Genomic DNA, 57,671 nt, shown 5'->3' on the forward strand with positions numbered 1-57,671 from the left:
TTTCCTTTTTTCCGGCAAAAGACACTCCCCCACCCCCCCGCTCACAACGCTCAGGCGGTGGGCCAGTCCACCTGCGGGGTCTCGTGGAACGCCCAGCCGGTCTCGCGCCACCCCGGCGCCTGCGCGGCGACGCGGGCGCGGAACGCGTCCCAGTCCTTGCGCTCCGGAGCGGTCCAGGCGACCTCGGCGACGGCGCCCAGGCGCGGCAGCAGCATGGAGAACAGCTCGTCGCGGGTGGTGATCGTCTCGGTCCAGACGGCGGCCTCGACGCCCTCGACGGAGTCGGCGGGCAGCCCGTCGATGACGGCGGTGGGCTCCCACTCGTAGGAGTCGCGCAGCTCGACGTAGCCGGCCCAGTGCAGGCCCAGCTCGTGCTCGGGGGTGTACTTCATGTCCAGGTAGGCGTGGTTGCCGGGCGACATGATGAACCGCGCGCCGGCCTCGGCCGCGGCGACGAACCTGGCGAACTCCTCGCCCTTCGGCTCCCAGTACTGCAACAGCGTGCCGGGCTCCACGGGTCCGCGGGCGCCCTCCTGCCAGAAGATCGGCGTCTTGCCGTGCTCGCGCACGATGCGGCCCGCGAGCTCGACGAACTTCGCGAACTCCTCGACCTCCATCGTGTGCACCTCGTCGCCGCCCACGTGCACCCAGTCGCCGTCGGTCATGGCGGCGATGTCGCCGATGACGTCGCGCAGGAACGGCTCCGTCGCGGGGTTGTCGAACCACAGGCGCGAGAAGCCGACCTCGATGCCGTCGTACTTCTCGGTCGCCAGACCGTCCTGGGTGAGGGAGCCGTAGACCTGCAGCGCGGCGTTGATGTGCCCCGGCATGTCGAACTCCGGCACGATCGTGACGAACCGCGCCGCGGCGTACTCCTGCAGCTCGCGGTAGTCGTCGGTGGTGAGGAAGCCGGCGGTGCCGCCGCCCACCTGGTTGTCCGACGCCTTCTCCAGCTCGGGGCGCGACGGCGTCTCGATCCGCCAGCCCTGGTCGTCGGTGAGGTGCAGGTGCAGCACCCGCAGCTTGAACGCCGCGACCAGGTCGACGACGGCGCGGATGTCCTCGGGGGCGAACCAGTGCCGCACGACGTCGAACGACAGGCCCCGCCAGCGGTAGCGCGGCGCGTCGTGCACGACGACGGCGGGCACCTCGCGGGCGCCCTCGGCCGTGGTCGTGACGAGCTGACGGAGCGTGCGCGCGGCGTGCAGCAGCCCGACGGGCTCCGCCGCGGTCGCCTCGACCCCCGCGGTCGTGACGCGCAGCGTGTAGCGCTCGGGGTTGTCGGAGCCCTCGGGCCCGGCCGCGTCGTCGAGCCGCAGCACCACCGGGGTGGCCCCGTCCTCGCCGGCACCGTCGGTGACGACGCGGACGCCGGCGGCCGCGAGCTGCTCGGCCGCCAGGGCGGAGAGGGAGTCGTCCGGGGCGACGACGACGGCCGCGTCCAGGGCGAGCGACGGCGCGTCGTGGCCTTCGACGGCAGCGCCCTCGACGACGGTGGGCCACGGGATGAGAGGCAGCACGGGGATCAGTCTCCAGACGCGGGTCGAATCGTTACGTTAACGATCCTGCCGAATAGGAGGAACCCGTGTCAACGACGCTGTCCGAGGCGCGCTCCAACAACGCCGCACCACCGGCGCCCGGGCGTGGGCGCGCTCAGTAGGTGTCGATCACGACCGGCGCCGGGTCGGCGGGCAGCACCGAGTCGAGCACGCCCACGGCCGGACCGGACCAGCCCAGCCGGACCCCCTTCGGGACGTCGGCGCTCACCTGGTTCCACACCCACTCGCCCGTCGTGACGCCGCCGGTCCGGTCGGCGACGACCGCGACCTCGACCTGCGGCAGCGAGTGCAGCAGCTCGCGGTCGGGCACCGACTCCGGCCGCGTCTGGTGCACGACGAGCAGCGCCGGCGGCAGCCCCTCGCGGGAGACGAGGTCGGCCAGGTAGGCGGTGACCTCGTCGAGCTCGTCGGCGGTCATCTCGTGCGAGGTGGTGGAGGCTCCGTCCCCCACCCGCTTCTCCGGCCGCACGGACACGCCGACGCCGGACGAACCCAGCAGAGGCTCCGCCGCGCGCACTTGGTCCGCGACCGGCGCGGGGCCGGCCCCGATGTCGAGCAGCACGTAGACCCCGGCGTCGCGGGCCGCGGAGACGAGGGGGCGCAGCGCCTCGACGTCCTCCTGCGTGACCCAGTCGCCGTCGTCGCCGGGGCTGGTCGCCGTCGTGCTCACGGGGAGCACGAGCGTCGGCACGACCGGGCCCACGTCGTCGCCCCCGTCGGTCCCGGTGTCGGTCCCGTCGGCGGGCGTGTACGCGGCGGCCGCGGCCTGCGCCCGCGCGACCGCCGTCGCCGGGTCGTCCCAGACCGTCGCGGGGACGGTGACGTACCGCGCGGGCAGCAGGTGCTGGCTGCCGGTGGGCAGCAGCGCGGCCCGCTCGGCGGCCGCGACACGCCAGGCGAACGTGGCCGCGTCCCCGAACGACCGGCCCACCCCCACGACGGTGAGGGCCTGCGCCCGGTCGACGGTCTGCACCACGTCGCGCGAGCCGAGATCCCCGCCGGGCACCCGGGTCGTCACGGCGCCGGCCGCGCGCAGGGACGCGATCGCGGCCTCCTGCCCCTCCGCCGGGTCGATGAGCGCCAGCACCTCCCGCAGGAGCCGCGGCCCGCCAGGCTCGGAACCGCCCTCGCCGTCGGACGCGGACGGCGACGACGTCACGTCGCCCCCCAGCATCCCGTCGAGCTGGTCGGCGAGGTCGTCCAGGTCGTCGTCCTCGAGCGTGGGGCCCGCGCCGTCGACGCCGTCGAGCACGTCGGGAGCGATGTCGAGCACCTGCACGCCGGCCGCCTCCGCGGCCTGGCGCGACGCCGCGTCGTCCTCGTCCCGGGTGGTGCCGTCCTCGCCGCCGCGGACGTCGTCACCGGTGACGACCACGGCCACGCGCGCGCCGAGCCGCCCGAGCTCCTCCGTCACGCCCGCGCCGGTGCCGTCGGTCAGCAGCGCGGGAGCGTGCACGGCCACGGCCGTGGCCGCGAGGGCGGGCAGCGCGTCCTGGTCGTCGGCGTCCGCCAGCACCACGATCTCCGATCGCGCGTAGACCGTCTGGCTCGTGGTCAGCGCCAGCTCGACCGGGTCCGCGGAGTCCAGCAGCACGGTGTGGTCCGGCAGGTCGCGCACCGCGACCGACGACGCCGCCGCCGGGGAGGCCGACGAACCGTCGGGGGGCGACGCCGTGCAGCCTGCGAGGGCGAGTGCACCGGTCAGGACGACGACGGGCAGGACGAATCGGACGTTCCGGAGGGGCACTCCCTCATCTTTGCGCATCCTGCGGCCGGGGTCGACGTCGTCCCGTCCGGCGTCCCGGGCCGTCGGCGTGCGGCCCCCGCGCCCGGGCCTTGCCACGCGGCGTCGTCACCTGCGACGGCGCCGCGGGCGTCGCGCCCCGCGGCGACGGCGTCGGCGCGAGACCCGCCGGTAAGTTCCTCGGGATGGACGGACATCTCCCGGCATGAACAGTTCTCCTCGGGCGCCGTCGCCGCCGCGCGACGGCGTGCCCCCGGACGAGGCCCGGGTCGCCGACTGGTGGCGCCGTCACGCGCCGCGCGTCCAGGCGTACGCGATGCGGCACGTCGACGCCCACGCCGCGCAGGAGGTCGTGTCCGAGACGTTCCTCGTCGCGTGGCGCCGGCACGGCGCCGGGACGGACGAGATTCCCGACGACGAGGTGCTGCCGTGGCTCGTCGGCGTGGCCCGCAACGTCATCCGCAACGCTCACCGGTCCACGCGGCGGTCCGCCGCCCTCGTCGCCCGGCTCGGCACCGTTGCCGGGCGCGACGCCGCGGCCCCCGCCCCCGACTCCGCGGTGGCGGAGCGCGCGCACGTGCTCCTCGCGCTGGCGCGGCTGACGGAGAAGGATCGCGAGGCGCTCCTCCTCGTCGCGTGGGACGGGTTGTCGCGGGAGCAGGCCGCCCGTGTCGCGGGCTGCCGGCTGGGCACGTTCGACGTCCGCCTCTCCCGGGCCCGCCGCAGGCTCACCGAGCTGCTCGACGCCGACGACCTGGGCTCGGCCGTCCCGAGCCCGGCCGCGCCACCACGCCGTCCCCCTGCGCCGGATCTTCTCGCCACCCACCCCCTTCCCGATCGTCCCGCCGGAGGTCACCGATGACTCGCGACCCACTCGACCGTGTGGCGGCTCTCGCGCCGAACCTTCCGGTCGACCCCGAGGGGTTGGCCGCCGCTCGGCGCGGCGCCGAGGCCGGTCGCGCCGATCACGCCCGGCGTCGGCCCGCACCGCACCGCGACGGCCGTCGTCGCGCGTCGGTCCCCTGGTCCCGGCTCGCGCTCACCGCCGGCCTGGCGACCGCGGCGGCCGCGGCGGTCCTGGCCGTCGCCGTCGTGGCGACCCCTGGTGCGGACCCCGGGAAGGCGCCGTCCGGCCCGCTCGGTCTGGTCCCCGCCGCCGCGGCGGCGGACCCGTCCTGCAGCGCGGCGGAGGTGGACGCCGACCTGTCGACGCCGATGCCGCGCGACACCTGGGCCGACAGCCCCGTCGCGGACGTCGCGGCAGTGGTGGGGCAGGGGCGCGCGGGCCGGGTCACGGCCTTCGAGAACTTCCGGCACTGCCCGGTCGCGGTCGCGTCGGCCGTGGTCTACGCCCCCGGCGCCGTGCAGGGGCTCAACGTCTATCGCGACGTCGCGGCCGGGCCCCTCACCCGGATCGAGGACCTCGGCTCGGCCGACCAGGTCACGCTCCGCGGCGCGGACGGCTGGGTGCTCGCGTGGGTCAACGACCCGGACGTCCCCCGTCAGCGCCTCACGTGGATCGACGGGAGCGGCGTCCGCTGGTACGCCGTCGCCGAGGGCATGGCGGAGAAGGAGACCGTGACCCTGCTCGACGCCCTGGAGTTCGACGCCGACGGCATCCTGGACCCGGCCAGCGTCCCGGCCGGCTTCGAGAGCGCGCCCGTGATCGACCCGGAGGTCGGGGAACGGTCGACGTACCGCTGGTCCGTCGAGTACGGGCCGGACGACCGCGTCGTCACCCGCGACGCGGACGGTGGGCACGTCGAGGTCCCCGGGCCGTCGTCCGCGCTCCTCGAGGTGACGACCCCGGCGATCGCGCCCGTCGAGGCGGAGGTGGCCGAGTTCGGGCTCCAGCTCGTCGACCTCAACGGGGTGCGCGCCGTCTGGACGCCCCAGGGGCAGGGAGGTGCCGAGCTGCGGTGGGTGCGGTCGGGCGTGCGGTACCGGCTGGTCGCGCAGGTCGACACCCTCGACGCGATGCGGACGATCGCGCGGTCCGTCGAGCACGTCGACCTGGACGATCCGCGCCTGCGCTGAGACGGGCCGCGGACGGCGCCCCGCCCCGAGGCCGTGCGCGTGCGCCGCGCTCCGGACACGCCGAAGGCCGCCGCACGATGTGCGACGGCCTTCGGCTTTCGGTGGAGCTAGGGGGATTCGAACCCCCGACCTTCTCCAAGAAGCTCGGGCCCGACTCCAGCCGACCGAGGCGCGTGTGGTCTTGTTCTGTTCATGACTCGCGGAGCCGCAGAAACGCTGAAATCTCGCGGATCGCGTACCCCGATTCTGCCACCCTCAGGCGGGGCAAGACCAGGGGCAACCGTGCTCGCGCATGCACCGCCGGAGCGCGGCAATCGCGTGGCACGAGCCCCAATCCGTGGCACGACGCGTGGCACGATGTGAACCGCAAGAGCGATGACCTTGGCCAGCTCACCGAGACCGACGGAACGCCGACCTGCTACCCCTAACGCACTCCTCGCCGCCCTCATCACCGACGCCAGCTGAGCCCGGAATGGAGCACACCACGACCACGACGGTCGGCGCGGTCGACGTCCACTACGACGACCAGGGCGGAGCCAGGTCGGCCCTCGTCGTGTGCCGCGACCTGACACTCTCTACAACAAAGTCCGAGCACGTCACCGACATCGCCGAGGTCGAGCCCTACGAGCCCGGGGCACTGTTCAAGCGGGAACTCCCATGCATCCACGCCGTCCTCGACCTCGGCCCCCACCTCGACCTGCTCGTCATCGACGGATACGCCACCCTCGACCCCCACGGCCGCGCCGGGCTCGGAGCGCACGCCTCCGAGACAATCGGAGTCCCGGTCATCGGCGTCGCCAAGACTCCGTTCCGCACCGCAACGCACGCCGCCGAGGTGCTCCGCGGCATCGCGACGCGCCCCCTCTACGTCACCGCCACCGGGCTCGACGTTGCCGAGGCAGCGCGGATCGTCAAGGCGATGACAGGGCCGAACCGGATCCCCGACGCACTGGCAAGAGTGGACCGCCTCGCGCGCGGCCGAACTCAGCCCAATTCGCGGTCACGGCCGAGCAGGTGAGGTCTACACGACCCGGCGCCACGACCTACTCAACCGCGCAGCCTGAAGCACCCCAGGGTTCAGCCCGCGTAGGAGCGGCAGAGGACCTGGGCGCTTCACCATCGCGCTGTCCCGGATCCGCTACGACGACCGCACCCGCGACTACGTCGCCCGCCGCACCAGCGAAGGTAAGACCGACCGTGAGATCCGACGCTGTCTCAAGCGCTACATAGCCCGAGACCTCTACCGCCTACTCGAGGCAGCCCCGATCACCGCTTGACGAACCAAAGGAGCGTCGCACCACAGCGACCGCGGAGTCCAATATCGGGCAATTCAGTACACCGAGCGGCTCGCCGACGCCCTGGTCTCGGTCGACTCCAAGGGCGACCTCGTACGACAACGCGATGGCCGAGGCGTTGAACTCGCTGTTCAAGGCCGAGTCCATCCGAATCCCGTCATGCGCCCGGCCGAGGGCTCGAAGTCCGTCACGGACGTGGAGTCGCCATTGCAGAGTACACCGACTGGTTCAACCACCGACGCCTGCACGGCGAGACCGGGCTCGTCCCGCCGGCCGAGTTCGAGGACAAGTTCTGGCAGCACCACTACGCTCCAGACAACCCGGTCGAACTCGCAGCCGGAGCCAGGTAACCGAGCCTCCACCGAGCCCGGGGCTATTCAGTACTCTGCGGAGACGCGGACGGAATCAACTGCGTCCTCGACAGTGCCCGCAATCCGTTGCTACGGCCGATTGACACCAACCTGCGGTATGCGAAGAGCGATCACAACTGTTCGCGCGCTTCGGAGAGCAACCACTCGACTACGCCCAACGGAACATCGTCTTCGAAGAGGCTGACCGTCCTCATTCCGGTTTCATCATCTTCGAACACTTCGGCCACCCTCGCGCCAGTGTCGTGTGTGACTTCTAACGCCATCCCATCTCGCTCACCGACCGAACTCACCAAAAGTAATCGGTATCCGGCAATCATGATCTCGGCTCCAGAAGCCCCATAAACGTACCGTTGTTGTTAAGACGCATTCCGCGCCCACTTGAATCCCAAATATTCGTCACGTTGTCCAGCACCTCCGTCCGCACTCCGGGATCCCCAAGCATCTCATCCAGCAGGTCCATGCCCTGCTGGTTGCGTGCGGCGGGGTTTCCGGTCGACATCCCGCGGAAGACGCTACCAGGACGGTCGGAGTGCTTCTGCAAAGCGCGCCCGACCCTGGTCAGGCCCGCCTTGTCTGGTGCGCCCGCGGCGGCACGAATGTCAGCCGGCGTGAATCGTCCGAAGACTCGGGCTAGGTCAGATGCATCGTCGGCAGCCTCAGCGATCTCACCGATTCGCTTGGAGATCCTTCCCGCCGAAGCGGCCATTCCATAAGGACCGGGAACTGCGGCACCACAGGAAATGCTCGCATCGACGGTGCTACCTTCAGCCCAATACCACGCACAGTTTCCAGTATCGGCAAGGACGCCTGCCCCCGGCAATTGGCCAGCAATATCGAGTGTCAGGTGAGGGTCCTCCTCGCCCGCCGCTGCGAAGTCGCAAGCAAGTGCCCCTGAGACCCAGGTCCCTGTGTACATGGGTGCCACGTCCGCGCAAGCGGCTGCGTCGAACCCTCCACCGGTCTCGGCTTCTCCAATGGAGACCACCGTTCCGGTGTTCTCGAACTTCTCGCCATACTGCCATTCGCCACCAGACTTTGAACACGAGTACGTCGCGCAGTCGTCGGGACGATGGCCATCCATCTCAACTAGGTTGATCGGGTCTCCGCTCGTGAACGCGTAGCGGTTGCCGGTGTACGGGTCGCCTCCGAGACCCATGTCCGCGAGCGCCCCGTTGTACATGTCCCGCGTCGTGAACCGGTTGAGGCCGGGGTCGTAGTCGCGGAACCCCATGTCATAGGTGCCGGAGCCGGCGTTGAGGCGCTTGGAGTTGTACCTGTATGCGTTGTACGGCTCCGCCGCGGCGGGGTCGCCGGCCTCGGGCTTGTCGATCCCGGAGAACTCGGTGGTGTCGTCGGACCCGTAGGCGGTGTACCCGTAGGTCGCCGTGGTGTTGCCGGTCTCGTCGGTCAGGGTCTCGACGTCGGTGCGCGCGTTGTACCCGTAGTACGCCGTCTCTCCCACCTCGACGCCGGCCTCGGCGTCGGCCTGGTGGGAGATCTGCGACAGCCGCCCGCCCCACGGGGAGTACTGGTACGACTTCGACAGCTCGCCCGCGACCTCCTCGGTGAGGACCTCGGACGACAGACCCAGGTAGGTGTAGTCGGTCGTCTTGCCACCCGAGGTGGACGAGGTGGTGCGGTCCAGCGGATCGAACCGATAGGTCGTGGCGACCAGGGCTCCGGTGTCGTCCATCTTCTCGGACTTCACCACGTGGTCGAACCCGTCATACGTGCTGCGGGAGATCACCTTCCCCGCCGACGTGACCGACTGCTGGCGCCCGAACGGGTCATAGGTGTAGTTCGCCGTCTGCCCGCCGGTCGTGGCGGTCTGCAGCCGGTTGCGGTCATACGCGTAGGTCGTCGTCGCGCCCTTAAGCGTCTGGGAGATGACGTTCGCGTTCGCGTCGTGCACGTACACCTCGTCCGAGGCCCCGTTGCCGGTCTTGACCTTCTTCGCGAGCCGGTCGACCGGGTCGTACGTGTACGTCGTCGACGAGTCCAGGTACGCGCCATGGTCGTCCGCGTTCATCTTCGACGCCGCGTCCGTGGCCTGGTTGCCGTTCGCGTCATACGTGTACGCGTGCGACGCGACCAGCGTGCTGCCGTCCTTCTTCAACTCCTTGGTGGACTTCAGCGCCCCGTCCAGGAAGTACGCGTACGAGGTCACGTTCCCGTTCGGCTTCGTCTCGGACGCCTTCTGCGACCGGGCCGTGTACCCGTACGTCGTGGTCTTCACCGACCCCGGCGTCTCGCCGGTCGTGTCGGTCACCCCGACCGTCGCCAGCAGCTCGCGCGTGTCATAGGTGTACTCGCTGACCTGGTCCGGGTGCGTGACCTTCGTCGGCTGCCCGTTCACGTCATACACGTACGACGTGACGACCTTCGACGTCGCGGCCGGGTTCTCGGTCACCGACGACACCTGGTTCAGCTGGTCGTAGACCACCTTGTACGCGTCGATCCCCGCACCCGCGCCGCCCGCGTCCTTGGACGTGTCGTCGATGGTCTCCAGGTTGCCGTTCAGGTCGTACCCGTAGGTGAACGTCTTGCGCTCGGTGTCGGCGTCAGCGCTGTTGTCGCGCACCAGCTTCACCGCGTCCGCGACCACCACTCCCGTGGCCGACGGCACCAGCGACAGGGACGTCGTCTCGTTCTTGTCGAGCTCGTACGACCCGACCTTCTTCCACGCCCCCGCCCCGGCGGACTGGTCCACCGTGACCTTCGGCTCCACGACCTGCGCGCCGTCGCTGCCCGCGGCAACCTCCGGGTCGCCGTGCGCGAGGGTGAACGCGGCGTCCTTCGCCGCACCCGTCACGTTCGGGTACGCGACGTACAGGTCGTAGGTCCCGTTCGCGGGCACGTCCAGGCTCCACGTGAACGCGTCCGCGCCCGGCGTCGCCGTCGCCGCGTGCGTGCGGTGGTCGATGCCCTGCTGACCGGTGACGTCACCGGTCGCCCAGGTGCCCTTGACCGTCGTCGACTGGCGGTCGGAGTTGTCCGCGAGGACCTCGTTCGACCCCACCGGGACACCGTCGTCCGCCATCGACTTCAGCTTCCCGTCCGGGAAGTACGACCACGTCATCGTGCGGTTCGCCGAACCACCCGCGGACGTCAGCGTGCGCGCCGTCTGCTGGCCGAGCTCGTCGTAGTCGTACGTCGTGGCGATCCCGAACGGGTCGGTGGACTTCTTCACCCACCCGTTCGCGAAGTACTCGAACGTGGTCGTGTTGCGCTTCGTCTGCCCGTCCGAGGCCGGCATCGACGTCGACGCCACACGCCCGACGGCGTCGTACGTCGTAGCCGTGAACACGTCCGCCTTGTTGTACCGGGTGTCGGCGGGGTCGTACGGCTGGAACTGCTTGACCGGGCGGTTCAGCTTGTCGTACTCGGTCCGCAGCGCAAAGTCGTCCGCCGCCGCGGTGTCCACACCCCGCGGGGTGATCACCCGGGTGGTGTTGCCGACCTCGTCGTACTCGTACTTGGTGGTGCGGTACACGATCGCGTCACCCGTGCCCGAGTGCGGCACCTTGACCTCGACCTGCGCCCCACGCGCGTCGTACTTCGTGGTCGTGACGTTGCCGTCCGCGTCGGTCGCCGAGGTGACCAGCGAGTCCGCGTCATACCCCGTCCGCGTGACGTTGCCGTCGGCGTCCGTGGCCGTGATCGGGCGGTGGTTCAGGTCGTACCCGGTGCGCGAGGTGAAGTCCGTGGTCGACGTGGAGGCGACCTTCTTCGGGTCCCGCACCTCGACGGTGTTGCCGACCTTGTCGTAGTCGTACTCGATCCGGTCCCCGGCCGCGTTCGTCACCGCGGTCAGCTGGTACAAGTCGTCGTAGGTGTACGTCGTGGTGTAGTCGTCCGCGACGGTGGTGGTGGCCACACCCTTCGGCTCGGTCACCGCCGTCAGGTTCCCGACCGTGTCGTACACGTACGTCGTGGCCCGCTCACCGGAGGTGTCGGTGTCCTTCGGCGCCGTGGTCCTGGTGACCTGGTCCGCCTTGTCGTAGGTCGCGGTGCTGGTCGCGCCGTTCGGTGCGATCGACGTGGTGACGTTGTCGTTCGCGTCGTACACCGGAGCGGGCGTCGTGATCGTCACCGCGCTCGTCCCGCTGCCCGACTTGAGCGTGGCGGACTCCAGCGGGCGCCCGAACACGTCGTACGCCTGCGTGGTCCACCCGCCCGTGGCATCCGTGACCTTCAGGACCTGGCCGCGTACGTCGTACGAGCTGGTCGTGACCTTGCTCAGCGCGTCGGCGATCTTCTCGGGGTACCCGGTCGGGGTGAAGCTCGAGTAGGTCGTGGCGTTGCCGTTCGCGTCCGTCGCGGTCTTGAGCTGCCCGTACGCGTCGTAGGTGTAGGTGGTGGTGTAGTCGCCCGCGGTCGACGTCGCCAGACCGAGACCGTCCGTCACCGACGTCAGGTTGCCGAACGCGTCGTACCCGAACTGGTTGACCCGCCCGGCCGGCGAGGTGGTGCGGAACAGGTCCGCCGCGTATCCGTCGGCGCGGGTGGCGTACTCGTACACCGCCGCGCCCTTCGGCGCCTGGGCCGCGGTCATCCCGCGCACGCACTCGCTCGCGGCCGGCGCACCGCCGTTCGCCTTGTTCTGCTCGGCGTCACGCTGCCAGGTCGGGTACCCGGTCTTCGGGTCGTAGCAGTACGCCGTGACCGCGCCGTTCGCCTCGGTCAGGGTGCGCACGTTGTTGTCCGCGTCCCAGGTCAGCGCGACCTTCTCGGCCTTCGCGTTCGTCACCGACAGCGCGCGGCCGCGCACGTCCGAGGTGTAGGACGTGACCTTGCCCTTGTCGTCCGTGATCGTCGCGTCCCGCAGCGTCGCGTCGGTCGCGTTCGGCGCGTACGCGAACGTGGTGTCACCGCCGAGACGGTCGGTGATCGTCTGGGCCTTCCAGTGGTCGGCCTGGTCGTCGCCCTCCGACGGCGCGAAGTAGTCCATCGCGGTCGCGTTGCCGCGCGGGTCGGTGATCTTCACCAGCTTGACGTTCTTGTTGCCCTGCGTGGCGTCGTAGGCGAAGCCGAACGTCTTCGCCTTGCCGGACCCGGCGCCGTCGACCAGCTGCCCCAGCAGACCCTTGTCCGTGTAGTACAGCTCGACGCGGCGGCCGGAGACGTCCGTGATCGCCTTGACGTGGTCGTAGATCTTGGAGTTCGACAGCTTGCCCGTGGCCGAGACCACCGCGCCGGAGGCGTCGACGTACTTGTACCCCGTCTGCCCCTTCTCCCAGTACTCGACGCTCAGGGCCTGCCGGCCGGCGGGATCGGTGACGTAGGTGAGGAACTTCGTCGGCTTGTTGTTCGACTGGCGCTGCGCGTACGTGAACGTCTGCGTGTTGCCGTTCTTGTCCACCGTGGACGTCAGGTACCCGTCGCAGTCGAACAGGAACCGGGTCCCGTCCGGGCGCAGCATCGTCCACGCGTCGGTGACCTCGTCCGTGCCCTTGCCCGGCGTGCAGTCCAGGCCCGGCTTCGCCGACAGCTTGTAGTTGACCCCGGCCGGTGCGACCCACTCGCCGGTCGTGTCGTCGAGGCGGAACACGTGCGTGGTGCCGTCACCGTCGGGCAGGAACACCTCGGTCGGGTGCGGGTTGGGGTGGAAGTCCAGCGGCGCGCCCAGGCGGACCGGGCCGGCCAGCTGTGCCGACCAGCCGTACCCGGTCACTGTGTCGGACGTGTCCATCGAGTTGTACGCGAACCTGGCGAACGACGTCAGCCCGCGGCCCGGGTTCGTGAACGCGTCGTACGACCACACCGCGTTCCCGGACGCGACGTTCGTCATCACCGACGACCCCGCACCGGTGTTCTTCCCCGCGTACGTGTAGAACGACTCCAGGCCCAGCTCGTCGGACGTCGGGTCCTCGACCGCGACGTTCTGCTTCAGACCACCCGAGGGCAGCCCCGGCGCGGGCGTCGAGGTCCCGGCCGCGACGACCTGCCAGCTCAGGGTCACGTCGTTGCGCTTGTTCCCCTCGCTCACCGGCGGCGGGCTCACCTGCGCGGTGATCGTGCGCGACTCCCCCGGCGACATGTCCTGCGGCAGCGCCGCCGTCGTCGGCTGCGCCCCCGCGACCGCGGACCCGTCGGGCAGCGTCCACGTTGCGCGCAGCTGCTGGGCGGCGGTCGTCCACGTGCCCGTCGTCGTGTTGGTCACCGTGACGTCCGCGCTGTAGGACGCGCCTGACTCCATGCGCGACGGCGTCTCGGGTGCGTAGAACGTGCCCTCCGGCGTCGTGTCCAGGTACGTGATCGCCAGACGGGGCCCCGAATGCTCGAGCCCGCCCTTGGACTCCAGCTCCCGCGACGCGAACAGGGTGTGCTCCTGCGCGAGCGTCTCGTTCGCCATCTTCAGCATCACGCCGCGGTAGGCGGTGGGGGCGTCCGCCCACTTCTGGACCAGGGACTTCACGTCCCAGCCCACCCGCTCGGACCCGTCGGGGAAGTCGGCGTTGGTGCCCAGCGCGGTCGTACCGAAGTCACCGCCGGCCTTCGTCCACGTCGCCCCGGTCTTCGGGGCGTTCCACGTCGCGGTGGTCTCGTCGAAGTCGGTCGTCAGCTGACGCGCCTCGTACACGCCACCGGCGGTGGTGATCTCCGAGACCGTCTTCCACATCCGCAACGACGCGTCCGTGATCCGCGCGCCGGCCGGGATGCCCCAGTCGTCGAACTCCGCGACCATCCGCACGTCGCCGTAGTACGACGAGTCGTTGCCGACCATGTCCCAGCTCTGCGGGCCCGCATCCTGGATCACGTTGAGGTTCGTCGTCGGCTTGCCCGAGGACAGCGACGTGTCACCCGTGGCCAGGATCTCCTTGGTGGTGTGCCCCGCCTTCGGCAGCCGCACCAGCTGCGTGCTGGACGGCACCACCGTGCCGTCCTTCGTCTTCACCGCGACCTGGTAGTAGTACGCCCGGCCCAACGGGTCCGTGCTGTCCGCGGGAGTGGGTACCGCGGTCGTGTCCGTAAACGTCGTCGTCCCCGGCGCGACCGGCGACACCAGCGTCGCCGCCGACGGCGTGAACGTCTGATAGATGCTGCGGTGCACCTGGTACTCCACCAGGTCGTCCGCCGTCGACGTCGACGGGTCCGCGTACGTCGACCAGGCCAGCTCCGCGCCCGTCGCGTGGATCGTGTCCGGGATGTCCAGCACCACACCCGGGCGCCCGTACGTCAGCACCAGCTTCGGCCGGTTGCGCGTCTCGCCGCCGTAGGTGTACTCGCTCGCGTCGTACCGCGGACCGCCCAGCGGTCCGTTCGCGGACTCGTCCGCCGCCTTCAGCACGAACCCGTAGTTCGGGAACGTGCCGTCCAGCCACCCCTGCACCGTGTCGGTCACGTCGTAGGAGTGCCACTTCTGCAGCTCGCCGGACGGCTTGATCACCGTCGAGCCCTTGGTGAACCGCACCGCGTCCGCGATCACCGCGGTCGCCGTCGTCGACGTCGTGTCCTTCAGGACCACCGTGCCGGTCGTGCCCGCCTTGAACGGGTGCGAGCCGAGCGTCGTCCACACGCCACCCGTGCCGCGCAGCTGGTCCACCGAGTACGTCTTCGACCCGCCGGAGTACGCCACCGTGTACGGGGCGTTCGTCATCCGGTCATTGGCCGGGACGTGGTGCACGTCCACGCGCCAGTTGCCCGCGGCCGGCAGCGTCGGACGCCACGTGTAGGAGTCGCCCGCCGGGGCGCCCGTCGCGAACTGGTAGTCCCCGCCGATCGCGTACTGCGTGAGGTCCGGGTTGCCCGACGCCGTCCACGACCCCGTCGCGGCCGAACCCGCATCCCCGTTGTCGACCACGATCTGCGTGCCCGACAGCTCGCCCACCAGGTCCTTGGTCGAGTTCCACGTCGCGGACAGCGAGTCCCACGACGCCTTCGCGCGGTGCGCCTCCAGCGCCACGTCCGTCGTGTAGCTCGTGTGCGTCTGGGAGTAGTACATCTGCAGCGACGCCGCCGTCAGCTTCGTCCCGGCCGGGACGGTCGGCAGCGGGAACGTCACCAGGCCGCGCACGATGCCGCCGCCGTCGGTACGCCCGACCGAGAGCCGCTCCGACGTCCCGTAGTTCGTCGTCGGGTTCAGCGAGTGGACGAACGTGTCCTTGCTGGTCGTCGGCGTCGGCGCGACGATGATCGTCGGGTCCACCGTCACCGGGAAGACGCGCTCCTTCGCCGCCAGCCACTCGTGGTCCGGCGTCACCGTCAAGGCCCAGCCGCCGTCCGCGCCCTGGGCGAGGTCGAAGTCGACCCCCGTCGAGACCGCACGCCCCTGGTCGTCGGCCGGCGCCACCTTGCCGCCCTCGGACGACGCACCCTTCGCGGAGTCGAACATCACCCCCGCCGGCATCGTCAGCACCGGGTCGGTGCCCTGGCCGTAGAACCCGATCGACCCGTCCTTCGCCGCACGCGGCTCCAGCCCGTCGAGGCCCGACAGCGTGAACTCGAAGCTCACCGGGTCCGTCGGCGCCTCGTCCAGGACGATCGACTCCTTCACCCGGCCCGGCTCCGCGTCATAGACCAGGTCACCGCCGGCCAGCGCGTCCACGTCCGGATAGGTCACCCGGGAGCCCTCGACGACCGGCTCCAGCGCGTCCTCCTTGTCGGAGGCCAGGCCCAGGGTCACCCCGTTGCCGCCGTCGGCCTCCACACGCAGCACGGAGTCCGACGACGTCCCGAAGAACGACTTCGCCACGTTGCTCCGGTTCGACGCCGCCCAGCCGTGACCGCGCACCTTCGAGCCCTTCGCCGTCGGCTCGACCGTCGTGTCGATGTCCTGCAGGGAACCGTCCGCCGCCTCGAACGACGTCGGCTCCCCCGACACCTCGACCTGCACCTGACCGTTGCTCATCAGGAACGAGCGCGAGTTCGTCGTACGACGACCCTTCAGCTCCCGCACCCGCTCCGCCTTCGGGGCAACCTCACCCTTCGGCAGATGCTCACGCGCGGGCACACCCTCCGCAGACGTCGGCGCCTTCTCCGGCGCCTTCTCGCCGCCGAACAGCTTGCCCCAGAAGCCACCACTGTCCGTACCGGCCGGCAGCTGCTCGCCCGGTGACGACGCGTCCGGCTCCTCGGCCGCGATCGCGGATGCTGGACCACCCACCACGATCGTCGCGACGAGGGATGCGCTCAGCGCAGAGGCGACAAGCGCCCGCATGCTGCGGCGGCGAACCGATGAACTCACGTCAACACTCCTGGCCTCGGGCACACGCGACCATGCGGTGCACCGGTTGTGGAAAGACGCCGGCCGGCCCCCTAGCACAGGCCGATCCAAGCGGGCTGAACGTAGCGGGTGAAATTCCTGGCCAGGTACTCGGCTTCGGAAAACCTGAAACCGGACAAGCCGCTCACAGCGGCACAGTTGACGACCGCAACGGTCGCAGGTACCTTCTCGCCGCCAGGCAGTGCGGCCCCGAGGAGGCTTCAGTGGTATCACTCGCTCAGCTCAGGACCTTCCAGGCCGTCGTCGAGCACCGCTCGATGAAGGGCGCTGCCGCCGAGCTCGGCGTCGCCGTCAGCTCCGTCAGCACGCGCATGAGCGCGCTCAGCGAGGAGCTGGGCGTCACGCTCGTCCGCCGCGTCGACGACGGCAGCTATACCCTTACCGACAGCGGCCGCACCGTCCTCGCCTCCTGCGACATCGTGCTGAACGAGGTCGACCGCATGCGCACCGCCGGAGCCCGACGTGCGGCCCGCGGTCCACGTCAGCGCGCCGCCCGCCATCACCCGGCCACCACTCAGTGCACCTGCACCAACACGGCTGCGTGAGCGCACTGCCCACAGCACTTTCACCGGCCTCAAGCGTCGCGATCTACGCATCGAGGGCCAGTTCGCCCGATTGACAACGCCCGAGACGATGGGGAGCACCGCGTGGCGACCGAGGAGTTCGCGGCCTGGCAACCACTGGTGGCATACGCACGGCCGTATCTGCGTGAGGCAAGCGGGTTCAGCGGGTCGGTCGGCGTGAACGGCGGGCACGGCGTCTCCGGAGTCCAGTTCCCCCAGCCGCCCTTCGTCCCCGGGCGCGCGATGCAGGTCGAGGACTACGCCGAGCAGCACGCCCCGTTCGAGACGGTCCGCGAGGCACTGCGGGCCGACGGCCTGATGGGGGTCGACTTCAAGGTGAACTACCGCGCGGACGGTGCCGTCACGGTTCGCGCGGTGCTTGCCGGGCAGGAACGCACCGAGCGACTCGGGCACCTCACGCTCGTCGAGGGCGCCATGCCAGAGCCGTACCGACGCCGACCCGCACCGCCGGCTCCCGGGCAACCCCGCGGCCCCGTCGACCTGCCGGCGCTCGAGCAGATCCTGCGTGCCCTGTGGCCGAACGAGACCGGGATGTCGGACGCCGAGCTCGACGCGTACGAGACGGCTTCGGGACTGGCATTGCCGCCCGAGGCCCGCGTCCTGTACAGCGCAACGCGAGGGCGTCAGCAGTACGCAGACTGGGCGGAATTCGACTGGAACGCTCCCGTCCCGTTCGACGTATGGGCCCTCGACGAGCCGTGGCGCGCGGAGCCGCGTACCCGTTACCACGGCTGGTCGACCCTGGCCCGTACCGCGGGCAACACGGCGTCGGACGACGCGATCCAGGCCCTGTCGCAGCCGCCCGAATGGTTCGTACTGGGGAACGCGGACACCGTGACGATCGCCATCGACACGGTCCCCGGACCGGCGGGCAAGGTCGGCCAGGTGATCGGCTGGAGCGACGAGTCACGCGGTGACCAGCCCTTCGGCGCCAGGGTCCTGGCGGACTCGCTCCTCGCCTTCGTCCGGGGCGAGCGACACGAGGGCGACGGAATGGTGACCGGGTGGACCGAGGACCTGCCGGAGTACGGCGAGGTGACCGTGGCCAACGGCCGTGCCGTGTCGGACGTCGCCTCCCCCGAGCTCGAGGTCCTGTACATCGTCAAGCGCCCCGAGGACCCGGCGACCGTGGCGGAAGCCGCCGGACTGCCGCGGCTGCGTACGCTCGTCTCGGTCCCCGGCTCGATCAAGGACCCCCTCGAGCTCGGAGGGCTCGGCTCGCTCGAGTACCTGGAAACCGGGCCCGCCGAGTGGCGGGCCTTGCTCGACGCCGGTGCCGTGCCTCGTGGGCTTCTGGCCTGCGCCGTCACCACGGGATTCGGGAGCACGACGGACCCGCAAGAGGTCGCCGTGATCACGGATGAGCTGCGCACGCTTTTCGGGCTCGAGCCGTCCGAGCGGGCCGTGACCATCGACGGACGCCTCTAGGCCGTGTCTCTTGACATCCGGCTCAGCCATCACCGGTAGCTCTAGAGTCCGGGTGTGACCACGAACCTGCCCCACGGGGCGTCTGGCGCGCTGCGGCGTTTCGCGGGCTGGGTTGCTCGCGGCTCGGTCGGTCGCCCGCTCCTGGATGGGATCGAATACTGGGACGACTTGCGGGACTCGCCGAGCCAGATGGAGACCCTTTTCGCGGTGTTCGCCAACGTTCTGGAACTCGACGACGATGGCGAACCCGTGAACGAGAAGTACGCCGAGCGGCGGGCCGCAACGTGGATCTACCAGTACTGCACTGGGAGCCTTCCGCCCGGCGAACCAGCACTTGAGCACTGGGAAGTTGAGCTCTACTGACGGTTCGTGGCTCAGCAACACAACCAGACGATGATTGCGGCCAGGACGACCGCGCAGGGGTCGTCGTCGCGGCAATCATCACCTGGCTGCGGTGGGCCTAAGCAAGGAAGTCGGTGACCCCCGACATCACCGCCGAGTACGCACCGTCTGCGTCCCGGAACTCGTGACAGAAGGTGTAGACCTCGAGGCCGACCAGGTACTCGACATCAGCCCAGCCGCCTGTGTAGACGACGATCTCGAGCACGTCGCCGACGGCGCGCTTCCGAAGGGTCAGCCCCAGCGACTCGGGGACCCGAACGCTGGCCCGATCGGGCGTGATCGGCTTCGGCCAACCCGCCTCGTAGTCGCGCCAGGTCAACGGGCCGACATCGACCTCACGTCTCCACCCCTCAACGACCGGCCGCAGCCGGTCCGCAAGGACATCCAGGTCAACGAGGTGCTCCACGGGCACATCCTGCCCCGCCGGCCATCAGGAGACATGGCCTAAGTGGCACGATCGGCGTGTGACTGTGCTGAGGCTCTCGGGCGAGTGGTGGAGCCGTGAAGGCTCCGGTCCGCCTGCTGAGAGCAACTTCGCTGCTGTGCTCGACGAGATCGAGCTGGAACTGAGTCCCGATCACGAGTTGGCGGGCAAGATCGTGCGTGTGGAGGCCCGATACTGGCCCTCCGACGACGTCATCGTCAGCTTGGTTGACGGCACGTTTGCAATGGTGCATCCCACGTGGACGAGCCGCGCCGAGCGAACCCCGCGCCCGAAGTCGATCCGTCTCGGAGACGCGGCGGCAGCCTCTGAGGCAATCGAGAAGTGGGAAGAGTGGCGTTGAGGACGATCCGACGAGACAGCTCCGCAGCCCAACGACGTTGCGGACAGCGATCTTCGGCGGGTTGCGATCCCGTAGGAGGTGACGAACAGACCGTACGACGATGACTCGTGGACCTTCTCGACGACGACGCACCACGGAGCCGGTGAGGACGTGCACCGCTTGGCAGATTCGTTTCACACGCTCCTCGACACGTCAGCCTGAGATGTTGAATCGTGTCGCCGGGATTTCATCCCCTGGAGCCTGGGGTTGCGCCGGCCAAGCTGTCGGGCCTCAGGGTGAGGCCCGCGTTGGAGTCGGCTGACGACGAGTCTCAGCTGGGCGGCCAGACGCCCAGCATCATCGCGCTGGCTCAGACTGCTCGACGGGCTTCCCAGAGGCTGATCGCCGGTGACGCCGTATCGATCCCGGTAGGCACCAATGGCAACGACCAGGCGGCGCCGATCTGCGTCGTTCGCGAGCGGGGGCCGGGGCAGTCGACGCGTCCATGGTTCCTCGCCGCGCAATGCCCGGTTGCGATGGCTCTCGCACGACGTTCGATGAGTTCTGCTCGGACAGCCAGTGCTTCGGCGACGTCGTCGGGGAGTGGTCCGCGGGCTTCGGGGATGAAGCCCGCGATTCGAGCGGGCCGGCGGGTCCTGAGGCCGGCCGTGGCGGTCGCGAGGCGGTGATGCAGGACGGCCACGACGTCGTCGGCGTCGCGCAGCGGCCGGTTCGCGGTGAGGCGGGGACGAATTCGGTCGACGTCGTGTCCGTCGGCCTCGGCGCGACGTAGCTCGGCGCACAGCGGTCCGAACGTTTCGGACTCGAACGCCCGAGCGATCGCGTTCTCGTCGAGTCCTTGGTCGCGGAGGCTGTGCGTGACCAGGTGCGTCCAGCGGGGGCGCTGGGCGTGGTTGGCGATGGTGTCGTACTCGGCGGCCAGCCTGGCGATCGACAGGTGTCGGTCGTGCTCGGTCCGCACCGACTCGTGGGCGGAGAGCTCGGCACCAGTCCTGGACAGGATCCCGGCGAGGATCGCTCGGGCATGCGCCCGCTCCGAGAGTCCGTCGTCCGTCGTCTTCCCTGTGGGGCTGCAGTGGTTGTCCTCCCGGTCGGGGTGGTCGAGCGGGACGTAGGCGGTGTTGGTGGCTCGACCTCGCGTCATCCCGACGTAGGTCAGCTCGCGGGTCATGCTCGGGGTGGCGATCAGGTGAGCGGTGTCGGTGGTGATGCCCTCGGCGCGGTGGACGGTGGTGGCGTAGCCGAGGTCGACGTGCTCGGCGACATAGGCGGCGGGCAGACGCACGGTCGGAAGCCTCGGCGACGCGCTTCGCGGAGAAGCCGCGTCGGTCCCCTGTCCAGCTCCAACGGGTTGCGCGGTGACGGAGCCGTCGCGGTGCACGTGGAGTACCTGGCACCGGGTGCCGTTGCGCACCCATCCGTCGCGGCCGTAGCGCAGGTGACGGTCGTTGCGGCGGGTGAGGATCGTGTCGCCGGCTGAGGCTTCGACGTCCCCGGCCAGCATGACGGCGCGTCGGTCGTCGATGGTCCCGGCGAGGAGGCGTTCGGCGCGGGCGCGGCGGTTGAGATCGGTGACCGTGGAGGTGTCGGCGGCGATCAGGATGGAGTTCTTCCCCGAGGCATGGTCGGCCAGCCAGGCGGTGTACGCGGCATCGACTACCTCGTCCGTCGTGCCAGCTATGACGCGGCCGTGGCGCTCGTAGACAGGCAGGACGTCCACGTCGCCGTCGCGCAGGCGCAGGCTCCCGGACTTCTCCCAGTCGTGGGCGAACCTTTGGACCTCGACGAGCTCGGGCACGGCGCCAGTGACACGCCGTCGTTCTCCGACAAGAAGTTTGAAGGCGCCGCCGGTCTCGACCGCGGAGAGCTGGGCGGGGTCCCCGACGAGCAGCACCTTCGCCCCGACGTCGGCGGCATGCCGGGCAAGTCGATCGAGGGTCTGAGTGCCCGCGAGGGATGCCTCGTCGACGATGACGAGCTGCCCCGGCCGGAGGGCCCTCGTACCGGCCGCGTGGTCGTACAACCACTTGGCGGTGTTCTCGCACCCGATCCGCAGGTCTCCGGCAAGGACTTGTGCCGCGGCCGCGGACGGTGCCAGCCCGACGACGGACCCGGTGCCGTGGGTGGTCTCCCACAGGGTGCGCAGAAGACGCATGGTCGTGGTCTTTCCGGTGCCCGCCGGACCGACCAGCACATCGAGCACCCGCCCCGACGTCGCGACGGACACGACGGCATCGGCTTGGGACCTGGACACCACGCCCTGGGCGACGGCGTCGTCCGCCACCACTCCCGAGAAGGCTCCCGCGAGGCCGGGACCGGTGGTGTCGGCACTCGACGCCAACAGCCTCTCCTCGGCGGCGATCACGGCTTCGGAGGTGTAGACGGTGGCGTGCCGCGGCCGCAGGCTGGAGGTGCCGTCGGCGCGGCGCAGGAACTCCGGCGTCGGCGCCAGCTCGGGCGGCGTCAGCCGCACCGACCCGGCCTCCGCTGCGGCGACGATGCGGCCCACGACCTTGAGCCGGTCCTGCGCGGTCTGGAAGCGCCACGTGTTCGTCTGCCGCTCGGCCTCGGCCCACAGGTTCCAGTGCCGCCACGTCGCGCGTTTGCTCCCCACCACCGACAGCACCACGCCCGCCGCGGAAGAGACGGCGTCGTCCGGCACCTCGCCGGCAGTGAAGGACCGCCCCGCTCCGAGGCCGTCGACCACCCTGGCGATCAGCCCCTGCGACCACTCCCTCGAGTCCCGCCCCAGGACGCGCGACGCCCGGTCGTGCCACGTCTCGGTCAGCTCGCCCAGCGACTCGAGCGTCTTCGGCGGCCGTGTCGCCAGCGTCGCCTGCGCCCGCAGCCGCACGATCGTCCGCCGCGACGGGTGCCGGCCGTGTTCCCGCCGGTACTCGCGGATCAGGTCGTCGGCGCAGTGCTCGATCTCCACCGACCGCGAGGAGAACTCCCGGATCAGGTCGTCCGGGACCCCGTCGATCTCCAGCGCCGGGCTGCGGTCACGGCCGCGCGCCCGGCGCGACCACGTCACCCCGAGGGTGCCGGTGAGCCTGTCGGCCAGGACCGCGTTGTAGAACTCCGAGAACGCCACGTTCGCGTTGAACAGCGCCCGCGAATCCAGGGTGCGCCACTTCCCGTCCACGACGGCGCGGACCTTGTTCGCGACCACCACATGGGTATGCAGCTGCGGGTCGTGGGCCCGCGAGTCCCAGTGATCGAAGGCCATCGCCACCAACCCCGTGACGTCCACCTGCACGACCGACCCGTCCCCCGCATCCGCGCCCACCCGCGTCGCCGCCACCTGCCGCTCGATGAACCCGATCGTCTCGGCCACCGCCCGATGGTGCGCCGCCAAGATCAGGCCCTGGGTCCGGCGGTCGGCCAACCCCCACACCACCGACACCGACTTCGGCACGGAGAAGGTCAGATCGAACCCCGCCGTCGCGGTCCGGTCCCCCGTCCTCACCTCCTCAGCCGTGATCGCCCCCACCGCTGCCTGTCGCGCCTCGTCCGACAGATCCGCTTCCAGCTGCGCGACGCGCGCTGCGATCCGCTCCCGCACCGGGACGAATCTCGGATACCGACGCCCCAACGGCTCACCAGTCACGGGATCGACGCCCTCACCCAACAGCCGCTGCAGGTGCGTCGTGGTCACCGGATCGTCCGGGCGCAACGCGCGGCCACCGCCCAGGTCCGGCAGGCCTGCCCCGAGCCAGAAGCCCGGCGGAGTGCCCGCCTCCGCGTAGTAGGCAGCCACCGGATCCACCCACGATCCCGCCGCGGCGCCCCGTGCCGGCGCGGCGTCCAGGTCAGCGTTGCGGATCGAGCGCGTCAGGTACTCATACCCATTGCCCGCGCTCATCTTGCGCACCGACACCGTCATCGAACACCGCCGCGGACACGCCCGAGCGTCGAGCGCGAATCAGAAGCCGTCCCACGGCCCAAGGCCACAACTGCCTGAGGTGTGAGATCTCTGCGATCGGTGGACACGACGATCACCTCCGATGGACAGGTGTGATCGCCTGTACCCGAGGGACTCGCGGACCGGGCGTGCGGTCGCCGCGGCGCGGCATCCGGCCCTTGACGTTGCGGACGAGCCGAGCGCACGATCGTGGGAAAGCACAACGCTGTGACTCACCCGCCGCTGGTGCGGGATCCGCTGTTCGGCCCGGCCGGGGCGCGTACAGCCTCAGGTTCGTCAGTCCCGATCCACCACGGGGGCGTCGCCATGAACCGGCCGTCCGACAACTATCTCCACTCCAAGTGCGCGATTCACGGGATCGTCGTCGGGCACCGGCAACGCAAGGACCTCGGCGACCTGGACGCCCTCGCAGCATCGATCTCCGAGGTGGGGATGCTGCAGCCGATCACGATCACCGACGGCAACGTGCTCCTGTGCGGGTACCGCCGACTCATGGCCGCGAGGCAGCTGAAGTGGCGGTCGGTGCCGGTCTGGATCCGCACGGGACTGTCCGACCGGCTGACGATCCTGATGGCCGAGCGCGACGAGAACGCGCTGCGCGAGCCGCTGAACCAGGTCGAGGCGGCAGCCCTCTACGCAGAGCTGAAGGACGTCCTCGCGGAGGAGGCCCGGGCGCGGCAGGAGTCGTCGCGGTTCGGTGGGTCGGATGGTGCCGCCCACGCGGCGGCACCGCGCGGCGCCGGAGACGTGCGGCGTATCGCGGCTCACACGGTCACCGGCGCGGCGTCCTACACCCGCCTGGAGCGGATCAACTGGATGCTTGGCGTCTCCAAGGACTTCGACCTTCCCAAGCCGGTGCGCGAGCTCGCTTCCACTGAGGTCGAGGAGCTACGACAGGGCGCCGGGGTCGCGCCGGCCGTCAACCGGATCAGGGCAGCGATCCGCCAGGCGGAGGAGGACGCGGAGCGCAAGCACCGGTCGTGGGCCTCCACGCTCGTCGACGCCACTCCCGCGGACGTCGACGAGGCGGAGCACCTAACCCTCGTCGAGAGCGACCAGCGCGGACAACTGGAGTACGCGCAGAAACCGACCCGCGCCTCCCACCACCCAGCAGTCACAGCAGCCCAGGGACGCAGGTCCGCGCTCGAGTTCTCGTCGGTGCTGGATGCCGCCTCGGCGATCCTCCGGTTCGATCCCGCCGTCGTCGGCCCGCACCTCGACGAGGACACGTGGGCGACGCTCCATCGCACGGTCGAGTCCCTCCGAGTCTTCCTCGAGGTCGCCACCGAGACACGTCGCGGAACGGCGCCGAAGAGCGCCTGATCACGACGGGCGTTGAGCCTGGTCGCGCATCCGCACGTCGCGGACTACCACCCTCCACCCCGCGTCGTCAGGCAGCGTCGGCTGGACCCATCCGGCCGGTGCGGCGACGGGCGCCCCCGGCACAGCGACGGCCGAGCGCCGCACCTCGTCGACAGGTCCCCCACCGAGGCCGCTCGCGTCCCCGACTTCCTGGCGCATCAGCTCCGCCTCGCCGATCTCGACCATCTCCTGCAGCGCGGCGGAGGTGTCCGGCGCCAGACGGAGCCGCTCGATGTAGTGACGCCCGGTCACCCCGGCGTCGATCTTGTGACCGAGCAGCGCCGCGGCCTCGGCGACGCCCATCCTGCGAGCCACGACCGTCGCCACCGTCTTGCGCAGCAGGTGCGGGTACACCCCGCTGAGCTGCGCCGCCGCCAGCGCCGCGCGCAGCGACCGGCGCAGGTTCGACGGGGTCTGCGGCCTGCCGACGTTGCGGCCGTCGCGGAACGTCCGTGAGGGGAACACCGGCATGTCCGCGCTGGTGACCGCCGGGCGGATCGACTCCAGGGCCTCGGCGGTGAACCGCGGCACGATCATCGAACGCTGGCCGGCGTCGGTCTTCGGCCGCTCCTGCCGCACGGTGCCCTGCCCCTTGATGTCGACCATGGTGGCCGTCACCGCGATCGTCGGCAGCCCGTCCGGCGACAGATTCACCTCGCCCCATCGCAGCGCCATCACCTCACCGATCCGTAGGCCGGTGCCCAACATGACGTCGACCACGGCCGGAAGGTGCCCTGTCGGCTTCGGGCCCGGCTGGCTCTGCCTCGAGGCCTGCCAGTCGCGCGTCGCCCTGCGCAGGCGCGCCACGTCGAGCGCGGACATGGCCACCGGCTCCGGCCTCTTCTTCGCCGGCGCGATCGTCTTGCGGGCCGGGTTGTCCCGGAGCGCGTCGTGGATCACCGCACGGTCGAGCACGGCGACCAGCGCGGCCCGCGCCTGGATGGCCGTGGCGAGCATGTCGTGCTTCCCACCGGCCCGGCCGCGAGCCAGGACCCCGTCCAGCCACTGCTGGCACGCCGCCGGGGTCAGCTCATTCAGCCGCCGCTTGCCCAGGTGCGGCACGACGTGGTTCCCCAGGACCCGCTCGTACTCGTCGACGGTCTGGGGTAGCACCGGCGGGTTCGGCCACGCGGTACGCGCCCGCATCTCGTTCACCCACTGCCGGCACGCCAGCCCCACCTTGGAGTCCGGACGCAGCTCCGATGATCCCCGTGCCGCGCCGAGCCGTTCGACGATCGCGGCCTGGACCGCCAGTCTCGCCTCGACCGCAGAGTCGCGGCTGCGCGACACCTGTGTGTCGTCGCCGTCCAGCAGCCGCACCCGCACCTTGGCGCGCCACTTGGCGCCGGTCCGATAGACGAAGATCTCCCCGTGCTCGCCGGGCTTGAGCCTTCTCGCCGACATCGCGATCACCATCCCGACCCGTCGCCGTCGTCGACGCCGTCGGCGGCGGCTCGGTTCCCAGGACGCTCCGACGCGTGGTCGGACAGCCAGGTCGCGATGTCGTTCTCGTCGAACAGCAGGTGCCGGCCGACCTTGTACGCCTTCGGCGCCGTCCCGCGACGGCGCCAGGCGTGGACGACGCGCGGCGTCGTGTGCAACTTCTCGCACAGCTCGTCGAGCGTCCACATCGGGGTATGGGACAAGTTGGTCCCGGGATCGTTGGCTTCCATGCCCCGTAGGTGTGATCCGGTGTACCTCACCGCCGGATCGTCCTCGGACGCAGTCTCCGAACCGCGCCCTTCGCGTGGCACAAGGCGTGGCATTTCCATCGTTCTCGCCCTTCGTCAGGGCGCCCCGGGGAAAACAAGAGGACCGCTGACCTGGTGGTCAGCGGTCCTCAGCCGGTGGAGCTAGGGGGATTCGAACCCCCGACCTTCTCATTGCGAACGAGACGCGCTACCAACTGCGCCATAGCCCCGAGAGCGGTGCCAACATTAGCACCCCGTCACCGCAGGTCGCCAAATCGGCTCAGCCGGCGGCGCGACGGCGCGCGAGGATCTCGTCGAGCGGCAGGCCGAGGGTCTCGGTGCGGGGCCGTGGCTCCTCGGGCGCGGCCGCGTCGGCGGCCGGCGAGGCGGTCGAGGGGGCCCCGTCGGCGCCCGCGGGCGTCGCCGTCGGGCCGAGCGCCGCCTGCATGGTCGCGGCGAGCGCGGCGACGCGGGCGGGGTCGGAGACGGGCACGGCCCGCCCGGTCGCCGTCGAGGACGACGCGACGAGCGGGCGCGGCTCCCGGCGGGGCGCCGCGGGCTTCGTGACGTAGGTGGGCAGGGGCACGGGGACCGGCTCCCACGGCTCGCTGCCGACGGGCGGCGGGCCGGGCAGCGGCGCCGGGCCGGGCTCCGGGTCCACGACCACCAGGGGCTCGGGCTCCGCGGGCTCCTCGTCGGCGCGCACGTCGAAGACGACCCGGCCGGACGACGGCGCGGCCCGGGAGACGACCGGCTCGGGCTCCGCGGTCTCCTCGTCGCGCGCGCCCACCGCACCGGCGGCGACACGAGACGAGGCACGCGGGGCGGGGCGGGGCGGGGACGCCGCGGCCGGGGCCGCGACGCGCGGGATCATCTGCGTGTGGGTGGCCGACGGGCGCACGGCGTGGCCGGTGACGCGGGGCCGGTTGCGGGGGGCGTGCGGGCCGCCGTTCGCGAGGGCGCGCGCCTGCGTCGCCTGCTGCCGCGCGGCCTTGCGCTCCGCCGCCCAGCGGGCGTCGGCGCGCCGCGCCTGCAGCACCGCGACGCGGCCCAGCACGAGGACGCCGAGCAGCAGCGCCGTCGGGACCGCGCCGGCGACCCAGGTCACCAGGCCGAGACCCACCACGACCCACCCGGCGACCGTCACCAGCAGCAGGAGGACGGTGAGCAGCAGCCGACGGCGCGCCCGCGCGGCACGCTGCTCGAGCATCGCGAGGCGCGACTCGCGCGGCCGGCTCGGCGCCAGGGCCTCGGCGCGCGGGTCCGTCAGGGCGCGCGACGCGCCCCCGTCGTCGTCCAGACCCATCGGTCGCTCCCCTCGTCCGCCGTCCGACGGCGTGCCGGACATCAGCAGCGGCACCGACCCGCCGGCCGGGGCCGTCACCCCGCGCGGTCCGCCCGCCTCCGCCACCGCCAGCACCCGGAGCCCGCCGGAGAACCGGTCGTCCATCCGCGCGTCGAGCAGCTGCTGACGGTGCCGCAGCCGGTGCGGCACCCAGAAGCCCAGCCACAGGACGAACAGCGCGAGCACCGCGAGTCCTGCCGCCGACGTTTCCACACACGCGACGGTAGGGGACGTGGCGACGCCGGGGACGCACGCCGCCGCGGCGTGTCCGTGGTCGGGACTCGTCGGGACCCGTCAGTCGCCGTCGCGGGTGCGCTGCCAGCGGGCGAGGAGCCCCTCGGGGACGTCCTCGGTGGTGATGGCGAACGTGCGGTGGTCGCGCCAGGTGCCCTGGATGTGCAGGTACCGCTCGCGCAGCCCCTCGTCGCGGAAGCCGAGCTTCGCCACCACCCGCAGGCTGGGCGCGTTCTCGGGCCGGATGTTGATCTCGAGGCGGTGCAGGCCGAGCACGGCGAGGCAGTAGTCCCCCGCCATCGCGACGGCCGTCGGGATGACGCCCCGGCCCGCGACGTCCTGCGACACCCAGTACCCGATGCTCGCGGAGCACAGCGAGCCGTAGACGATCTGGGAGACGGTGAGCTGACCGACGAGCGCGCCGTCCAGCTCGACGGCGAAGGGCAGCGTCGTGCCCGCGCGGGCCTGGGCGGACAGCACGCGCAGGTAGTCGCCGAACGTCGACGCGGCGGGCCGCTCCCCCGGCGACGTCGCCTCCCACGGCTCGAGCCAGCCCGCGTTGCGGGCGCGCAGGCGCAACCACTCCGGGCCGTCCTTGCGGCGCAGCGGGCGCAGCACGACGGCGCCCGTCGGGCCGTCCTCGCGCAGCGTCACGGGCCACGGCCGCGACACCGTCCAGCCGCGGGCGAGCTTGTGCGTCATGCCACCTCGTTCCGTCCCGACGCTCCGGCCCGCGCCCGATCGCCCGTGCCGTTCTCGGCGTCACCGGCGCGCGCCGGGACTCCCCCGACGGGACCCTGCCACAATGGCCCCATGCACGGCGACCGCAAGGGATCGAGAGCACACCGGCCGTACCCCGTCGTCGCCGGGATGGAGGTCGAGGACGCCAAGGAGGAGCTCCGGCGGGCCATCCGCGCCCACCGCGCCGAGCGCTCCCCCCGCCTCCGCGACGAGGCCGCGCGGGCCCTCGCCGACGTCCTCGCCACCGTGCCCGCCGTGCGCGACGCCGGCGTGGTCGCCACCTACGTCTCCCGCCCCACCGAGCCCGGCACGCAGCCCCTGCTGGAGCAGCTCGCCGCCCGGGGCGCCCAGGTGCTGCTGCCCGTCCTCGGGGCGGGCCTCGCGCGCGACTGGGCCTGGTACGCCGGCCCCGAGGACCTGCTGGAGCGCGCCCCCGGGCGCCCGCCGGAGCCGAGCGGTCCCACGCTGGGCGCCGAGGCCATCGCCCGGGCCGACGTCGTCGTCGCCCCCGCGCTCGCCGTCGACGACCGCGGGGTGCGGCTGGGGCAGGGCGGCGGCTGGTACGACCGCCTCCTGAAGATGCGCCGCCCGGGCGTGCCCGTCGTCGCGCTCGTCTTCCCCGAGGAGGTCTACGACTCGGCCGAGCAGCCGCTGCCCGCCGAGGAGCACGACGTGCCCGTGCACGCCGTCGTCACCCCCGAGGGCTGGCTGGAGGTCGCCCGTACCGCGAGGTAGCTCGAGTTTCGACGAACTACCTCGCCGACGCTCGAGCTACCTCGCGGAGTCAGGGCACGAGCGTGGCGCGCGTCTCCGCGGACTCCTCGACCGCCTCGCGGGAGAACGGCCAGTCGAACGTCTCGCCGGCGGCCCACTCGTCGAGCTGGTCGTCGTAGTGCGACGACGCCGGGTGCCCCGAGGTGCCGGTGACGGTGACCCACGTGGAGGCGTCCAGGTCGGCCATGTCCACGACCATCCGCATGGACGGCCCGGTCGTCACCGCGAAGCTGCCGGTGCCGGCGTCCCACCCCGTCGCGTTGACGATGGACGAGCCGCCCGGCATCTTCACCGGGTCCGGGTTCACGAGGTCGCGCACGAGGCTCGGCACGCCCGCGCCGCCGAGCACCGGGTGCTCGAGGCGCAGGGTGTGCAGCGTGCCCCAGTCCCAGTCGGACGGCTCCTTGGACAGCTCGACCGTGAGGTCGCGCCGCGCGCTGATGAGGGCGCGCGTGAGGATCTCGTCACGGGACTCGACCACGTTCGCGGTGGTGCGGTCGTCCCAGAACTTGTCGTCGGAGCGGTCCAGCATCGACGTCACGACGACGAGCCACTGCGAGCCGCCGTCGGGCCGCATGCTCGTGGGCAGGTCGTCCCAGAACGCCTCCTGCAGAAGGTTGCGCCACACGGCGGCGAAGTACGCGGCGGCGGGCGAGTCGGCGTCCATCCGGTAGTCCCAGTCGGCGAGCAGGTCCTGCCCGGCCGCGACGTACGAGTCGTCGAGGTCGATGTCCAGCAGCGCCGGCACGAGGGCCTCCGCGAACGCCGACCAGTCGTCGTTCTGGATGCGGTTCATGTCCTCGACGGTGAAGGGGCGGCCCGTCGCGATCTGCTCCGTCAGCAGGGTGCGGATGCGCTCGGAGCGGTAGCCGTAGTCCCAGTCGTCCGCGAGGTACGGCTGGGTGCCGCTGCGCAGCACGGCCTGGTTGGCCGCGACGACGAAGCCCTCCTGCGGGTCGAGGGCGCGGGGCATGTCGTCCGGGTCCACCCAACCCTTCCAGTCGTAGCGCGGGTCCCAGCCGGGCCGGGGCCACGTGCCGCCGGACGGCACCGGGCCCTTGACCTTGGCGCGCACGGGGATGCGGCCGGGCGCCTGGTAGCCGATGTGCCCGTCGGTGGTGGCGAAGACGATGCTCTGCGCCGGCACCTCGAACAGCGCGGCGGCGGCGCGGATGTCCTTGGCGTCCTTGGCCGTGTCGAACGCGAAGACGGCGTCGGCGGTGCGGCCCGGCTGCAGCGCCGTCCACTGCAGCGCGACGGCGTACTCCCCGAACTCGGTGCCCTCCTGCGTGGGCGCGCCCACGACGTCGCCGACGTCGAGCACGTCCGAGACGATCGGGCCGTGCTCGGTGCTGCGCACGGTGAGGTCGACGGGCTTGCCGCCCGCCACGCGGATGGTCTCCTTGCGGACGTCGAGCTGCTCCCAGTCCTCGGCATCGCCGTCCTTGAGCCAGGTGTCGCCGCGCACCCGCTCGATGAAGAAGTCGGTGACGTCGGCGCCCATGTTGGTCAGGCCCCAGGCGAGGTCGCCGTTGTGGCCGATGATCACGCCGGGGAAGCCCGCGAACGAGAAGCCCGCGACGTCGAAGGGGCACGCGTCGCTCACCTGGTTGCAGTGCAGGCCCACCTGCGACCAGATGCCCGGCGCGGAGAGCGCCAGGTGCGGGTCGTTGGCGAGCATCGGCTTGCCGGACGCCGTGTGGTCGCCCGAGACGACCCACGAGTTGGAGCCCGCCGCGTCGCCGCGGCCCACCAGCACCGGGACCGCGTCGAGCGCGCTGCGGGCGGAGTCGACGGCGGAGCCCAGCGCGTCCGTCGCCGCACCGGCGCCCGTGGTGCGCCCGGTGAGGGCGGACGTGAGCTCGGCGTCCGACGCCGGGCCGCCCTCCTGCGAGGCGTCGCCGGTGACCCGGTTCGCCAGGTCGCGGTTGCGCAGCACGGGGTGGTTGCCGCTGGCGTCGTAGTCCGGGAACAGCTCGTCGACCAGGTCCGTCTCGCCGAGGGTGCTGTAGGCGAGGGCGCGGTCGAGCTCGCTGTCGTAGTTGCCGCGCAGGTCCCAGGCCATCGCCTTGAGCCAGGCGAGCGAGTCCACCGGGTCCCACGGCTCCGGCTCCTGCACGTCCACCGTCGCGCCCAGCACGGTGTACTCGACGCCGAGCTCCTCCGCGTCGCGCCCGTCGAGGTAGGCGTTCACGCCCTGCGCGTACGCCTGGAGGTACTCCCGGGACTCGTCGGAGATGTCGTGCCACTCCTGCTCCGCCACCCGGCGCCAGCCGAAGGTGCGCGTCACCTTGTCGGCCTCGATCGCCTCCGGGACGTCGCCGACGAGCTCCGCCAGCCGCCCGGCCGTCACGTGCCGGCGGTAGTCCATCTCGAAGAAGCGGTCCTGCGCCTGCAGGTAGCCCTGCGCCTGGAACAGGTCCTCCGGGGTGTCCGCGTAGACCTGCGGCACGTCCTGCGCGTCGCGGCGCACCTCGACGGCGGAGGTGAGGCCCGGCACCTGCTGCGTGCCCTCGTGGTCCGGCAGGGGGCGCCGCAGCGTCACGACGGTGAAGACGGTGGTGGCCACGAGCGCCAGCACGACGACGACCGCGACACCGGCGACGGCGCTGCGGAGCCGCGAGCGCCGGGCCGGACGGGGCCCCGTCTCCTCGTTCTCCGTACCGTCCGACGAGGGGTCCGGCTCGGACGGGCTTCCGGGTGCTGCAGGGGTGGCGGTCGCTGACACGCAGGCGAGACTACCGTCCGGCGTATGATTGGCACTCGCATCACCTGAGTGCCAGCATCCCGCGTCCCGCGGCAGGTGCCGGCGTCCGCCCCGAGGAGATCACGTGCCCACCTACGCGTACCGGTGTGCCGACTGCGGCCACGCCTTCGACGTCCACCAGGCGTTCACCGACGACTCGCTCACCGTCTGCCCCGAGTGCGGCGGCGCGCTGCGCAAGCAGTACGGCTCCGTCGGCGTCACCTTCAAGGGGTCGGGGTTCTACCGCACGGACTCGCGCTCCGGGTCGGGCAAGAGCACCGGCACCTCCTCCAGCACCGTGTCGGCGGGCAAGGAGTCGTCCGGGTCGTCGTCGTCCTCGTCGTCCGGCAGCTCGTCGTCGAGCGGCTCCTCGTCGAGCTCGTCGTCGTCGGGCGCCTCCAAGGCCGCGTCCTCCTGACCCGTCGCGAGGACGCCGGCACCGGGGCGCTGGCCTGAGCGCTGCCCCCAGGGGTCGGTCGTCCACAGGCGCGCCGACGGGTCAGGGCGGGCGCACGACGGGGACCTAGCGTCGCCGCCATGCCGCTGCCCGACATGCTGACCCGCCCCTCCCGACGCCGCTCCGACGAGCCCGCCGGTCCCCGTGACCGCGGCTCCCCGCCCGGCCGCCGCGCCCTGCGCCGCCTGCGCGCCGCCCTCTGGCGATCCCGCTTCGTCCTGGCCGCCGTGTGCTGCGGGTTCGCGGCCGTCGCCGTCGTCCAGGCGGTGCGTCCCGCGCCGCCGCCCTCCGTCGACGTCGTGGTCCCCGTGCGCGAGCTGCCCGCCGGCGAGCCGGTGTCCGCGGCCGACCTCACCACCGTCCCCGTGGCCGCAGCCCTCGCCCCCGAGGGCGCCGTCGCCTCCCCCGCCGACCTCGTCGGCCGCGCGCCCGCCACCGCCCTGCCCGCCGGGCTCCCGCTGCGCGCCGAGCTGCTTCCCGGCGGCGGTGTCGTGGCCCAGGCGCCGGTCGGCACGGTCGTCGTGCCGGTCCGCCTCGACGCCACCGCCGCCGGCTGGCTGCGCCCCGGCGACCGGGTCGACCTCGTGCGGGCGGGCGAGGCCGGCGGCGGGTCGCGCACCGACCTCAATAGCGACGCAGATGGCGATCCCGCGCCGTATCTCGCACGGCGGGCCCTCGTGCTCCCCCGCCCCGCTGCGGGAGCTGCGACCGACGCCGGCGGTGGCCTCCTCGGCGGCCCCGTGGGGGCGTCCGACGGCATCGACGTCACGCTCGTGGCCGTGTCCGAGGACGAGGCGCCGGGGCTGTCCGCCGCGTCGGGCGGGGGCACCGTCGGCGCCGTCCTGGTGAGGTGAGTCGGGTGCGCTGAGCCGGGTGAGTGAGCCGGGCGAGGTGAGCCCTGTCACGTGCGCCGTCGCCGTGACACACCCGCCCCGCCGTTGCGGCGCCGGGACTCGCCCGCGAGAATCGGCGACCGTCAGCCGCCGGGTTCTCCCGGCGCGTCCGCACCACCAGGGGGCATCACATGAAGAGCATGCTTGCAGGCTTCAAGGAATTCATCATGCGCGGCAGCGTGGTCGACCTCGCCGTCGGCATCATCATCGGCGGGGCGTTCACAGCCGTCGTCACCGCCATGGTCGACAACATCCTCAACCCGATCATCGGCGCGATCTTCGGCAAGCCCGACCTGACGAACCTGTGGGACATCACGCTCCGACCCGAGCACGGCGACGTCGCGGCGTCCGTGATGTCCATCGGAGGCTTCCTCGACGCCGTCCTCAACTTCCTCATCATCGCGGCCGCGCTGTACTTCGCGATCGTCCTGCCGCTGAACAAGCTCGCCGAGCGCCGCGCCCGCGGCCAGGTGGAGGAGCCGGAGCCGCTGGCCCAGGACACCGTGCTGCTGCAGGAGATCCGCGACCTCCTCGCCGCGCAGGCCGGGCCCGCGCGGCACTGACGTCCCGGGACGCCACACACGGCGGCGTCAGCGTCGGCGGCGTCAGCGTCGGCGGCGTCAGCGTCAGCGGCGTCAGCGTCAGCGGCGGCGGCGTCAGCGTCGGCGGCGTCAGCGTCGGTGGCGTCGGCGCCGGCGTCGGTGCCGGCGTCAGCGGCGACCCCAGTGCGGTGGGACGTCCCGCAGCAGCCGGTCGTCGTTGTCGTCGTGCCCGCCGCGGTCGTCGGAGGTCTGGCCCATGACCGTCTCCCGCTCCGTGCCCTGACGCACCACGCGGCGACGCCTGCGGCGCGGGGCGGCCGTGCTCGGCGCGGTCTCGTCCGGCTCGGCGCCGGACGGCGTGGCGGCCCGCTCGGGGGAATCGTTCACCCGGCCATTGTCCGTCACGCCGTGCAGCGGGCCGCCGCGCCCCGCACGGTCAGGCCTCGGGCGACCCGTCGTCCTTCGCAGTCTCCTTGTCCGTGGCCACCCCGATGTCCTCCGGGCCTGCCTCGGCGCCGTCCTGAGCCACCGCGGCGTCGTCCGGCGCGACCCCGGCGCCCTCCGTCGTGGCCTCGACCTCGTCGACCGTGACGTCGCCCGCGGCGTCGTCCGTCACCAGCCCGGCCTCCTCGGCCGCCGCTTCGACGGCGGCAGAGCCCACGGCGTCGACGGCCGCGGCATCGACGGCCGCGGCATCGACGATCGCTGCGTCGACGGCCTCGGCGTCGTCTTCCGGCGCGACGTCGACGACCTCGACGGCCGGGGCGACGTCGACCGCCGGCTCGTCCTCGTCCGGCAGCACCGGCACGACGACCTCCCGCGGCGGCACGACGCCGCCGGCGGTGCCGATGCGCTCGTCGCGCACCCGCTGGACGAGCCGGCGCACGCGGTCGGCCTCGCCGTCCGGGTCGAGGAACGCGGCGGCGGACCAGACCTGCGTCACGACCCACCCCAGCCGCTCGAGCCGTTCGGCGAGCTGCCGGTCCCGCACGCGCACGGACGGCTCGGCCACGTACGCGGCGTCGTCGGTCAGCACGGCGACGAGCAGCTCGCCCGGCAGGTCCGGGTGCCCCACGACGAGGGGGATGCGGTCGCCGTCCGGGGCGCCGTAGTCGGTCTCGACGAGGTAGCCGAGCTTCCAGAGCCGCTCGCCCAGGTCGACCAGGAGCCGGTCGGGGGCGCGGCCGACGTCGACGCCGTTGCCGAGGCGCACCTGGTCGGCGACGCCGGAGCGCCGCTCGGCGAGGTCCAGCGTCTCGACCAGCAGCCGCGGGCCGGCGCCGCGCAGCCGCTCGGGGTCGAGGGCGTCGGCCCGGAAGCAGGACACGACGTGCAGCCGCTTGCGGGTGGCGCCCAGTGCGCCGACCAGCATGGCCTCTCCCCCGGCCTCGCCCAGCACGCCGAAGCGGTGCAGCACGCGGCCGTGCGGGGTGCGGCCGAAGCCGACGGACAGCAGCACGGTGTCCCGGGACAGCCCGGCCACGCCGGTGATGTCGGCGACGACGACGGGCTCGGGCCGCGAGCCCGAGAAGAACGGCGCGAGCGCGGGGTTGGCGCGCACCTCGGCGAGCAGCGCCTCGCGCACCCGGTCGGCGTGCGCGGCCGTCACCGTGACGACGGCGAACGTCTCCTCCGGGCGGGTCAGGGCGTGCTCGATGGCGACCTCGACCACGCGGTCCACCTCGGCCTGCGTGCTCTCGACGCTGCCCGAGACCGGGTCGGGCATGCCCGTGCCGTCCACCACGTCCAGGTGCACGAGCGCCTCCGCGCGCGGCAGCGGTGCCGGCCGCAGCAGGCCCTCGTAGCCGTGCGCGGCGAGCAGCCGGGTCAGCTCGGGGTCGCGGCTGTTCTCGTGCGGCTGCAGCGTGACCGTGGGCAGCAGGGCGGCCAGCTCGTGCACGCTGGTGCCCGATGCCGAGCGCGGGTCCCCGACCACCACGATCTGACGGCCGCGCGCGATCGCGGGCACCACGACCTCCGTGGGCACGTGCTGGACCGCATCGAGGATGACGACGTCCGCCGTGCGGTGCTCGGGCAGCAGGTGCGGCACCAGGGTGGGCGTGGCGACCAGCGCCGGACGCAGGCGCCGCAGCACGTCCCCGTGCCGTTCGGCGACGTCCCGCAGGGTCGTCATCCGGCCCTCCATGAGCTCGGTGAACAGCGCCTCCGCGGAGTCGCGGTCCTCCCGCATCGCGGCACCGAGGTGGGCCCGTGCGGCGACCCGCACCGGCTGGGACAGCGCCGCCAGGTGCTCGCGGTCGAGGTCGCGGAAGCGGCGGGCGAGCGCGTCGAGCCCCACGCCGTCCTGCCCGGCGAGGACCGGGTCGGCGGCGAGAAGCTGCTCGAAGACGGACGACCACCAGGCGAGCTCCAGCTCCGCCCCCACGAGGTCGCCCGGCACCCGCCGGTCGGTGAGGTCGTCCACCAGGTCGCCGACGCCCGCCGTCCGGGACTCGCGCAGCAGGCGGGTGCGCTCCGGCAGCGTCGCGAGCGTGTCCGCGGCACCGGCGAGGCGCTGGAGCCGCTCGGCGAGCCCGTCGAGGTCGAGCTCGGACAGGTGGCCGCCCAGCGTGGTCGGGGCCAGCACGGGCTCGAGCGCCTCGAGGTCGATGCGCACCGCCTCGTACGTGTCCTCGATCGACGCGAGCCCCTCAGGGAGGGTGGGCCACCCGCCGCGGCGGGCGTGCTCGGCCCACACGTCGCGCTGCTCCTGCACCTGCACCAGCGCCTCGTGCAGGTTCGGCACCCGCACCCCGGGGCGCACCATGTCCTTGGCGCGCTTGCGCAGCCGCCGGCGCGCGAACCAGCCCATCTCGATGCCGTGCTCGGCCCGCCAGCGCCGGGACGCCGTCGCCTGCACGAGGTCGGCGGCCGTGCGCTCGAAAACCATCGGGTGGAACAGGTCGAGGGTGCTGCGCATGCCGCCGAGCATCGCGAGCTGCTCGCCCCAGCCGCGCACCGTCGTCGGCGTCGTCAGGCCCGTGACCTCGCCCGTGTACGCGAGCTGGCGGCGCAGCTGCGGCAGCGTGACGTCGCGCAGCCGCTCCACCCGCACCAGCGCCTGCTGCGCGTCGTCGTCCGTGAGCAGGTGCGCCCCGTACCAGGGGGTCGACGACGGCCGCAGCGTGAACGCGCCGAGCGCGGCCGCGCGCTCCAGGCCGGCCGAGATCTCGCGGCGCCGCTCCGGGGTGAGCGCCAGCACCGACTCCGACGCGAGCCGCACGGTGGTCGACGGCGCCGGCCGCTCGGACGTGAGGCGCGCGAGCGCCTGCAGCGCGTCGTAGGCGGAGACCTGCCACGGCGAGCGAGGCTGGTGCAGGGCCTCGATGTAGCCCGTGAGCTGGGAGCGGGTGCCGATCAGCGCGTCACGCACCCGCGCGGCGCCGTCCACGTCCACCTGCTCCGGCTCGCTCGCCATCGCGGACAGCAGACGCCGCGTCACGTCCTCGCGCCACGTCGGGTACGGCGGCACGTCGAGCAGCAGGCTCTCCAGACCCAGCCCGTCGAGCTGCAGCGCCAGCCGGTCGGCCGCCCGGCGGTGCCCCGTCACGTAGAGCACGGACCGGCCCGCGGCGGTCGCCTCGCCGACCACGGCCGCGAGCGTGCCCGCGACGTCCGACCCGACGGGCGCGTCGACGAACAGGTGCCCGCCCGTGGCGAGCGCGTCCAGCACGGAACGCTGCTGCGGGTCCAGGTCGCCGACTCCCCGCTCGCGCGTCGGGTCGGCGTCGCCGCGGCGCACGGCCGGGAGGTCCAGCGCGGCCAGTCGCTGCGCGGCGTCGTCGACCCCGGCGAGCGCGGCCACGACCTCGTGCCGGTGCAGCGACGGCGAGAGCTGGTCGAGGTCGTCGACCAGCGCCTGCCCGGGGTGCACGAAGGTGCCCACCAGCACCCGTCGGTCGAGCTGGAAGTCCTCGAGCACGGCCTCGCCGAGCGCGGCCACGCGGGCCAGCACGTCGGTCGGGTCGAACCCGGCCAGGGTGAAGGTCGCGCGGGCCAGGGCCGCCGGGTCCAGCAGCGCCCCGTGCGCGCGCAGCGTGCGCGCCACCACGGGGTTGATCTCGACCGTCGGCTCCAGCGTGAGGTCGTAGTCGGCGCCGCCGTCCCCGCGCGGCGTCAGCGTGACGGGCCGCAGCACCACGGGCGCGTGCACCACGCGGCCGGCCGGCGGGGCCTCGTCGGGGTCCGGCGGCGTGGCGCGCGGCGCGGCGGACCGCTCCCGCGACGCCATCGACACGACCGGGATCGACGTCGTCAGCGCGGGGCCCTCGCCGGTGTCGATGTCGGCGAAGCCGGTCGTCTCCTCGGCGCCCGCGGCGCCGGACGCGTCGGCCCCTGCCTCCGCGGCTCCCCCGGCTCCGTCGTCCGCGGTCGCGTCGTCGTCGAGCGCCTCGCCCGCCTCGGCGGTGACGGCCGCCGTCGCGCCCGACGACGCGACCCGGGCGAGCGCGGCGACGTCGTGCCGCTGCGGCCCACCGCCCCCGAAGGGGACCTCCGGCTCGTCGTCGTGCTCCACCCACGTGGCCACACCGATCGCGAGGTACGTGGGCGCGACGCCGTAGCGCGACGCGTGCTCCGCGGCGCGGGCCGCGACGGCGCGGGCGCGGCGACGGGCCGCGGGGAGCGCCTCGCCCTCGCGCACCAGGTTCGACAGGCGCGTCGGGCGGCCGGCGAACAGCCCCGCGACGCCGTTGGGGTGCGCCTTGGACAGGTCGACGATGGCCTCGCCGAGCAGGCCGACGTCCGACAGGGAGGAGCCGCCGACCATGTCGACGAGGGAGGCGCGCCAGCGGCGGGTCGCCGTCTCGACGGCCGCGGCCGCCGCGGACGACGCGCTCTCGCCCGACCGCCGCGCGTGCGGCCCGGAGCCCGACGGGCGGTCCCCCGGGCCGGCGTCGTGCTGCTGGTCGTGGCCCCCGCGCGCGGCGTCGGGGGTGTCGGCTCCTGCGCCCTGGGGACCGTCGCCGTCCTGGCCCGTCCCGGAGGACGTGGCCGGCGCGGCGGGGGCCCCGGCGGAGGGGTCGACCGCGGTCGTGGCGGTGGATCGTCGGGCGGCTCTCACGCCAGCACGGTAGAACGGCCGACCCCTCGGTCCGGGCTCGGCGCGCCGGGGAACGGCGGGAGCAGGCGCCGGAGCCGGGCCGCCGCGACTGGTCGGTCGCGACCGGCGGGCACGTAGACGCCCCCTCGGCGGGGGGTCCGAAGGGGCGTCGGGCCGGGCTCGGCCCGGCAAGGGACAGCGCGCACCGCGCAGGGGGCGGGCGATGCGCGCCGTCACCGAGAGTGTGCCGCCCGCCGCCGATGCCGTCAATATGCGAGGAGGGCGAACCTCGCAACCCATGTGAGGAAGATCTGAGGCGGACGCCCGGCCCCGGGCACCTAGGCTGGTCGCCCGTGAGACGAGTGGTCGAGGCGGTCGCGCCCGCGCGCATGGGCACCGGGTTCCGGTGGCTGATGTCCGCGTCCTGGGTGAGCAACATCGGCGACGGCGTCGCGCTCGCGGCGGGCCCCCTGCTGGTCGCGTCGCAGACCAGCTCCGCCATCCTCGTCGCGCTCGCCGCCATGCTGCAGCGCCTGCCCTGGTTGATCTTCGGCCTCTGGGCCGGTGTGCTCGCCGACCGGCTCGACCGCCGCCGGCTCGTCATCGTCGCCAACCTGCTGCGTGCCGTCGTCGTCGCCGCCCTGTGCGTCGTCATCGTGACCGGGCACGTGAACATCGGCGTCGTCCTCGCCGCGATGCTCCTCATGGGCGTGGCCGAGGTCTTCGCGGACACCACCTCCCAGACCCTGCTGCCGATGCTGGTGCGCCCCGCCGACCTCGGCATCGGCAACTCGCGCCTGCAGGCCGGGTTCCTCACCGCGAACCAGCTGGTCGGGCCGCCGCTGGGCGCCGCGCTCTTCGCCGCCGGCGCCGCGTGGCCCTTCGCCGTGCAGGTCCTCACCGTGGTGCTCGCCGTGCTGCTCGTGAGCAAGGTGGTCCTGACGCCCGTGCCACCCGCTCCCGGTGCGCGCCTCGACGGCGAGCGCCGCAAGGTGCGCCACGACATCGCCGAGGGGCTGCGCTGGATCTGGACGAACCCGCCGGTCCGCACGCTCGCCCTCGTGATCCTCGTCTTCAACGCCACGTGGGCCGCCCCCTGGGGCATCCTCGTGAAGTACTCGCTGGACTACCTGCAGATGGGCCCCGTCGGCTACGGGCTGCTCACCACGGCCGCCGCCGTCGGCGGGCTGATCGGCACGTTCTCCTACGGCAGGCTCGAGCGGCGGTACTCGCTCGCCACCCTGATGAAGGTGTGCCTGACGCTCGAGGTGCTGTTCCACCTCGCGCTCGCCCTCGCGACGACCGGCTGGGTCGCCATGGTGATCCTGTTCGTCTTCGGCGCGTACTCGTTCGTCTGGGGCACCGTGTCCAACACCGTGCGCCAGCGCGCCACCCCCACCCGGTTCCAGGGCCGCGTCGGGTCGGCCTACATGATGTGCGTGTTCGGCGGCATCGTCGTGGGCAACGCCGTCGGCGGCGTCCTGGCCGAGCACTGGGGCCTCACCGCGCCGATGTGGTTCGGCTTCGTCGGCGCAGGCCTGACGCTCGCGCTCGTGTGGCGCCAGCTCGCGCACATCGCGCACGCCCAGGCCGACTGACCGCGAGGTGGTCCGGATCCTGGCGAGGTAGTCCGGTTCCGCGCGAGGTAGTTCGGGCTACTCCCCCGTCGAGCCGTCGGCGAGCTCCCGTGCGATGTCGAGGTGACCGGCGTGCCGCGCGTACTCCTGCAGCACGTGGAAGCAGATCCACAGCAGCGTGGGCGGGGTGCCGTCGTCGGTCGTGAACCGCCCGCCGACGGCGGCCCGCTCGGCGACGTCGTGGCTCGCCAGGACGGCACGCGTCCGCTCACCGGCGGCGTGAAGTGCGGCGACAAGGTCGTCGCGGCCGACGCCGTCGGGGACGCACCACGGGCCCTCCGGGGCGTCGTCCGCGTTGTCGCCCCACGGCCGGTCCACCTGCTCGCCCAGGAAGCCCCACACGAACCAGCGGCGCTCCATGTGCGCCAGGTGGGACACCATCTCCAGCGGCGTCCACCCCGACGGCAGCAGGCTGCTCCGCAGCTGCGCGTCCGTCAGCCCCTCGACCTTGCGCGCCACGACGGCGCGGTAGTAGTCGAGGTAGGCGGCGAACTGCGCCGCCGGGTCCGCGGAGTCCAGGCGCGGTTCGACGTCGAGTGGTGGCATGTGGTGAGCCTAGGACGGGGTGGATACACCCTCGGTCAGTCGTGCTCGATCCCGTCCTGGGAGGACAACGAGGTCGACACGAGCGGCTCCCCGGCACGTGCCTCGGCGTCGTCGTCGGGAACGGGCCGCACCTTGGGAGGAGCCGCAGACCAGGCCTTGAGATGCTGCATCACCTCGGCATAGAACGCGTCGACGACGTCGAGCGCGGAGTCGATGAAGCCGCCCTGTCCGCGCCCCCGCTTGGCCCCCATCGGCGCCGCCATCGCGACGCGGAACGAACGCAGTTCCTTCTTGGGGTCGACGACGAGCCGCGTCGGATCGTCGCGCACGTCGCGGAGCAGCTCGGCTGCCGCCGAGCCTCGGGCGTGAGCGACGAACGTCTCGACCCGCACAGCGTCCGGCGCGTTCTTGAGCTGACGCACCAGCCACCGCACGCGTGTCGCCGGCCGACCTTCGCGCGGCGCGTCCACGTCCACGTGGCAGGTGATCGTCCGGGCCCGGAGGTCCGCCGTCACGACCAGGTCCCCGACGGTGTCGGGGATGCGGATCGAACCGCTCAGTACACCGCCGTCCACCAGGGAAGACACCAGCCCCTGGGTCCGCAGTGCGGGATCGGCCTGCTCCTTCCGTGACACGACGGTGGCCACCTCAGCGCCCAGAGTGCGGCCCAGCTCGAGGCTCGCGAAGCGCAGCAGCGCGTCGAACCGGGCAGCGACCCCCTCGACGCCCCTGTCGTTCGGCCGCAACGTCCCGGTGCGCACCGCGTCGCGGACCGCGACCCAGCTCTCACCCATGTCCTCGAACTCCAACGCGCCGGACCGTGGGTGCTCCAGGTACCGCACCAGCTCGCCGAGGATCCATGCCTGGTCCGGATCCGCGACGCCGCGGAACTCCTTCTGCATGACCGCCTCAGCCAGCACCTTGGTCCACGACAGGTGATGGAGCTCGACCTTCCGCAGGCGGCGCTTGTCGACCTTGGTCGGGTGCTGCCCGACGACCGGGGGGATCTCGTTCGAGATGGTGACGACCGCGTCGAACCCCTGCTGCCGCGCGATGTCCAGGTAGTTCTCGATCTGGTCGCGGGCGAGCTCGTTGCGCCCCGTCTTGACCTCGATCAGGGCGGTCCAGGACTTCTGCCCACGCCTCACCCGGACGAGCCCGTCCGGATACAGCCGCCTCTCGCCGAGCATGAAGGGGACCTCGATGAAGGCCTCCACCTGCCCCGCAGGGGCGCCGAACGGCTTCGTCAGGGCGCGGCCGAACTCGCGCACGGCGACCATGACGGCGAGCAGCGCCGACGTCGCCCGGCGCTCCTGCTCGTCGGCTCCGTTGATGCCCGACGTCGGGATCAGTCGCGCCTCGTGCCAGGGTTGTTCCTCGGTCATGACGCCAGCTCCGTTGCTGTCGACGGACTTTTCCGGACCGTAGCCCAGGGCTCTCAACGGGGCATCACGGAGCGTCCCGACACGAACGAACTTCACCCGGGGACCCCACGACCCCCTCTTTGCCGCGAGCCAGCGTCCTTGGTCTTTCAGCGTGCGACTCCTGCTGGCACCGCCCTTCTCGGGCGTCCTTCGCTCAGACCGGCAAGGTCCAGGCGTCGGTTCCCACGTCACCTGGGTCCGTTTCACCGCTGCGGAGGCGGCGGCCAGTGCGTTCCCATCGGCGGGCTTTGATGTCCGGGCCCTCTGCGTGAAGGTCCCGGGCCTGGGCATCCGCACCGTGGTGCAGCTCGGCCCAGACGGCGAGGTTGATCGCGGCGTTGCGGTCGCGATCGATCATCAGGCCGCAGACGCGGCAGACGTAGGTCCGCAGGGCAACTCCGCCCATGTCCCGGACCGCGCCGCATCCGGAGCACGTCTTCGTGGACGGGAACCACCGGTCGGCGACGGCCAGCTCCCCGCCGCGCCACTCCTGCTTGTAGGCGATCTGGCGCCGGACGAGCCCCCAGCCGACGTCGTGGATCGCCCTCGCGAGGTTCGGGTTGCGGACGAGCATCCCGCGGACGTCAAGGTGCTCGATGACCAGCCGGGCGTGGTTCTTGACCAACCGGTTCGAGACCTCGTGTGCGTGCCGGCGACGGATCTCCGCCGTCCGGAAGTAGTAGCGACCGAGCCGGTCGGCCGCCTTGCGTCGCTTCCTGGAGCCGGGCTTCTTACGGGTCACGGCACGATGCAGGTGACGCTGGCGGCGCGCGGTGACGGTGAGCGTGCGCGGCCATTCGTCGATGCGGTCGACCTCCGTCCCGTCGCTCCGCGCCGCGACCACGAGCGACGCGAGACCGAGGTCGACGCCCACCCACGGCGTGGCGGCCTCGGGCTCCGCGTGCTGTCGGGCCGGGTGCAGGTCGGCTGCCTCGACGTTCAATGACACCCACCATCGACCGCGCCCCCGAGTGACGGTCGCGAAGAGGATCCGTGCCCGTCCCCTGGCGACCATGCGCCGGAGCCGGCGCGTGTCCTCGCGGACACGCATCACCCCGACGCCGGGGACGCGCACCGACCTCGGGTGGTCGTCGCCCCCCACGCGGATCGCCGGCTTCCCGGCCTTGGGGAACTGGTTCCGGATGCGGAACGACGGCCTTGCCGTCCCCTTCTTCTTGAAGCGGGGGTGGGCGACCGGGGCTCCGGCTCGCTCGCCCCGCCGCGACTCCGACCATGCCGCGAGCCCGCGCCCGAGGTCGACGGCCGCCTCCTCGAAGACCTGCTGGAAGACCTCGTGGCGCCAGCGAAGTCCCGTCTCGCTCACGGAAGCGACACCCGCGCCGTCGACGGCGAAGACCCGTCCGGCGGCCGCCGACTTCTTCCACCTGTTGAAGCCGTTGACGAGGTCGTAGCCCGTGCGCGGCACCTTCACCGGCGCGCCGGACTCCTTGGCCCGGCGGGCGTCGAAGACCATCCGCAAGCACTGGTTGTAGGCGAACCGCGAGGCTCCGACGTGCCGCTCGAGCGCAGCGATCTGCTCGACCGTCGGGTCGAGGCAGAATCGGAACGTCGCAAACCGCGCCATCGAACGACTGTCCCGCACACCACCGACACAGAGCGGGAGCGTGACGGAGCTCTTCGAGCAAGGTGCCCGCGGCGCGACTCGAACGCGCGACCTACCGCTTAGGAGGCGGTTGCTCTATCCACTGAGCTACGCAGGCGCGGCCACCGAAGGCGACCGATCGTCCAGACCCGGGGCCTCGACGTGCACAAGCCTAGCGGCCGGTGGACCGTCGGCCTGAATCAGACCCAACCGGCCGGATCGGCGACCACCGACCGCAGCACCTCGCGCGCGCCGCCGGTGAGGGCGGCGTGCGGGCCGGCGGCGGCGGGGCGGACGTCCACCGGCGCGAACGGCGCGGCGAGCGCGCGCTCCTCGACGACGCCGGCGACCACGTGCCCGACCCAGCCGAACAGCTCGGCGTACGCGCCGCCGAGCACGACGGTGGAGACGTCGACGAGGTTGACGAAGGTGGCCAGCGCGGAGCCCAGCGCCCGTCCGGCGCGGCGGACGGTGTCGAGGGCGGCGGCGTCGCCGGCGCGGAGCAGGTCGACGATCGCGTGCACGGGGGCCGAGGACGGCAGGCCGGCGCCGCGCAGCAGCACCTCCTTGCCGGCGTACTGCTCCAGGCAGCCGGTGGCGCCGCACGAGCAGCGCGGGCCGGCGGGGTCGACGACGACGTGCCCGATCTCGCCGTTCCAGCCGCGCTCGCCGAGGAAGAGCTGCCGGTCCACGACGATCCCCGCGCCGACCCCGACGTCGCCGGAGACGTAGAGGAACGACGGCGGCACCTCGCCGGCGAGCTCGGCGAGGGCGGCGAGCTTGGCCTCGTTGGCCACCTCGACGTCGAGCGGCTCCCCGCTGCCGGTACGCAGGTCCAGCTCGGGGACGGGCTCGACGGACGACCAGCCCAGGTTGGGCGCCACCTCCAGCCGCGCCCCGCGCACGTCGACGAGGCCGGGCAGCGCGAGGCGCGCGCCGGCGACGCGCATGCCGCCGGCCTCGACCTCGGTGACGACGTCGACGGCGAGCCCGCGCAGGCGCGCCAGCACGTCGCGCGGGTCGGAGTCGTGCAGGGAGCCGGTGACGACACGCTCGGCCACGACGTCGCCCACGAGGTCGAGCGCGCGGACGCCGAGGTAGTCGACGTTCACCTCGAGCCCGAGCCCGACGACGGTGCGGCCGGCGGGCACGAGCGGGACGGCGGGACGACCGGCCCGCTGCGCGACGACGGGCGGCAGCTCGGCAAGCAGGCCGCCGGCCACGAGCCGGTCGACGAGGGTCGAGACGGTGGCCCGCGTGAGTCCGGTGGCGGCGGCGACGTCGGCGCGCGACGGCGGCCGGTCGGCGCCGAAGACGGCCCCGGCGACGAGGCGGAGGTTTCGCTCCCGCAGGGTGTGCTGGCGCGAGGCGGCGGCGCCGTCGGGCACGCGAGGGACCCGCTCGGGCGTCGTCGTCGAAGTGGCTGGCACGTGTTGACTCTAGCCCAGCGACGCGCAATAGTTCAGCCGTACAACAAAACGCCGCACGGACGCGGCGGAAGGCCCGGCACGACGTTCCGGCCACCATCGACACACGACTCGACGAGGAGAACCCCGTGAGCGACATCAAGTACTCGTTCGGCCTGTGGACCGTGGGCTGGCCGGCCGCCGACCCGTTCGGCACCGCCACCCGCCCCGACCTGGACCCCGCGGAGTCGATCCGCAAGCTGGCCGACCTCGGCGCCTGGGGCTTCACGTTCCACGACAACGACGTCTTCCCGTTCGGCGGCGAGGGCGCGGAGCGCCAGAAGCACATCGACGCCGTGAAGAAGGCGTCCCAGGAGACCGGCCTCGTCTGCGAGATGGTCACCACCAACACCTTCACGCACCCGATCTTCAAGGACGGCGCGTTCACCTCGAACAACCGCGCGGTGCGCCGCTACGGCCTGCGCAAGGTGCTCACCAACGTCGACCTGGCCGCCGAGATGGGCGCCTCGACGTTCGTCATGTGGGGCGGTCGCGAGGGCACGGAGTACGACAACTCCAAGGACCTGCACTCCGCGCACGCCCGCTACGCGGAGGGCATCGACACCGTCGCCGCCTACATCAAGGAGAAGGGCTACGACCTGCGCATCGCGCTGGAGCCCAAGCCCAACGAGCCCCGCGGCGACATCTTCGTGCCGACCATCGGCCACGCGATCGCCCTCATCGACACGCTCGAGCACGGCGACATCGTGGGCCTCAACCCGGAGACGGGCCACGAGCAGATGGCGGGCCTCAACTACACGCACGGCCTCGCGCTGGCTCTGTACGCGGGCAAGCTGTTCCACATCGACCTCAACGGCCAGCACGGGCCCCGCTACGACCAGGACCTCGTCTTCGGCCACGGCGACCTGCTGAGCGCGTTCTTCACGGTGGACCTGCTCGAGAACGGCTTCCCCAACGGCGGCCCGCGCTACGAGGGCCCGCGCCACTTCGACTACAAGCCCAGCCGCACCGAGTACCTCGACGGCGTGTGGGAGTCGGCGAAGGCGAACATGGCGACCTACGACATGCTCGCGGCCAAGGCGAAGGCCTACCGCGAGGACCCCGAGGTGCAGAAGGCGTTCGAGCACGCCGGCATCTTCGAGCTGAACGAGCCGACCCTCGGCGCGGGCGAGTCGTTCGACGCGTTCCTCGCCGACCGCTCGGCCTACGAGGACCTGGACGTCGACGCCGTCGCCGAGCGCGACTACGGCCTGGTGCGCCTGCACCAGCTCGCGCTCCAGCACCTCATCGGCTGAGCGAACCACCCACCCAGCCGGGTGCTGTGAGCGGGCGTTCGGCCCCGATTCGGTCACGAATCGGGGCCAAACGCCCGCTCACAGCATCCCCCGGCCCTGCCTGAAAGAGACGCAACGATGCCCCTCGTCGCCGGCGTGGACACGTCCACGCAGTCCTGCAAGATCGTCGTGCGCGACGCCGAGACCGGCGCCCTGGTGCGCTCCGGCACCGCGAAGCACCCCGACGGCACGTCGATCGACCCGCGGCACTGGTGGGACGCGTTCCTCGCCGCCGCGCAGGAGGCCGGCGGCCTCGACGACGTGGCCGCGATCTCCGTCGGCGGCCAGCAGCACGGCCTCGTCGCGCTCGACGCCGACGGCCGCGTGATCCGCGACGCCCTCCTGTGGAACGACACCCGCTCCGCCGCCGCGGCCGAGGACCTGATCCGCGAGCTCGGCGACGGCGACCGGGACGCCGGCGCGCAGGCGTGGGCCGACTCCGTCGGGTCGGTGCTCGTCGCGTCGCTCACCGTCACCAAGCTGCGCTGGCTGCGCGACACCGAGCCCGAGAACGCCGCCCGCGTCGCCGCCGTCGCGCTCCCCCACGACTGGCTGACCTGGCGCATCGCCGGCTATGGCCCGGAGGGCGAGTCGCCGCTCGGGCCGCGCCTCGACGCGCTCGTCACCGACCGCTCGGACGCGTCCGGCACCGGCTACTACGACGCCGAGGCGGACGACGGCGCGGGCGCCTACCGCCCCGACCTGCTGAGGCTCGCCCTCGGGCGGGACGACGTCACGCTCCCCCGCGTGCTCGGGCCGTCCGAGTCGGGCGGCGTCGCGCACGCGTCGGTCGCCGGCGCGGACGTCGACGGCGGCGCCCTGGTCGGCCCCGGCGCGGGAGACAACGCCGCCGCCGCGCTCGCGCTCGGCATGACCCCCGGCGACATCGCGATCTCGATCGGTACCTCGGGCGTCGTGTCCGCGGTCGCGCCGGCGCGCACCGCCGACGGGTCCGGCGCCATCAACGGCTTCGCCGACGCCACCGGCAACGCCCTCATGCTCGCCGTCACGCTCAACGCCGCCCGCGTGCTCGACGCGGCACGGTCGGTGCTCGACGTCGACGTCCACGAGCTCGCCGACCTCGCGCTCGCCGCCCCGCCCGGCGCCGACGGCCTCGTCCTCGTGCCCTACCTCGAGGGCGAGCGCACCCCCAACCGCCCCGACGCCACGGGCACGCTGCACGGCATCCGCCTCGCGACGTCCACCCGCGAGCACCTCGCCCGCGCCTACGTCGAGGGCATGCTCTGCGGCCTCGCCGACGGCCTCGACGCGCTGCGCGCCCAGGGCGTGCCGATCGAGCGCGTCATGCTCATCGGCGGCGCCGCCCAGTCCCCCGCGGTGCAGCAGGTGGCCACGCAGGTCTTCGGCCTCGAGATCGGGGTCCCCGAGCCGGGCGAGTACGTGGCCGACGGCGCCGCACGGCAGGCCGCATGGGTGCTCGCCGCCGCGGCCGACCCGGACGTCGCCGCGCCGGCGTGGTCGACGACGGTCGCCACGACGCTCGCCGCCGCCCCCCGGCCCGAGGTGCGCGCCCAGTACGCCGCCGTCCGCGACCTGATCTGAGCCCCGTGACGCCGCCCGCCGCCGACCCCACCCTCGCCGCGGGCCTCGCGACCGTCGTCGCGCGGGCCCGCGAGCTGGACGTCGCGGTGCACACCGTCGACGTCCGGGCGGGCGGCGAGCGCCTGCTCGCCGCGGCGTGCGCCCCGCTCGGACACGACGTGCCGCAGCGGATGTACTCGGTGTCGAAGACGGTGACGGGCCTCGCCGTCGGGCTGCTCGCCGCGGAGGGCGCTCTCGGTCTCGACGACCCGGTCGTCGGGCACTTCCCGGACCTCCTCGACGGCCACCCGGCGCACCCGTGGCTCGAGGCCACGACGCTGCGGCACATGCTCGCGATGGTCGGCCCGCACCGCGCCACCACGTACCAGGTGCGCGAGGGCGGCTGGCTGGAGTCGTACTTCCGCGTGCCGCCCACGCACCCGCCGGGCACGCTGTTCACGTACGACACCAGCGCCGCGTACACCCTGGCCGCCCTGGTGGAGCGGGTCTCCGGGACCTCGCTGGCCGAGTACCTGCGGCCGCGGGTGCTCGACCCGCTCGACGTCTCCCCCGGCCTGCGCTTCCTGCCCGGCCCGGACGGCTTCAGCCACGGCGGCTCCGGCCTGATCTGCACCCCCGACGACCTGGCCCGGCTGGCCCGGCTGCTCAACGACGGCGGCGTGCACGACGGCGCGCGGCTGCTCCCGGCGGAATACCTCGCGGCCGCCACGTCGCCGCAGTCGGACCCGGCGACGCAGACCTGGGGCGGGCCGTTCCGCGCGGCGTACGGGTACCAGCTGTGGCTGCCGCCCGCCGGCGGCTGGCTGATGTTCGGGATGGGCGGGCAGATCGTCTACGGCGACCCCCGGCTGCGGGTCACCGTGGTCGTCACCGCCGACTCCCAGGCGGCGGCGAGCGGTGACCAGAAGCTGCTCGACCTCGTCCTCGACCACCTCGTCGAGCCCGCGCGCGAGCTGGCGCGGGCGGGTGGGGGCGCGGCCACGGCGGGCGCCGTCGTCGCCCCGCTCCCCTGGCCCACGCCGCCCCACGAGCCCGCGCACGCGCGCCCGCTGGTCGGCCGCTGGGCCGGCCGCACCCCGGGCTCGGGCCCGGCGGGCCTCACGCTCGACGTCGACGCCGCCGGGGGCACGATCGCGTCGTCCGACGGCTGGTCGATCGCGCTCGACACCGCCGGCCCGCTGACGACCCGGATCGGGGACGAGCCGGCCGTCGTCACCGCAGGCTGGACCGGCCCCGGCGTCCTCGACGTCCGCGCGGGGACCCACGGCGACGAGCTGGCCACGCTCCGGCTGCGCATCGCGCTCGCCGACGACGGCACGCTCGCCGTCCAGTCACAGGGCTTCGGCGAGACGCTCGACCCGCGCTGGTCGTTCCACGCCGCCTACGCCCGCTGACCGCGCCAGCACGTCCCCGGGTCAGCCCTTGACCGAGCCGATCAGCGCGCCCTTGACGAAGAACCGCTGGATGAACGGGTACACGAGCAGCATCGGCAGCGTCGCCACGAAGATGACGGCCATCTTCACCGACTGGGCGGGCGGGACGACGTCGACGGAGCCCTCGTCCGCGTTCATGCCGGACGCGACGATGACGATCTGGCGCAGCAGCACCTGGATGGGCCACTTCTCCGAGTCGTTGATGTAGAGGATGGCCGCCTGGTAGGTGTTCCAGTAGTAGACGGCGTAGAAGAGGCCGATGGTCGCGATGGACGCGAGCGACAGCGGCAGCACGATCCGCAGGAACACCCCCAGGTCCGAGCAGCCGTCGATGCGCGCGGCCTCCTCCAGGCTGTCCGGGATGCCCTGGAAGAAGCTGCGCATGATCACGAAGTTGAACGCGTTGATCAGGACCGGCAGGACCAGCGACCACAGCGAGTCGATGAGCCCGAGCTTCTGCACCACGATGAACGTGGGGATCATGCCGCCGCTGAACAGCATCGTGAACACGACCAGGAAGTTGATCACCCGGCGGCCCTTGAGGTAGCGCTTGGACAGCGCGTACGCCATGAGCGCCGTGACCAGCAGGCTGAGGAACGTCCCGCCCACGGTGACGAGGACGGAGACCCCCATCGCCTGGAAGATCGTCGACGTCGAGAGGATGTACCGGTACGCGTCGAGCGTGAACGTGTGCGGGATCAGGATGAACGGCCGGGTGGCGATCTCGCCCGGGGTGGCGAGCGAGCTGCCGAGGACGTTGAGGAAAGGGATCAGGCACAGCAGCGCGAAGCCCGTCAGGACGACCACGTTGACGACCTGGAAGACGCGCACCCCGACAGAGGGCTTGCGGGACCGACCCGTGCCGCGGAGGGGTCGTGCGGCGGCTGCCACGGCGATCTTGCTCATCTGGGACTCCCGGTTCGGGGCTGGTCGGAATGCTGGTCGGACTGCTGGTCGGTGGCGCGCGGCGCGAAGAGCCCCGCGCTGACGAAGAAGCCGAAGGCCACGGGGTACAGCAGGAGCTGGCTGCCGACGAGGCACGCGAGCCCCGCGGCGAGGAACCACCACCCGGCGGAGCGTCGGGCGGGGCGGCGGCGCGCGAGCGCGAAGCCGGCGACGGTCAGCCCGAGCACGACCGGCACGGTGACGCTGAACCACGCCGCGAGCGTGCGGGTGGCCTCGTAGGCGGCGTCGAGCGGGACGCCCGCGGCGCCGGCCACCCCGCCGTCGGCGAGCAGCGGGTAGAGGGTGTCGGCGAACGTCGCCTCGTCGACGCCGTTCACCACGAGGGTGAACGCGCCGAGGGAGAGCGTCGTCAGGGCCGCCGCCACCCCGGCCACCCAGAGCTCGACGGTGCGCCGCACCGTGGCCGGCGGGCCGACGGGCTCGGGCGCGACCCCGTCGGCGTCGCGGCGGGCGGACGTCTCGGTCAGGGCCATGTCAGCCGTCCACCTCCGCGGGGGGCCGCGGAGGACAGGGGGCGACCCGGGGCGACGGCGTCGTCGACCCGCTCGACCCGGCCGGTCACGTCGGTCAGCCGCAGCGTGGGGCTGGCCTCAGCCGTCACCTCCGGACCGACCGCCCCGACCACCCGCACCCGGGTGAAGGCGGAGTCGGCCAGGTACCCGACACGGATGCCCGCCCGCGTCACCGCGTCGACGCCCGCCGCCATCGCAGGGACGCCCGGCCGGGCGTCGTCGGCGAACGAGATCGCGACGTCGTCGAGGGTGATCTCGCTCAGCGGCGCCTCCGGCAGCCCGTACAGGTGCGCGGCCGCCGCGTGCACCCCCCGCGCGGTCACGTGGGCCAGGTGGATCCGCCGGAACGCCGGGGTCCGGTCGTCCACCGGGTACGGGGACCGGTCGCCGACCCATGGCTCCTTGCCGTCGGGTCCGCAGAAGTAGTAGGGGTTGATGACGAACGGGCACACCACCCCGTCCATGATCACGTTCGTCACGCGCACGTCCTCGACGACGCCGCCGCGCCCGCGGCGCGACTTCAGCCGGATCCCGCGGTCGGTGCCGGAGAACACGCACCCGGTGATGACGACGTTGCGGATGCCGCCGCTCATCTCGCTGCCCAGCACGACGCCGCCGTGGCCGTGCACCATCGTGCAGCCGGTGATCGTGACGTTCTCGCAGGGCACGCGCTCGGCGGTGCGCTCGGTGCCCGCCTTGATCGCGATGCAGTCGTCGCCGACGTCGATGTGGCAGTCGCTGATCCGCACGTTCCGGCACGACTCCGGGTCGATGCCGTCCGTGTTGGGCGAGTCGGCGGGGTTGTGGATCCGCACGCCGGACACGCTCACGTCCTCGCACAGCAGCGGGTGCACGGTCCAGGCGGGTGAGTTCGTGAGGGTGACGTCGCGGATCGTCACCCTGGTGCACTCGTGGATCCCGACGAGCGTGGGTCGCGGGTACGCGAGGGACTCCCGGTCGTGGCGGAAGGTGTCCCACCAGGCCGCGCCGCCCCCGTCGACGGTGCCCCGGCCGGTGATCGCGACGTCGGTCTCGCCGTGCGCCCAGAGGCACGGCTGGTGGATCGTGGAGCTGGCTCCCTCCCAGCGCGCCTCGACCGGCGGGTAGAGCGCGGGGTCGGGCACGAACTGGAGCCGCGCACCCGCCTCGAGGTGCAGCTCGACGTGCGAGCGCAGGCGCAGGGCGCCGGTGCGGTGGGTCCCGGCGGGCACCACCACCGTGCCGCCGCCCGACGCCGCGGCGTCGTCGATCGCGGCCTGCAGGGCTGTCGTCTCGAGGGTGTCGTCGAGGGTGTGCACGTGTCGCCTCTCGGTGGTGCGTGGTGTGGTGGGCGGGACGTCCCCCGCCCACCACGTCGGGGAAGGTCAGCCGTTGACCTTGGCGTACGCCTCGGTGAACTCCGCCTCGATGTCGTCCAGGCCCTGGCCGCGCAGGTCCTCGACGACCGCCTCGTAGTCGGCCATCTCGATCTGGCCGGTGAGGTAGCGGTTGTAGGCGTCCATCGCCTTGTCCTCGATCGTCGACCACTGCCGGTCGAAGGTCTCCGAGCTCAGCGACTGGGTCGGGTTGATGACGGCGTCGGGCTCCTGAGCGGCCATCTTCTCGTTGGCCTCGTCCACGTAGGGCTTCGTGCTCTTGTAGGTCACGATCTTCTCGGAGGGGCGCGACGACGAGTACGGCTGCACCTCCTGCTCCCAGGCGGTCTGGTCCTCGATCGTCACCACGCCGTCGCCGTCGATCGAGTAGTGCTCCCCCTCGACGCCGTTGGTCATGAGGCCGAACGGCTCGGAGTCCATGAGCTTGTCGAGGAAGCCCAGCACCTTCCGGACCTCGGCCTCGTTCTTCACCTCGGACTTCGGCAGCGCCAGCCAGCCGCCCATGCCGCCGCCGGTGTCGGTGATGATGTGGTGCGGCTGGCCGTCGTAGGTGAGGTCGTTGACGAGCGCCCACGTCATGGGCGTCTTCGGGTCGGCGCTCTGCGCGAGGTCCATGTAGTTCTTCGCCTCGAACAGGCCCGTGACCACGATGCCGCCCTTGCCGCGGGCGATGGCGTCCTGCTGGTTCTGCTTCTGGACCGTGACGAACTCCTGGTTGACCGCGCCCTGCTCGTACACGCCGCGGTACCACTCCATCGCCTGCTTGAACTCGTCGCCGGCGAACGCGGCGTGGACCTGGCCGGAGTCGTCGACGGAGAACTTGTCGCCCGCGCCGAAGTACCCGGTCAGCGAGCGGAAGCCGACGAGGAAACTCTCCTCGCGGTCGATGAAGCCCGTGGTGTCGTTCTTGCCGTTGCCGTCGGGGTCGTCCTTGGTGAACGCGACGGCGACCTTCTCCAGGTCCTCGATCGTGTGCGGCACCTCGAGGCCGAGGTTGTCCAGCCAGTCCTGGCGGACGACGACCCCGTAGCGCGTCTTGATCTTCTGGAACGGCACCCCGTAGAGCGTGCCGTCGAGCTTGGCGGCGTCAAGGGTGTCGGCGTCGATCTTCGCCAGGTTCGGGAAGTCCTTCAGGTAGGGCTCCACGTCCCAGAACTGACCGGCCTTGAGCGCCTGGCGCACGGTCGTGCTGTCGGTGACCGTCAGCGACACGATGTCGGCGAGCTGGCCGGACGCGAGGGCGGAGTTGATCTTCTCCTCCTTCGACGCGTCCGGGACCCACTGCATCGTGAACTCCTGGCCGGTGTACTTCTCCAGGGCGGTCTGAATCGGTCCGTCGGCGTCCGGCGTCACGGGGGTGTGCAGCATCGACATCCAGGTGATCGGGCCGTCGTCGGCCGCGCCGTCGTCGCCCGAACCGTTGCTGCCGCAAGCGGTGAGCGCGAGCGCGGTCACCGCGGCCGCGGCCGCACCCTTGGCGAACAGGGTCTTGCGCATGGGTACTGCTCCTCTCATGACACCTGCTCCGTCGCAGGCGCGATCATCGGGTGGTGCAGGGAACGGTGGGCGGGCGCGGGCACCTCCGGGGTCTCCTCCAGGGGGCGGAACACGACGCGGGTGACCAGGCCGACGACGAACGCCGGCAGCCCGGCCCCGAAGAGCAGGAGCAGCGGTGTGGCGTACGTCCACAGCAGCCACCAGGCGACGCCGACGGCGGCGGCCCCGATGATCGTCCAGTGCAGCGAGCCGAAGCCGATCAGCAGCGCGGCGGCGAACCGGCGTCGCGTGGTGGCGATGTCGGTGGCGACCATGACGGGGAAGACGTAGGCGGTGGCGACGCCCAGCACGACGAGCGCCAGCACGTTGACCGCCTGCAGGATCCACGTCGGGGCGAGGAAGACGTTCGTGACGATCACGCCGCCCGCCCCGAGGACGACCCAGCCGGCGAGCATCGCCTCGAGCGTCCGCTCGCGGACGTCGGCCAGGAAGGCGCGGGCGAGCGGCGCGGTCTCGCCGTGCCGCAGCCAGCGGTCCATGGCCTTCGCCATCGCGTACGACGCCGGGCCGAACCCGAGCACGACGAGCCCGAGGAGCGTCGTCGCCAGCCACAGCACGCTCAGGCACGCGACCCGGAAGATGCCGCGACAGATCGCGTCGATGCGGACGAAGCCCTCGAAGGAGAACATCAGTAGACGCCCTCCTCGCCGAACCGCTTGGCGATGCGGTTGGCGAAGACCACGAGGATCAGGCCGACGAGGCCCTTGAACAGGCCGACGGCGGCCGCGTAGCTGAGCTGCCCGTTCTCGATGCCCGCCGTGTACACGTAGGTGTCGAAGATGTCGGCGACGTCGCGGTTCAGCGAGTTCATCACGAGGAACATGTGCTCGAAGCCGAGCTCCAGGAAGTCGCCGATGGCGAGGATGAACATCACGATGATGGTGGGCCGGATGGCCGGGAGCGTGATGTGCCAGGCCTGGCGCAGCCGCCCCGCGCCGTCGAGCTCCGACGCCTCGTAGAGCTGGACGTCGACCGCGGTCATCGCGGCGAGGTAGACGATGGTGCCCCAGCCGGCGCCCTTCCAGATCTCCTGGAAGATGTACATCGGCCGGAGCCAGTCGGGGTCGGTGAGGAACGGGACGGGGTCGAGGCCCCACGAGACCAGCAGGTTGTTGACGGACCCGCCGTCGGTCGTGAGCAGCACGTAGAAGATCGAGACGACGATCACCCACGACAGGAAGTGCGGCAGGTAGACGACCGACTGGATGCTGCGCTGGAACCACTTCGTGCGGACCTCGTTGAGCAGCAGCGCCAGGACGACCGGCACCGGGAACGCGAAGATCAGCATCCCCAGCGAGATCATCAGCGTGTTGCGCAGCAGGACGTAGAACGTGTCCTCGGAGAAGAAGCGCACGAAGTGGTCGAAGCCGACCCACGGGCTGCCGCCGATGCCGAGGAACGGCATGTAGTCCTGGAAAGCGATGACGAGGCCGCCCATGGGCGCGTACTTGAACACCAGGAAGTACAGGATCCCCGGCACGGCCATGAGGTAGAGCGCCTTGTGCTTCCACAGCGCCGACGAGCGCTTCCGGCGCGGGCCCGACGGCGCGGGTTCGGGTGCGGGTGCTGCCTCCGGCGCCGCCGCCTGGGCGGCGGTGACGGCGCTCATCGCGCCGGCCCCACGTCGTACGTCACTACCACCATCGGCGTGCCCCTCTGCTCTTCCTCGAGCTGGTCGCGCTCCCTGGTGGGACGCGTCCGGTAACCGGTTTCTCGGACGCTACCGGACGATTACCGCGATGGGCAAGCGCCTTCCAACAATCGGTGTCGAGATCGTGAACACTCAGCCCGCAAGGACGCCGAGGTAGTCCACATCTCCGCGAGGTAGTCCGAACTCTGGCGAGGTAGTCCAGACTTCGCCGAGGGAGTCCCGATCTGGCCGAGGTAGTCCACGCCAGGGCGCACATTGCGCACTACCTCGTGGGAAGTTGGACTACCTCGGCGGGATCGGGACTACCTCGCGGAGAAACCAACTACCTCGACGGGATCGGAACTACGTCGCGGGGGTGTGGGCGCGGGCGTAGGTGCGCACACGGTGGCGCAGGGTGCCCGGGCCGGACGACGTGGCCCAGCCGCCGTCGTCGACGACCTCCCAGACCCCGGCGTCGATGGCGGGGGCGAAAGCGTCGCCCTCGATGGCGAGGTCGACGTCCGTGACGAGGAGCCGGTCGGCGATGGGCAGCGCGGCGGCGTAGACCTCGCCGCCGCCCATGACCCACACCTCGTCGCCGCCGGGTGCGGCGGCCGCGAGCGCCAGGCCCGTCTCGAGCGAGGGGGCGACGACGGCGCCGTCGTCCGCCCAGCCGGGCTGCCTGGTCACGACGACGTTGGTGCGGCCGGGCAGGGGGCGGCGCGGCAGCGACTCCCAGGTGCGGCGCCCCATGACCACGGGGTGGCCTGCCGTGGTGGCCTTGAAGTGCGCGAAGTCCTCGGGGATGCGCCAGGGGATGTCGCCGGACGCGCCGATGACGGGGCGGCCCGCGGCGTCGTGCGCCTGGGCCCAGATCAGCCCGATCACACCGCGACCGGGGCCTTGATGCCGGGGTGGTGCTGGTAGCCGAGCACCTCGATGTCCTCGTACGCGTAGTCGAAGATCGAGTCGCGCGGCGCGAGGCGCAGCGTCGGGTACGGGTACGGGTCGCGCTCCAGCTGGGTGCGCACCTGCTCGACGTGGTTGTCGTAGATGTGGCAGTCGCCGCCCGTCCAGACGAACTCGCCCACCTCGAGCCCGGTCTGCGCGGCCACCATGTGGGTGAGCAGCGCGTACGACGCGATGTTGAACGGCACGCCGAGGAACAGGTCCGCGGAACGCTGGTAGAGCTGGCAGCTGAGCTTCCCGTCGGCCACGTAGAACTGGAACAGCAGGTGGCAGGGCGGCAGCGCCATGTCGGCGAGCTCGGCCACGTTCCACGCGCTGACGATGAGGCGGCGGGAGTCCGGGTTGACCTTGATCTGGTCGATGACGCCCGCGATCTGGTCCACGTGCTGCCCGTCCGGCGTGGGCCACGACCGCCACTGCACGCCGTAGACCGGGCCCAGCTCGCCCTCGGGCGAGGCCCACTCGTCCCAGATGGACACGCCGTGCTCCTGCAGCCAGCGCACGTTGGAGTC

40 protein-coding genes, 2 tRNA genes and 1 pseudogene (1 of these 43 only partly in view) are annotated in these 57,671 nt (G+C 72.2%); 17 read left to right on the forward strand and 26 right to left on the reverse strand.

The annotated features are described in order from the left end of the window. Positions 1 to 50: 50 nt before the first annotated feature. Positions 51 to 1,520: a family 20 glycosylhydrolase gene (locus tag ACWF41_RS12300; protein WP_380326450.1), complete on the reverse strand. Its 1,470-nt coding sequence runs from the start codon at positions 1,518 to 1,520 to the stop codon at positions 51 to 53. 133 nt (positions 1,521 to 1,653) lie between these two features. Then, on the reverse strand, positions 1,654 to 3,306 hold the full coding sequence (locus ACWF41_RS12305; protein WP_380326453.1) for a hypothetical protein: 1,653 nt from the start codon (positions 3,304 to 3,306) through the stop codon (positions 1,654 to 1,656). Positions 3,307 to 3,508: 202 nt separating this feature from the next. Between ACWF41_RS12305 and ACWF41_RS12310 the strand changes: the two genes are divergently transcribed. The 4 genes and pseudogenes from ACWF41_RS12310 to ACWF41_RS12325 form a co-directional block, all read left to right on the forward strand. Continuing rightward, positions 3,509 to 4,165, forward strand: coding sequence for an RNA polymerase sigma factor (locus tag ACWF41_RS12310; protein ID WP_380326456.1), 657 nt, complete (start codon positions 3,509 to 3,511; stop codon positions 4,163 to 4,165). Continuing rightward, positions 4,162 to 5,340, forward strand: coding sequence for a hypothetical protein (locus tag ACWF41_RS12315; protein ID WP_380326458.1), 1,179 nt, complete (start codon positions 4,162 to 4,164; stop codon positions 5,338 to 5,340). The genes ACWF41_RS12310 and ACWF41_RS12315 overlap by 4 nt, the downstream gene beginning before the upstream one ends. A gap of 472 nt (positions 5,341 to 5,812) precedes the next feature. Then, entirely contained in the window at positions 5,813 to 6,358 is a 546-nt protein-coding gene (locus tag ACWF41_RS12320; protein ID WP_380317084.1) for an endonuclease V, read from the forward strand. A 109-nt stretch (positions 6,359 to 6,467) separates the two neighbouring features. Beyond that, positions 6,468 to 6,617, forward strand: a pseudogene (locus ACWF41_RS12325) (IS110 family transposase); the annotation flags it as partial. Positions 6,618 to 7,319: 702 nt separating this feature from the next. Here the strand turns inward: ACWF41_RS12325 and ACWF41_RS12330 are convergent. Then, on the reverse strand, positions 7,320 to 16,193 hold the full coding sequence (locus ACWF41_RS12330; RefSeq protein WP_380317081.1) for a golvesin C-terminal-like domain-containing protein: 8,874 nt from the start codon (positions 16,191 to 16,193) through the stop codon (positions 7,320 to 7,322). Positions 16,194 to 16,435: 242 nt separating this feature from the next. On the opposite strand from ACWF41_RS12330, the gene ACWF41_RS12335 reads away from it, so the two are divergent. From ACWF41_RS12335 to ACWF41_RS12345, 3 genes are all read left to right on the forward strand, one after another. After that, positions 16,436 to 16,777, forward strand: a complete 342-nt coding sequence (locus tag ACWF41_RS12335) for a LysR family transcriptional regulator (RefSeq protein ID WP_380317078.1) — start codon at positions 16,436 to 16,438, stop codon at positions 16,775 to 16,777. A gap of 102 nt (positions 16,778 to 16,879) precedes the next feature. Further along, positions 16,880 to 18,244 carry an SMI1/KNR4 family protein gene (locus ACWF41_RS12340; RefSeq protein ID WP_380317075.1) on the forward strand — a complete coding sequence of 455 codons (1,365 nt, stop codon included), beginning with the start codon at positions 16,880 to 16,882 and terminating at the stop codon, positions 18,242 to 18,244. Positions 18,245 to 18,298: 54 nt separating this feature from the next. After that, positions 18,299 to 18,607 (forward strand): DUF7677 family protein, encoded by a 309-nt coding sequence (locus tag ACWF41_RS12345; protein WP_380317072.1) that lies wholly within the window; start codon positions 18,299 to 18,301, stop codon positions 18,605 to 18,607. A 97-nt stretch (positions 18,608 to 18,704) separates the two neighbouring features. On the opposite strand, the gene ACWF41_RS12350 is transcribed toward ACWF41_RS12345, so the two are convergent. Further along, positions 18,705 to 19,052: a hypothetical protein gene (locus tag ACWF41_RS12350; RefSeq protein WP_380317069.1), complete on the reverse strand. Its 348-nt coding sequence runs from the start codon at positions 19,050 to 19,052 to the stop codon at positions 18,705 to 18,707. Between the two features lie 58 nt (positions 19,053 to 19,110). Between ACWF41_RS12350 and ACWF41_RS12355 the strand changes: the two genes are divergently transcribed. Next, on the forward strand, positions 19,111 to 19,431 hold the full coding sequence (locus tag ACWF41_RS12355) for a hypothetical protein (protein WP_380317066.1): 321 nt from the start codon (positions 19,111 to 19,113) through the stop codon (positions 19,429 to 19,431). Positions 19,432 to 19,780: 349 nt separating this feature from the next. On the opposite strand, the gene mobF is transcribed toward ACWF41_RS12355, so the two are convergent. Next, the gene (gene mobF / locus ACWF41_RS12360; protein ID WP_380317063.1) at positions 19,781 to 23,317 is read right to left on the reverse strand and encodes a MobF family relaxase; all 3,537 of its coding nucleotides are present in this window, start codon (positions 23,315 to 23,317) and stop codon (positions 19,781 to 19,783) included. A 228-nt stretch (positions 23,318 to 23,545) separates the two neighbouring features. On the opposite strand from mobF, the gene ACWF41_RS12365 reads away from it, so the two are divergent. After that, the gene (locus ACWF41_RS12365) at positions 23,546 to 24,679 is read left to right on the forward strand and encodes a ParB N-terminal domain-containing protein (RefSeq protein ID WP_452182606.1); all 1,134 of its coding nucleotides are present in this window, start codon (positions 23,546 to 23,548) and stop codon (positions 24,677 to 24,679) included. Here ACWF41_RS12365 and ACWF41_RS12370 read toward each other — a convergent pair whose 3' ends face one another. The 5 genes from ACWF41_RS12370 to ACWF41_RS12390 all read right to left on the reverse strand — a co-directional run bounded on the left by ACWF41_RS12370 (position 24,680) and on the right by ACWF41_RS12390 (position 28,690). Continuing rightward, entirely contained in the window at positions 24,680 to 26,122 is a 1,443-nt protein-coding gene (locus ACWF41_RS12370; RefSeq protein WP_380317059.1) for a site-specific integrase, read from the reverse strand. Positions 26,123 to 26,127: 5 nt separating this feature from the next. Next, positions 26,128 to 26,349: a helix-turn-helix transcriptional regulator gene (locus ACWF41_RS12375; RefSeq protein ID WP_380317056.1), complete on the reverse strand. Its 222-nt coding sequence runs from the start codon at positions 26,347 to 26,349 to the stop codon at positions 26,128 to 26,130. 217 nt (positions 26,350 to 26,566) lie between these two features. After that, a tRNA-Ala gene (locus tag ACWF41_RS12380) sits at positions 26,567 to 26,639 on the reverse strand. 50 nt (positions 26,640 to 26,689) lie between these two features. After that, entirely contained in the window at positions 26,690 to 27,967 is a 1,278-nt protein-coding gene (locus ACWF41_RS12385; RefSeq protein ID WP_380317053.1) for a hypothetical protein, read from the reverse strand. 81 nt (positions 27,968 to 28,048) lie between these two features. Beyond that, complete coding sequence (locus tag ACWF41_RS12390) at positions 28,049 to 28,690, reverse strand: GNAT family N-acetyltransferase (protein WP_380317050.1); 642 nt, start codon at positions 28,688 to 28,690, stop codon at positions 28,049 to 28,051. Between the two features lie 111 nt (positions 28,691 to 28,801). Between ACWF41_RS12390 and ACWF41_RS12395 the strand changes: the two genes are divergently transcribed. After that, entirely contained in the window at positions 28,802 to 29,464 is a 663-nt protein-coding gene (locus ACWF41_RS12395; RefSeq protein ID WP_380317047.1) for a 5-formyltetrahydrofolate cyclo-ligase, read from the forward strand. Positions 29,465 to 29,513: 49 nt separating this feature from the next. Here ACWF41_RS12395 and ACWF41_RS12400 read toward each other — a convergent pair whose 3' ends face one another. After that, positions 29,514 to 32,231 (reverse strand): penicillin acylase family protein, encoded by a 2,718-nt coding sequence (locus ACWF41_RS12400; protein WP_380317044.1) that lies wholly within the window; start codon positions 32,229 to 32,231, stop codon positions 29,514 to 29,516. Positions 32,232 to 32,334: 103 nt separating this feature from the next. Between ACWF41_RS12400 and ACWF41_RS12405 the strand changes: the two genes are divergently transcribed. From ACWF41_RS12405 to mscL, 3 genes are all read left to right on the forward strand, one after another. After that, positions 32,335 to 32,667, forward strand: coding sequence for an FmdB family zinc ribbon protein (locus ACWF41_RS12405; protein WP_380317041.1), 333 nt, complete (start codon positions 32,335 to 32,337; stop codon positions 32,665 to 32,667). A gap of 119 nt (positions 32,668 to 32,786) precedes the next feature. Further along, entirely contained in the window at positions 32,787 to 33,560 is a 774-nt protein-coding gene (locus ACWF41_RS12410; protein WP_380317038.1) for an SAF domain-containing protein, read from the forward strand. 170 nt (positions 33,561 to 33,730) lie between these two features. After that, the gene (mscL, locus tag ACWF41_RS12415; protein ID WP_380317035.1) at positions 33,731 to 34,162 is read left to right on the forward strand and encodes a large conductance mechanosensitive channel protein MscL; all 432 of its coding nucleotides are present in this window, start codon (positions 33,731 to 33,733) and stop codon (positions 34,160 to 34,162) included. A 147-nt stretch (positions 34,163 to 34,309) separates the two neighbouring features. On the opposite strand, the gene ACWF41_RS12420 is transcribed toward mscL, so the two are convergent. Together ACWF41_RS12420 and ACWF41_RS12425 are read right to left on the reverse strand one after the other, a co-directional pair. Beyond that, positions 34,310 to 34,528, reverse strand: coding sequence for a hypothetical protein (locus tag ACWF41_RS12420; RefSeq protein WP_380317032.1), 219 nt, complete (start codon positions 34,526 to 34,528; stop codon positions 34,310 to 34,312). A 49-nt stretch (positions 34,529 to 34,577) separates the two neighbouring features. After that, complete coding sequence (locus ACWF41_RS12425) at positions 34,578 to 38,909, reverse strand: hypothetical protein (protein ID WP_380317087.1); 4,332 nt, start codon at positions 38,907 to 38,909, stop codon at positions 34,578 to 34,580. A 626-nt stretch (positions 38,910 to 39,535) separates the two neighbouring features. Between ACWF41_RS12425 and ACWF41_RS12430 the strand changes: the two genes are divergently transcribed. Continuing rightward, complete coding sequence (locus ACWF41_RS12430; RefSeq protein WP_380317029.1) at positions 39,536 to 40,780, forward strand: MFS transporter; 1,245 nt, start codon at positions 39,536 to 39,538, stop codon at positions 40,778 to 40,780. A 57-nt stretch (positions 40,781 to 40,837) separates the two neighbouring features. Here ACWF41_RS12430 and ACWF41_RS12435 read toward each other — a convergent pair whose 3' ends face one another. The 5 genes from ACWF41_RS12435 to ACWF41_RS12455 all read right to left on the reverse strand — a co-directional run bounded on the left by ACWF41_RS12435 (position 40,838) and on the right by ACWF41_RS12455 (position 45,822). Next, positions 40,838 to 41,365, reverse strand: a complete 528-nt coding sequence (locus ACWF41_RS12435; RefSeq protein ID WP_380317026.1) for a DinB family protein — start codon at positions 41,363 to 41,365, stop codon at positions 40,838 to 40,840. Positions 41,366 to 41,400: 35 nt separating this feature from the next. After that, the gene (locus ACWF41_RS12440; RefSeq protein WP_380317023.1) at positions 41,401 to 42,981 is read right to left on the reverse strand and encodes a hypothetical protein; all 1,581 of its coding nucleotides are present in this window, start codon (positions 42,979 to 42,981) and stop codon (positions 41,401 to 41,403) included. After that, entirely contained in the window at positions 42,944 to 44,374 is a 1,431-nt protein-coding gene (locus ACWF41_RS12445) for an RNA-guided endonuclease TnpB family protein (protein ID WP_380317020.1), read from the reverse strand. Before ACWF41_RS12445 ends, ACWF41_RS12440 begins: the two co-directional genes overlap by 38 nt. Positions 44,375 to 44,437: 63 nt before the next feature. Then, positions 44,438 to 44,510, reverse strand: a tRNA-Arg gene (locus ACWF41_RS12450). Between the two features lie 82 nt (positions 44,511 to 44,592). After that, positions 44,593 to 45,822 carry an ROK family protein gene (locus ACWF41_RS12455; protein ID WP_380317017.1) on the reverse strand — a complete coding sequence of 410 codons (1,230 nt, stop codon included), beginning with the start codon at positions 45,820 to 45,822 and terminating at the stop codon, positions 44,593 to 44,595. A gap of 125 nt (positions 45,823 to 45,947) precedes the next feature. On the opposite strand from ACWF41_RS12455, the gene xylA reads away from it, so the two are divergent. The 3 genes from xylA to ACWF41_RS12470 all read left to right on the forward strand — a co-directional run bounded on the left by xylA (position 45,948) and on the right by ACWF41_RS12470 (position 50,110). Further along, entirely contained in the window at positions 45,948 to 47,114 is a 1,167-nt protein-coding gene (gene xylA, locus ACWF41_RS12460) for a xylose isomerase (RefSeq protein ID WP_380317014.1), read from the forward strand. Between the two features lie 117 nt (positions 47,115 to 47,231). Then, a complete protein-coding gene (gene xylB, locus ACWF41_RS12465) occupies positions 47,232 to 48,716 on the forward strand; it encodes a xylulokinase (RefSeq protein ID WP_380326322.1) in 1,485 nt (494 codons plus the stop codon). Between the two features lie 5 nt (positions 48,717 to 48,721). After that, entirely contained in the window at positions 48,722 to 50,110 is a 1,389-nt protein-coding gene (locus tag ACWF41_RS12470) for a serine hydrolase domain-containing protein (protein WP_380326318.1), read from the forward strand. A 21-nt stretch (positions 50,111 to 50,131) separates the two neighbouring features. Here the strand turns inward: ACWF41_RS12470 and ACWF41_RS12475 are convergent, their stop codons facing one another. From ACWF41_RS12475 to ACWF41_RS12510, 8 genes are all read right to left on the reverse strand, one after another. After that, positions 50,132 to 51,055, reverse strand: coding sequence for a carbohydrate ABC transporter permease (locus ACWF41_RS12475; RefSeq protein ID WP_380326315.1), 924 nt, complete (start codon positions 51,053 to 51,055; stop codon positions 50,132 to 50,134). Then, positions 51,052 to 51,588, reverse strand: coding sequence for a hypothetical protein (locus ACWF41_RS12480; RefSeq protein ID WP_380326312.1), 537 nt, complete (start codon positions 51,586 to 51,588; stop codon positions 51,052 to 51,054). The genes ACWF41_RS12475 and ACWF41_RS12480 overlap by 4 nt, the downstream gene beginning before the upstream one ends. After that, positions 51,579 to 52,925, reverse strand: coding sequence for a glycoside hydrolase family 28 protein (locus tag ACWF41_RS12485; protein WP_380326309.1), 1,347 nt, complete (start codon positions 52,923 to 52,925; stop codon positions 51,579 to 51,581). The genes ACWF41_RS12480 and ACWF41_RS12485 overlap by 10 nt, the downstream gene beginning before the upstream one ends. 66 nt (positions 52,926 to 52,991) lie before the next feature. Continuing rightward, a complete protein-coding gene (locus ACWF41_RS12490) occupies positions 52,992 to 54,500 on the reverse strand; it encodes an extracellular solute-binding protein (RefSeq protein ID WP_380324437.1) in 1,509 nt (502 codons plus the stop codon). 14 nt (positions 54,501 to 54,514) lie between these two features. Continuing rightward, positions 54,515 to 55,189 carry a YesL family protein gene (locus ACWF41_RS12495; protein WP_380324434.1) on the reverse strand — a complete coding sequence of 225 codons (675 nt, stop codon included), beginning with the start codon at positions 55,187 to 55,189 and terminating at the stop codon, positions 54,515 to 54,517. Beyond that, entirely contained in the window at positions 55,189 to 56,169 is a 981-nt protein-coding gene (locus ACWF41_RS12500; protein ID WP_380324431.1) for an ABC transporter permease, read from the reverse strand. The genes ACWF41_RS12495 and ACWF41_RS12500 overlap by 1 nt, the downstream gene beginning before the upstream one ends. A 384-nt stretch (positions 56,170 to 56,553) precedes the next feature. Continuing rightward, entirely contained in the window at positions 56,554 to 57,078 is a 525-nt protein-coding gene (locus ACWF41_RS12505; protein ID WP_380324428.1) for a dihydrofolate reductase, read from the reverse strand. Next, positions 57,075 to 57,671, reverse strand: the 3' portion of a protein-coding gene (locus ACWF41_RS12510; RefSeq protein ID WP_380324425.1) for a thymidylate synthase. It continues 207 nt past the right edge of the window; only the last 597 of its 804 coding nucleotides appear in the window; its start codon lies off the right edge, out of view; its stop codon occupies positions 57,075 to 57,077. The genes ACWF41_RS12505 and ACWF41_RS12510 overlap by 4 nt, the downstream gene beginning before the upstream one ends.

It is taken from the genome of Isoptericola sp. NPDC055063 (genome assembly GCF_053608125.1).

Bases quoted from the DNA above. Each gene is read 5' to 3' on its own strand.
- ACWF41_RS12310 (WP_380326456.1), top strand. From the start codon at position 3,509: ATGAACAGTTCTCCTCGGGCGCCGTCGCCGCCGCGCGACGGCGTGCCC.
- ACWF41_RS12315 (WP_380326458.1), top strand. From the start codon at position 4,162: ATGACTCGCGACCCACTCGACCGTGTGGCGGCTCTCGCGCCGAACCTT.
- ACWF41_RS12320 (WP_380317084.1), top strand. From the start codon at position 5,813: ATGGAGCACACCACGACCACGACGGTCGGCGCGGTCGACGTCCACTAC.
- mobF (WP_380317063.1), bottom strand. From the start codon at position 23,317: ATGACGGTGTCGGTGCGCAAGATGAGCGCGGGCAATGGGTATGAGTAC.
- ACWF41_RS12370 (WP_380317059.1), bottom strand. From the start codon at position 26,122: ATGTCGGCGAGAAGGCTCAAGCCCGGCGAGCACGGGGAGATCTTCGTC.
- ACWF41_RS12375 (WP_380317056.1), bottom strand. From the start codon at position 26,349: ATGTGGACGCTCGACGAGCTGTGCGAGAAGTTGCACACGACGCCGCGC.
- ACWF41_RS12390 (WP_380317050.1), bottom strand. From the start codon at position 28,690: ATGACGCACAAGCTCGCCCGCGGCTGGACGGTGTCGCGGCCGTGGCCC.
- ACWF41_RS12395 (WP_380317047.1), top strand. From the start codon at position 28,802: ATGCACGGCGACCGCAAGGGATCGAGAGCACACCGGCCGTACCCCGTC.
- ACWF41_RS12410 (WP_380317038.1), top strand. From the start codon at position 32,787: ATGCCGCTGCCCGACATGCTGACCCGCCCCTCCCGACGCCGCTCCGAC.
- mscL (WP_380317035.1), top strand. From the start codon at position 33,731: ATGAAGAGCATGCTTGCAGGCTTCAAGGAATTCATCATGCGCGGCAGC.
- ACWF41_RS12425 (WP_380317087.1), bottom strand. From the start codon at position 38,909: ATGGTCGGCGGCTCCTCCCTGTCGGACGTCGGCCTGCTCGGCGAGGCC.
- ACWF41_RS12435 (WP_380317026.1), bottom strand. From the start codon at position 41,365: ATGCCACCACTCGACGTCGAACCGCGCCTGGACTCCGCGGACCCGGCG.
- ACWF41_RS12445 (WP_380317020.1), bottom strand. From the start codon at position 44,374: ATGGCGCGGTTTGCGACGTTCCGATTCTGCCTCGACCCGACGGTCGAG.
- xylB (WP_380326322.1), top strand. From the start codon at position 47,232: ATGCCCCTCGTCGCCGGCGTGGACACGTCCACGCAGTCCTGCAAGATC.
- ACWF41_RS12475 (WP_380326315.1), bottom strand. From the start codon at position 51,055: ATGAGCAAGATCGCCGTGGCAGCCGCCGCACGACCCCTCCGCGGCACG.
- ACWF41_RS12480 (WP_380326312.1), bottom strand. From the start codon at position 51,588: ATGGCCCTGACCGAGACGTCCGCCCGCCGCGACGCCGACGGGGTCGCG.
- ACWF41_RS12490 (WP_380324437.1), bottom strand. From the start codon at position 54,500: ATGCGCAAGACCCTGTTCGCCAAGGGTGCGGCCGCGGCCGCGGTGACC.
- ACWF41_RS12495 (WP_380324434.1), bottom strand. From the start codon at position 55,189: ATGTTCTCCTTCGAGGGCTTCGTCCGCATCGACGCGATCTGTCGCGGC.
- ACWF41_RS12500 (WP_380324431.1), bottom strand. From the start codon at position 56,169: ATGAGCGCCGTCACCGCCGCCCAGGCGGCGGCGCCGGAGGCAGCACCC.